54 protein-coding genes and 1 pseudogene (2 of these 55 only partly in view) are annotated in these 56,453 nt (G+C 69.6%); 27 read left to right on the top strand and 28 right to left on the bottom strand.

All coding sequences use genetic code 11. The features are described 5' to 3' along the window. Positions 1-204, bottom strand: partial view of a 2'-5' RNA ligase family protein gene (locus BLR91_RS01625; RefSeq protein WP_089877806.1) — the 5' portion only. Its footprint begins 270 nt before the window's first position; the window shows 204 of its 474 coding nt (coding positions 1-204); its start codon is at positions 202-204; its stop codon lies beyond the left edge, outside the window. Between the two features lie 98 nt (positions 205-302). On the opposite strand from BLR91_RS01625, the gene BLR91_RS01620 reads away from it, so the two are divergent. Together BLR91_RS01620 and BLR91_RS01615 are read left to right on the top strand one after the other, a co-directional pair. Beyond that, positions 303-584 (top strand): hypothetical protein, encoded by a 282-nt coding sequence (locus tag BLR91_RS01620; RefSeq protein ID WP_089877811.1) that lies wholly within the window; start codon positions 303-305, stop codon positions 582-584. Continuing rightward, positions 584-766, top strand: coding sequence for a hypothetical protein (locus tag BLR91_RS01615; RefSeq protein ID WP_018192220.1), 183 nt, complete (start codon positions 584-586; stop codon positions 764-766). Before BLR91_RS01620 ends, BLR91_RS01615 begins: the two co-directional genes overlap by 1 nt. 38 nt (positions 767-804) lie before the next feature. Here the strand turns inward: BLR91_RS01615 and BLR91_RS01610 are convergent, their stop codons facing one another. Next, positions 805-1,161, bottom strand: a complete 357-nt coding sequence (locus BLR91_RS01610) for a PASTA domain-containing protein (RefSeq protein WP_133638912.1) — start codon at positions 1,159-1,161, stop codon at positions 805-807. Positions 1,162-1,884: 723 nt separating this feature from the next. Between BLR91_RS01610 and BLR91_RS01605 the strand changes: the two genes are divergently transcribed. Further along, positions 1,885-2,253 (top strand): DUF2510 domain-containing protein, encoded by a 369-nt coding sequence (locus tag BLR91_RS01605; protein ID WP_089877814.1) that lies wholly within the window; start codon positions 1,885-1,887, stop codon positions 2,251-2,253. Between the two features lie 246 nt (positions 2,254-2,499). On the opposite strand, the gene BLR91_RS01600 is transcribed toward BLR91_RS01605, so the two are convergent. The 3 genes from BLR91_RS01600 to BLR91_RS20280 all read right to left on the bottom strand — a co-directional run bounded on the left by BLR91_RS01600 (position 2,500) and on the right by BLR91_RS20280 (position 5,389). Then, positions 2,500-2,901: a hypothetical protein gene (locus tag BLR91_RS01600; protein ID WP_231374481.1), complete on the bottom strand. Its 402-nt coding sequence runs from the start codon at positions 2,899-2,901 to the stop codon at positions 2,500-2,502. A 299-nt stretch (positions 2,902-3,200) separates the two neighbouring features. Beyond that, on the bottom strand, positions 3,201-4,478 hold the full coding sequence (locus BLR91_RS20285) for an RICIN domain-containing protein (protein WP_231919012.1): 1,278 nt from the start codon (positions 4,476-4,478) through the stop codon (positions 3,201-3,203). 20 nt (positions 4,479-4,498) lie between these two features. Continuing rightward, the gene (locus BLR91_RS20280) at positions 4,499-5,389 is read right to left on the bottom strand and encodes a M57 family metalloprotease (protein WP_231918788.1); all 891 of its coding nucleotides are present in this window, start codon (positions 5,387-5,389) and stop codon (positions 4,499-4,501) included. 617 nt (positions 5,390-6,006) lie between these two features. Here BLR91_RS20280 and BLR91_RS01590 point away from each other — a divergent pair. Beyond that, positions 6,007-6,579 carry a hypothetical protein gene (locus BLR91_RS01590; protein WP_089877819.1) on the top strand — a complete coding sequence of 191 codons (573 nt, stop codon included), beginning with the start codon at positions 6,007-6,009 and terminating at the stop codon, positions 6,577-6,579. A gap of 33 nt (positions 6,580-6,612) precedes the next feature. Here the strand turns inward: BLR91_RS01590 and BLR91_RS19910 are convergent, their stop codons facing one another. The 4 genes from BLR91_RS19910 to BLR91_RS01570 form a co-directional block, all read right to left on the bottom strand. After that, positions 6,613-7,035, bottom strand: coding sequence for a hypothetical protein (locus BLR91_RS19910; protein WP_157694691.1), 423 nt, complete (start codon positions 7,033-7,035; stop codon positions 6,613-6,615). Between the two features lie 120 nt (positions 7,036-7,155). After that, complete coding sequence (locus tag BLR91_RS01580) at positions 7,156-8,082, bottom strand: hypothetical protein (protein WP_157694692.1); 927 nt, start codon at positions 8,080-8,082, stop codon at positions 7,156-7,158. Then, complete coding sequence (locus BLR91_RS01575; protein ID WP_089877830.1) at positions 8,072-8,389, bottom strand: hypothetical protein; 318 nt, start codon at positions 8,387-8,389, stop codon at positions 8,072-8,074. The genes BLR91_RS01580 and BLR91_RS01575 overlap by 11 nt, the downstream gene beginning before the upstream one ends. 330 nt (positions 8,390-8,719) lie before the next feature. After that, positions 8,720-9,316 carry a TMEM175 family protein gene (locus BLR91_RS01570; protein WP_231371236.1) on the bottom strand — a complete coding sequence of 199 codons (597 nt, stop codon included), beginning with the start codon at positions 9,314-9,316 and terminating at the stop codon, positions 8,720-8,722. 158 nt (positions 9,317-9,474) lie between these two features. Between BLR91_RS01570 and BLR91_RS01565 the strand changes: the two genes are divergently transcribed. The 4 genes from BLR91_RS01565 to phoA all read left to right on the top strand — a co-directional run bounded on the left by BLR91_RS01565 (position 9,475) and on the right by phoA (position 16,070). Then, positions 9,475-12,111 (top strand): lamin tail domain-containing protein, encoded by a 2,637-nt coding sequence (locus BLR91_RS01565; protein ID WP_089877834.1) that lies wholly within the window; start codon positions 9,475-9,477, stop codon positions 12,109-12,111. 204 nt (positions 12,112-12,315) lie between these two features. Continuing rightward, entirely contained in the window at positions 12,316-13,434 is a 1,119-nt protein-coding gene (locus BLR91_RS01560) for a DUF1611 domain-containing protein (protein ID WP_089877837.1), read from the top strand. A gap of 44 nt (positions 13,435-13,478) precedes the next feature. Beyond that, the gene (locus BLR91_RS01555) at positions 13,479-14,048 is read left to right on the top strand and encodes a GNAT family N-acetyltransferase (RefSeq protein ID WP_018192228.1); all 570 of its coding nucleotides are present in this window, start codon (positions 13,479-13,481) and stop codon (positions 14,046-14,048) included. Positions 14,049-14,165: 117 nt separating this feature from the next. Continuing rightward, the gene (gene phoA / locus BLR91_RS01550) at positions 14,166-16,070 is read left to right on the top strand and encodes an alkaline phosphatase (RefSeq protein ID WP_089877840.1); all 1,905 of its coding nucleotides are present in this window, start codon (positions 14,166-14,168) and stop codon (positions 16,068-16,070) included. A gap of 735 nt (positions 16,071-16,805) precedes the next feature. On the opposite strand, the gene BLR91_RS01540 is transcribed toward phoA, so the two are convergent. Next, entirely contained in the window at positions 16,806-17,435 is a 630-nt protein-coding gene (locus BLR91_RS01540; protein ID WP_020076717.1) for a LysE family translocator, read from the bottom strand. A gap of 20 nt (positions 17,436-17,455) precedes the next feature. Continuing rightward, positions 17,456-18,190, bottom strand: coding sequence for a C40 family peptidase (locus BLR91_RS01535; protein WP_231918787.1), 735 nt, complete (start codon positions 18,188-18,190; stop codon positions 17,456-17,458). A 266-nt stretch (positions 18,191-18,456) separates the two neighbouring features. On the opposite strand from BLR91_RS01535, the gene BLR91_RS01530 reads away from it, so the two are divergent. The 5 genes from BLR91_RS01530 (at position 18,457) to BLR91_RS01510 (ending at position 22,580) form a co-directional block, all read left to right on the top strand. After that, entirely contained in the window at positions 18,457-19,272 is an 816-nt protein-coding gene (locus BLR91_RS01530) for a cytochrome c oxidase assembly protein (protein WP_231918786.1), read from the top strand. A gap of 66 nt (positions 19,273-19,338) precedes the next feature. Then, the gene (locus BLR91_RS01525; RefSeq protein ID WP_089877848.1) at positions 19,339-20,721 is read left to right on the top strand and encodes an LLM class flavin-dependent oxidoreductase; all 1,383 of its coding nucleotides are present in this window, start codon (positions 19,339-19,341) and stop codon (positions 20,719-20,721) included. 96 nt (positions 20,722-20,817) lie between these two features. Continuing rightward, complete coding sequence (locus tag BLR91_RS01520) at positions 20,818-21,336, top strand: hypothetical protein (RefSeq protein WP_089877851.1); 519 nt, start codon at positions 20,818-20,820, stop codon at positions 21,334-21,336. A 25-nt stretch (positions 21,337-21,361) separates the two neighbouring features. Then, a complete protein-coding gene (locus BLR91_RS01515; RefSeq protein WP_089877854.1) occupies positions 21,362-21,763 on the top strand; it encodes a VOC family protein in 402 nt (133 codons plus the stop codon). 70 nt (positions 21,764-21,833) lie between these two features. After that, positions 21,834-22,580 (top strand): alpha/beta hydrolase, encoded by a 747-nt coding sequence (locus BLR91_RS01510; protein WP_089877857.1) that lies wholly within the window; start codon positions 21,834-21,836, stop codon positions 22,578-22,580. A 22-nt stretch (positions 22,581-22,602) separates the two neighbouring features. Here BLR91_RS01510 and BLR91_RS01505 read toward each other — a convergent pair whose 3' ends face one another. The 3 genes from BLR91_RS01505 to BLR91_RS01500 all read right to left on the bottom strand — a co-directional run bounded on the left by BLR91_RS01505 (position 22,603) and on the right by BLR91_RS01500 (position 24,171). After that, complete coding sequence (locus tag BLR91_RS01505) at positions 22,603-23,235, bottom strand: MBL fold metallo-hydrolase (RefSeq protein WP_157694986.1); 633 nt, start codon at positions 23,233-23,235, stop codon at positions 22,603-22,605. Continuing rightward, entirely contained in the window at positions 23,181-23,426 is a 246-nt protein-coding gene (locus tag BLR91_RS19905; protein WP_157694694.1) for a hypothetical protein, read from the bottom strand. Before BLR91_RS19905 ends, BLR91_RS01505 begins: the two co-directional genes overlap by 55 nt. An 88-nt stretch (positions 23,427-23,514) precedes the next feature. Beyond that, positions 23,515-24,171, bottom strand: coding sequence for a fasciclin domain-containing protein (locus BLR91_RS01500; protein ID WP_018192240.1), 657 nt, complete (start codon positions 24,169-24,171; stop codon positions 23,515-23,517). A gap of 127 nt (positions 24,172-24,298) precedes the next feature. Between BLR91_RS01500 and BLR91_RS01495 the strand changes: the two genes are divergently transcribed. Continuing rightward, positions 24,299-25,846 carry a molybdopterin-dependent oxidoreductase gene (locus BLR91_RS01495; RefSeq protein WP_089877863.1) on the top strand — a complete coding sequence of 516 codons (1,548 nt, stop codon included), beginning with the start codon at positions 24,299-24,301 and terminating at the stop codon, positions 25,844-25,846. Between the two features lie 155 nt (positions 25,847-26,001). On the opposite strand, the gene BLR91_RS01490 is transcribed toward BLR91_RS01495, so the two are convergent. Continuing rightward, a complete protein-coding gene (locus tag BLR91_RS01490) occupies positions 26,002-30,411 on the bottom strand; it encodes a beta strand repeat-containing protein (protein ID WP_089877867.1) in 4,410 nt (1,469 codons plus the stop codon). A gap of 266 nt (positions 30,412-30,677) precedes the next feature. On the opposite strand from BLR91_RS01490, the gene BLR91_RS01485 reads away from it, so the two are divergent. Beyond that, positions 30,678-32,249, top strand: a complete 1,572-nt coding sequence (locus BLR91_RS01485; RefSeq protein ID WP_089877870.1) for a helix-turn-helix transcriptional regulator — start codon at positions 30,678-30,680, stop codon at positions 32,247-32,249. A 4-nt stretch (positions 32,250-32,253) separates the two neighbouring features. Here BLR91_RS01485 and BLR91_RS01480 read toward each other — a convergent pair. Then, a pseudogene (locus tag BLR91_RS01480) lies at positions 32,254-32,806 on the bottom strand (GNAT family N-acetyltransferase). 62 nt (positions 32,807-32,868) lie between these two features. On the opposite strand from BLR91_RS01480, the gene BLR91_RS01475 reads away from it, so the two are divergent. From BLR91_RS01475 to BLR91_RS01455, 5 genes are all read left to right on the top strand, one after another. Beyond that, complete coding sequence (locus BLR91_RS01475) at positions 32,869-33,249, top strand: ArsR/SmtB family transcription factor (protein WP_089877873.1); 381 nt, start codon at positions 32,869-32,871, stop codon at positions 33,247-33,249. Further along, the gene (locus BLR91_RS01470) at positions 33,246-34,343 is read left to right on the top strand and encodes a cation diffusion facilitator family transporter (RefSeq protein WP_089877877.1); all 1,098 of its coding nucleotides are present in this window, start codon (positions 33,246-33,248) and stop codon (positions 34,341-34,343) included. The genes BLR91_RS01475 and BLR91_RS01470 overlap by 4 nt, the downstream gene beginning before the upstream one ends. After that, the gene (locus BLR91_RS01465; RefSeq protein WP_089877881.1) at positions 34,340-34,936 is read left to right on the top strand and encodes a cation transporter; all 597 of its coding nucleotides are present in this window, start codon (positions 34,340-34,342) and stop codon (positions 34,934-34,936) included. The genes BLR91_RS01470 and BLR91_RS01465 overlap by 4 nt, the downstream gene beginning before the upstream one ends. A gap of 2 nt (positions 34,937-34,938) precedes the next feature. After that, on the top strand, positions 34,939-35,379 hold the full coding sequence (locus tag BLR91_RS01460) for a YkvA family protein (RefSeq protein ID WP_231918785.1): 441 nt from the start codon (positions 34,939-34,941) through the stop codon (positions 35,377-35,379). 69 nt (positions 35,380-35,448) lie between these two features. Next, positions 35,449-36,150: a DedA family protein gene (locus tag BLR91_RS01455; protein WP_089877887.1), complete on the top strand. Its 702-nt coding sequence runs from the start codon at positions 35,449-35,451 to the stop codon at positions 36,148-36,150. Positions 36,151-36,293: 143 nt separating this feature from the next. Here the strand turns inward: BLR91_RS01455 and BLR91_RS01450 are convergent, their stop codons facing one another. The 5 genes from BLR91_RS01450 to BLR91_RS01430 form a co-directional block, all read right to left on the bottom strand. Further along, positions 36,294-36,872 (bottom strand): TetR/AcrR family transcriptional regulator, encoded by a 579-nt coding sequence (locus BLR91_RS01450; protein WP_089877890.1) that lies wholly within the window; start codon positions 36,870-36,872, stop codon positions 36,294-36,296. Positions 36,873-36,997: 125 nt separating this feature from the next. Beyond that, a complete protein-coding gene (locus BLR91_RS01445) occupies positions 36,998-37,855 on the bottom strand; it encodes a transglutaminase family protein (protein ID WP_089877893.1) in 858 nt (285 codons plus the stop codon). Then, a complete protein-coding gene (locus tag BLR91_RS01440; protein ID WP_018192252.1) occupies positions 37,852-38,778 on the bottom strand; it encodes an alpha-E domain-containing protein in 927 nt (308 codons plus the stop codon). Before BLR91_RS01440 ends, BLR91_RS01445 begins: the two co-directional genes overlap by 4 nt. Then, positions 38,772-40,457, bottom strand: a complete 1,686-nt coding sequence (locus tag BLR91_RS01435; protein WP_089877897.1) for a circularly permuted type 2 ATP-grasp protein — start codon at positions 40,455-40,457, stop codon at positions 38,772-38,774. The genes BLR91_RS01440 and BLR91_RS01435 overlap by 7 nt, the downstream gene beginning before the upstream one ends. Positions 40,458-40,533: 76 nt before the next feature. After that, positions 40,534-40,905 carry a cupin domain-containing protein gene (locus tag BLR91_RS01430; RefSeq protein ID WP_089877901.1) on the bottom strand — a complete coding sequence of 124 codons (372 nt, stop codon included), beginning with the start codon at positions 40,903-40,905 and terminating at the stop codon, positions 40,534-40,536. A 60-nt stretch (positions 40,906-40,965) separates the two neighbouring features. On the opposite strand from BLR91_RS01430, the gene BLR91_RS01425 reads away from it, so the two are divergent. After that, complete coding sequence (locus tag BLR91_RS01425) at positions 40,966-42,558, top strand: ATP-dependent DNA ligase (RefSeq protein WP_089877904.1); 1,593 nt, start codon at positions 40,966-40,968, stop codon at positions 42,556-42,558. Positions 42,559-42,849: 291 nt separating this feature from the next. Here the strand turns inward: BLR91_RS01425 and BLR91_RS01420 are convergent, their stop codons facing one another. The 7 genes from BLR91_RS01420 to BLR91_RS01390 are packed head-to-tail and all read right to left on the bottom strand — an operon-like array spanning position 42,850 to position 50,742. Further along, positions 42,850-43,962 (bottom strand): Lrp/AsnC family transcriptional regulator, encoded by a 1,113-nt coding sequence (locus BLR91_RS01420; protein WP_231918784.1) that lies wholly within the window; start codon positions 43,960-43,962, stop codon positions 42,850-42,852. Continuing rightward, positions 43,893-44,801 carry an alpha/beta fold hydrolase gene (locus BLR91_RS01415; protein ID WP_089877912.1) on the bottom strand — a complete coding sequence of 303 codons (909 nt, stop codon included), beginning with the start codon at positions 44,799-44,801 and terminating at the stop codon, positions 43,893-43,895. Before BLR91_RS01415 ends, BLR91_RS01420 begins: the two co-directional genes overlap by 70 nt. A gap of 52 nt (positions 44,802-44,853) precedes the next feature. Beyond that, positions 44,854-46,026, bottom strand: a complete 1,173-nt coding sequence (locus BLR91_RS01410) for a M24 family metallopeptidase (RefSeq protein WP_089877916.1) — start codon at positions 46,024-46,026, stop codon at positions 44,854-44,856. A gap of 14 nt (positions 46,027-46,040) precedes the next feature. Next, positions 46,041-46,937: an ABC transporter permease gene (locus BLR91_RS01405; RefSeq protein ID WP_018192259.1), complete on the bottom strand. Its 897-nt coding sequence runs from the start codon at positions 46,935-46,937 to the stop codon at positions 46,041-46,043. Further along, complete coding sequence (locus BLR91_RS01400; protein ID WP_089877920.1) at positions 46,934-47,896, bottom strand: ABC transporter permease; 963 nt, start codon at positions 47,894-47,896, stop codon at positions 46,934-46,936. The genes BLR91_RS01405 and BLR91_RS01400 overlap by 4 nt, the downstream gene beginning before the upstream one ends. Positions 47,897-47,917: 21 nt before the next feature. Then, the gene (locus tag BLR91_RS01395) at positions 47,918-49,534 is read right to left on the bottom strand and encodes an ABC transporter substrate-binding protein (protein WP_089877923.1); all 1,617 of its coding nucleotides are present in this window, start codon (positions 49,532-49,534) and stop codon (positions 47,918-47,920) included. Next, entirely contained in the window at positions 49,534-50,742 is a 1,209-nt protein-coding gene (locus BLR91_RS01390) for a dipeptidase (RefSeq protein WP_089877926.1), read from the bottom strand. The genes BLR91_RS01395 and BLR91_RS01390 overlap by 1 nt, the downstream gene beginning before the upstream one ends. Positions 50,743-50,907: 165 nt before the next feature. Here BLR91_RS01390 and BLR91_RS01385 point away from each other — a divergent pair, with 165 nt between their 5' ends. The 6 genes from BLR91_RS01385 to BLR91_RS01360 all read left to right on the top strand — a co-directional run. Then, positions 50,908-51,915: an ABC transporter ATP-binding protein gene (locus BLR91_RS01385; RefSeq protein ID WP_089877930.1), complete on the top strand. Its 1,008-nt coding sequence runs from the start codon at positions 50,908-50,910 to the stop codon at positions 51,913-51,915. Beyond that, positions 51,899-52,966 (top strand): ABC transporter ATP-binding protein, encoded by a 1,068-nt coding sequence (locus tag BLR91_RS01380; protein ID WP_089877933.1) that lies wholly within the window; start codon positions 51,899-51,901, stop codon positions 52,964-52,966. The genes BLR91_RS01385 and BLR91_RS01380 overlap by 17 nt, the downstream gene beginning before the upstream one ends. A gap of 320 nt (positions 52,967-53,286) precedes the next feature. Beyond that, positions 53,287-54,267 (top strand): Gfo/Idh/MocA family protein, encoded by a 981-nt coding sequence (locus BLR91_RS01375; RefSeq protein WP_018192265.1) that lies wholly within the window; start codon positions 53,287-53,289, stop codon positions 54,265-54,267. 120 nt (positions 54,268-54,387) lie between these two features. Next, on the top strand, positions 54,388-55,146 hold the full coding sequence (locus BLR91_RS01370) for a 3-hydroxybutyrate dehydrogenase (protein ID WP_089877937.1): 759 nt from the start codon (positions 54,388-54,390) through the stop codon (positions 55,144-55,146). Beyond that, positions 55,143-56,033 (top strand): alpha/beta hydrolase, encoded by an 891-nt coding sequence (locus tag BLR91_RS01365; RefSeq protein ID WP_231918783.1) that lies wholly within the window; start codon positions 55,143-55,145, stop codon positions 56,031-56,033. The genes BLR91_RS01370 and BLR91_RS01365 overlap by 4 nt, the downstream gene beginning before the upstream one ends. Next, positions 56,030-56,453, top strand: the 5' portion of a protein-coding gene (locus tag BLR91_RS01360; RefSeq protein WP_089877943.1) for an alpha/beta hydrolase. Its footprint extends 629 nt past the window's final position; the window shows 424 of its 1,053 coding nt (coding positions 1-424); its start codon is at positions 56,030-56,032; the stop codon falls past the right edge of the window. The genes BLR91_RS01365 and BLR91_RS01360 overlap by 4 nt, the downstream gene beginning before the upstream one ends.

Genomic DNA, 56,453 nt, shown 5'->3' with positions numbered 1-56,453 from the left:
TCCGAACAGCGCCTCTTCACCGAAGCGAACGTTCAGCGGTTCAGCGGCTGGGGCGGCTTCGGTGACAACCTCGATGACCCGGTCAGGGGCCGCGGCAGCGGTGAAGTTCGAGGCGAGGGTGATGTGCGCTGGCCATGCTCGGCGACTGATGGTCGTGCCGATCTCGAGCGGATGGAACAGCGCGACAACGGCATAGCTCCTCATGAGCCGACCCTATGGCAAGCGAAGCGCCCGGATGTGGATCGTTTAGCGGGCGGTAGCGGACAGCGTCGTGGGGTAGGTCGGCTCGATAGTGTGAGCGCATGCTGCGACGAATCTGGGTGTGGGTGCTGCTGGGGGCAGCTGCCGTCTTGGTGCTGGTCGGAGGCGGGATGCTGCTCTTTGCGCCGGCGTCCTTCGGCTGGACTGCTTACGCGCCGCTGTCGGATGAGTCGTTCTCCTTTACGGGGATGTACCCCCTCACCACTGACCGGGCAGTCGGCGCTGGACTCGCAATCGTCGGGCTGCTGCTCCTGGTCGGCGTCCTCGGCTGGGTGTTCGGGCGCCGTTCAGCATTGCGCGACCAGATCGAGATGACTGACTGATGCTGCAGCAGCTGGTGTGGGCATCCTGCGCGACTGCGCCGCCCAGCGGTCAAGAGTGCAACGACACGGTGGCCCTCACCTCGCCGACCCCGCCGTGGTTGCCGCTGGCCATTCTCGGCGCGTTCATCGTGGTCGGCGTCGTTGTCACACTCGTGCGGACTCGATCTCGGCAACGCTCCTGATCAGCCAATGGTGTGCGCAGCTAACCCCGTGTTGACCGTCAGACGGCGGAGTCGTCCGGCTCAGTGAGGTCGATGAAGGTGTCACGCTCAGCAACGGCGTGAGCGACATTCGACGGTGGCGTTTCCGGTCGAACCACTGCCGCGTTGGAGTCCGCCTCGCCGTGCGCGACGATCTCCACCGTGACGGATCCCCAGCGAGACACCGCAGCACCCGCGGCGGGATTCTGTGAGGTGATGTAGAAGAGCCCAGGCCACGCCAGCGCGCCGATGGGCGGTCCGTCCGGGTCCGTGTTCGCGAGCGTCACGCCTGCAGCAGAAGCCACATCGCGACCGACGTGGAACGGCAGCCCAACGACATCCGGTACGGTCACCCGGTCAGCGAAAAGGTCGACCACGAGACAGAGAGTACGCCGACCGCAACACCGCCGATACGTGCGGAAGAGTATCCGTTACGGCGACACGAGGGCAGGCTCTCGTCGTCTGCGACCTTTACCTGGAGGGTCACTAGGCTGTGCGAGTGGCCCATCAGGTGACACGAGCCAGCGTGCCGGTCAGACCAACCGCCTGGTTCTGGTGGGTGCTCGCGCTCACATCAATTGTTGCAACCGTCGGTCTGGCAATGTTGGGTGCTCTGGTGTCCTTCGCAGGAGCGGATCTGAGCCCAACAAGTGGCGCCGGGTCGATCGCGTTCTGGCTTGTCCTCTTCGCCTCTATCGCCTCATTCTGCGTAAGTATTGTGCTCCTTCCGGCCACTAGGCGCCGAGAGGTGCGAGCCGGCTACACGACGGTGCCAACAATGGCACCCCAGGCCGAGTGGCGCGACCACGCGACTGGTCTTGTACTAAGGCAACCGGGTGAGCCAACTCCGACCGGATCGATAGGCGAACTGCGAAGGGCCGCGGAAGGACGCCGCGATGGTTTCGACTGAAGCGATTAGTTCGATTCGGGATCGGCTTACGGGCGTAATCCGAAACATGAGCGGTCTGCTTGGATGGTGCGATGACTGTGCGGTTTCCTCGTGCTGTCGCAGTGCGCTGTGCATCATGTCCCTCAAGTGAGATAGACGGCACCGAACCGGATTTCCTGGCGTCCCCGACACAGTCTCCTAGTATTCAGCTATGAGCGATAAGCCACCTTCGGCACCGCCGATCCCGTCCGGCTGGTATGCCGACGGCAGGGGTCGCGTTCGTTGGTGGGAGGGCACGTCATGGACGAATAAACGCGCGCCGTTGGCGCACACCATCCCGCAGGCACCGAGCAACAGCGTCGGTCTGACCGGGTTCGTCCTCGCGTGTGTTGCGTTTGCCGCAGCCCTTCTCCTCGGAGCGCTCGGCGTGCTCTTCGGCCTCGTCGGCGTGGTTGTCTCCCTCTTCGGAATCGCCGAACGGAATCGCGGAGCGCGGCGGTTCGCCGTCGCAGGCGCGATCATCTCCGCGGCGTCGGTCTGCGTCGGCATTTTCACGTTTTGGTTGGCCTGGACGTCTTGAACCGCAATATCGGATGTGAAGGCTTCGTGGCGTCCAAGCGGCCCGCGTGGTGTAGTGCACGAGCGCATCCTCGGCGCGGCGTCGGCTTAGGCGCTGAGGTCGGGAAGCGGCGTACCGAGTTCGTCCGGGACGCACGCGGTAGCGGCCGGCGGCGCGGTCTTGCAGAGCGGCGTGCGTAGCACGCGCAGTAGCCGATCCGCTGCGGGCCGTGGATCTCCGCAAGCTCCGTAGAGGTTTGCTGCGAGGCTAGCTCGGGGAAAGTCGGGTGCGCCTCGGCCGAATGCACATCAGCACAAAGGCCGCGATCAGGCCTGCTGCATAAATGTCTATCAGTGGCACAGTGTGGCCAGTCAGCGAAAACGCGGTCACCACAAGGGCTACCGCGAAGAGCGCGTAGCCGAGAACCACCCACCTCGGCCACACGTGTCCGGCAAGCGTCGGCACTCCGAAAGCAAGCGGGCCGAGGGCGAAGATAATTGTGAGCACTACGGCAACCACATCGGCGCCTATTTTCTGGTCTGAGGGAAGCACATCCGCGATGACGCTATTGATGAGATACGCGATCCCGGCGACGGCGAGACACGCAAGCGCGGCCCACACCGTCCAGGCGGCACCTCGCGGGCTACTGCGGTCGGTCTTCGAAGTCACGGTCCGGAGCATACGCACTGAGCTTCCAATCTCGACCTAACTTGCCCTGCCAAGTTTGACCACCATCAATATATCTTATTTCAGTTAGAGCTAGTCGAGGTCGGCTTCATCGGCGCTCAGCGGTGCTCTGACATCCTTCATAGCTCCGATGGCCGTTCTTCCGCGCAGCTTATGACGCTCACCGTCTCGCTTCTCCGAGAATCGACGAAGCTGAGTGCCCGGCGCTGGTCGTAGGCACGCCTCACACCATTCAGGGCGGCCACGGCTGCAAATTACTGCGTCCGCGGGCCCGATTCACTTTAGGGATGCGGGGTGATCGTGACCTCCGCGAGAGAGAGCGGGTACGACCAGTCGTTTGCGATTCTGACGTAGCGGTAGTTGCCGTTCAGCTGGACCGCGGTCACGGGTTCCCAGGGGCGGAAGATGTGCACGGTCTTGATGCTCCCCCCGCTGAGGCTTGAGGGGTTGCCGTCGGGGATCGGGTCGTTGGACGCTATCACCCAAAAGTCGGTCGATCTGAGCCAGTGCGAGCCGTCTGTCGGCAGGTGAACCGTCACGGTGTCGATCTGTGTGGTCTGCCCGAAATCGAGCTGCCACCACGGGTAGGCATCGTTGATGGTGCGGGCGACAGAGGTGTTCCCCATGTCGCCGTCGTTGGCCTTGTCGGCTGCCGAGTCGATCGCGTCACGAGTGGATGACTGGGTGGCGGCGCCGAAGACGGCGATGTTGGGGGGATCGGTCGTGTCGGTTCCGGCGGGCCAGACGGGGTTGTTCGGTACCGCCCTCCAGGTCTGGTTGGACGCGCCATTGCACGCGTAGGTTCCGATCGTGTTGTTCTCGGTGTCGGTCGCCCCGAACAGGTCCAGACATTCGCCGGTGTATTGGCTCTGCAGCTTCCAGACTCCCGCCCCCACCGTCGTCGGTCCCCACCGATATGACGAGTCGCTCCCGTCGCATGCGTGATCCAGGACGGCCTGCGCTCCGTTGCCCTTCCACCGCAGACAGGTGCCGGTGTCTGCGTTTCGGATGAGGCCTCCCCCGGTGTTTCCGACCTGCTCGTACTGGAATCGCGCGGTGTTCGATCCGGCATCCTTCTTCAGAACCGTCCGGATCCGCTGGTCGGCATCGCCGGTCGCGGCCGGCGTTGTCGAAAGCACGCCGCCGGCGGAGGACACCGGCGCCAGCGATACCGGCCCGCTGGTCAGCGACTCGGGAGAGCTCCAGACCATGTTGGACGCCGTCGAGCAGGGATACAGCATCAGCCGGGAGCCGTCACCGGTTGCTGCGCCTCGAACGTTCAGGCAGGTTCCCGAACCCTGATTGCGCAGCGTGCCGTCAGCGGCGACCGTCCAGATCATGGCCGACGTTCGCTCGCACGCGGCAGTGCCGACCGACTCCCCCGACCCGGACAGGCACATCGCCGGATCCTCCCCTTCGGGTTGCGCCTGCTCCTCGTCCTCGAAGTCGGCCGTCGTGTTGAAGGCGCTGATCCGATACCCGTTCTCCACAGGGTCGAACCGCCACTTCTGCGCGGCAGCACCGGCGCAGCTGGAGATCGTCACGTCCGTCCCGGGTATGTACGGACCGCCCTGAGCTGTCAGGCATCGACCCGAGCCTGCACCGATGACCGCGCGCCCGTGGTATCGGCATCCGGGAGTGACCGCTTTGTCCGTGGGGTCGTCATCTTCACGATCTGGAGATCGGATCGGTAGTCCGAACAGGGCATCGAATCGCCCCAGTTGCGACGGAACAGGTTCTGTCCCAGCATGATCCCCAGGCAGGTTCTCGTCCCCTTGCCGAGCAGCTTCATGCCGTTCGCACCCTGCCACACGGCCCAGCGGGCGCCGTCGCCGGAGCACCACCCCATGTGCGGCTGGTCGGCGCCCGCGTTCCTGGTGAGGCATAACCCCGACGCGGAGTTGACCAGCCAGCCCCACCCGTCGTTCGCATTGTCCTTCACGTAGGTCCAATCCCAGTAGCCGTCAGGCAACCCGGTGGTGAAGGTCACCCCGTTGGCCCATCCGGACCACCGGGCAGTGGACGACTCAAGATGCCAGCTGGGGTCCCTGTTGAAGGTGATCCGCGACCCGGCCGGAAAGCCGGGCGTCGCGTTGGGCCGCCACAGCGCCAGCACACCAGCCACGTCGTCTATGTAGGGCGCTTTGTTGTCTCCACAGATCGAGCCCTCACTGGACGTCGGCTCCATCACCGTTCCACACGCAAGCTGATCGGTGTTGTGGTTCAGGCCGAGGATGTGCCCGATCTCATGGGTGAAGATGTGCTGCCGCAGCGTCTCCGAATACGAACCCATGTAGTTCGTGGCGATGCTGATATTCCCACCAGCAGGCTGACCGGAGTGGAAGTCGCAGTACGTCGCTGCGACCGCTTGCGCCCGGGGTTGACCCGGAATGTTCGGCATCGAGGCCACACCGACCACCCGCGCTCCCGCCGGGGTGGGGTCCGCCAGATCGCCGAACGTGATGGTCACCCCCGTGACGTACCGCCAGGCGGACCACGCCTCTGCAGCCTTCCTCAGCGACGCCCGATAGGTAGCCGGCACCGTGGGCGGATACTTGATGTACAACGTCGCCGTCGTGGGATACGTGCGGCACGCATACCCGGAGCGAGCCCACGCCGCGGCCGGTTCCGCGCCTCCTCCGACAGGTACGAGCACTACCGCCGCTGCCACCGCCGCCGTCAACACGCCGATCAACCGGCGCCATTTCCACCCTCGCACCACAACCACGTCCCTCGTTCGCCCATGAACGCGTCAACCCGTCTCTCACCCGGCAGCACCGGAAGAGACCGTCGACGACCGCGACGAGCACATGCACTCGTCACTGACTACGACGTGAGCTCACGAGCAGAATGACGACGGAGTGCATATATGCGCCGAACCACGACGACTGAGGTCGGGGGTGGAGTTTGCGTGCCACGGCGATCGTGGGCAGCTTCGCGCTGCTGGTTCTCGATCGGTTACACATCCTGTGAAGGGTGGGTGGCCGGTCTCTTTGAGGCCGGCCACCGTGCAGCGTTCCGCCTCGCCGTACCGGTCACGACACCGGGACTCAGGGTCGATCCGCGTCCTCGTCATACCCTGTGCGGATGAATGCTCCTCTGCCGGACACCGCCAATCTGCCTCGGTTCCTCGACCATCTGCAGGCCAGAGACACGGATGCAGCGCTGCTCGCTCGCCAACTGCTGGACGCGGGCGCCGCGGTCATCGTGTTCTGGGGGCCCCAGCAGATGGACGTGTGGGAGCTCCGGGTGCAGGTGGGCGACACGATGGTCCGGTTCGGGGTGGAACGCGGGTACTCCGACGGGGTGCTGGTAGCGCCCGCGGGCTACTCTTCCGACTGGTCGCGGCTCGTGCCGCTGCGTCTCGCTGTGATCGCCTGGGCGCGCGCGAACAATGTCCCGCTCCCACTCGACGATCCCGACGAGTTCGATCCAGGGCTCACGGTGCATGGGCGGGCCGTACTGGATTGGGTTGACGGGGGTCACTTCCCGCAGGTAGAGCGCGTGCGCCTCGCCTGGGCGGAGTACCGTCGACAACTCAGAGAACTTCGAAGCGGGACCCTTGGGCGGCCCGATGAGTCCGAGCTGCGCGCGGTCAGGGCGGCCGGTGTAGCAGCTATCGAAGCCGCCGCCGCTCCGTTGGCAGGAACAGAACGCTGAGCTCAGCCCGGCGCTGATCCGCTGCTCTTGCGGCTACGCCAGCGGTCTGGGTCCAACGCACAGACGGACATTTGCTACTTCCAGCTCCAGTCCGAGGTCCGTGTTCAATACCGATGTGACCTTTCCGTTCCTCAGCGCGTCGAGCGAGGGTCCGAAGCGCTCGTCGCGGGCCGTGAGCACGTCCGTGGGCCTGACGATCGCCAGGGTGCAGACCAGGTCTAGGCAGATCTGCGATGCGTCGTTCATCAGCCTGAGCGTCAAGGTCCCGTGCTCGCATATCGCCCAGTCGATTACTCGGCTGCCACGGATGACGCGTGAGATCTCGTGACGTCCACCTCTCCCCTGAACCACGGCGGTCCTGTCACGGCGGCGCTGCCAGCTAAGCAGCGCCGCGCGACCCGTTACCGCGGCGGCCAGAGCGGTGAGGGCGAGTGCGAGCATCTGTTCAGCGTTCATGGTTCGCCTCCCGACCTGCACCCGTGCCCGTATTGCGCCCTACCGTAGACGGCGCGACCAGCTGCGAGACAGACAGATATCGTGCCGCATACTCGGAGGATTGTCTGTCGGCCGAGTGTGTCAGCGCGGTGGCGCTAGGAGGGCGACGAGTTCTTCGATGCTGCGCCCGACCGCAAGTCGGAAGTAGTCGACTGCGCGCTCTCCGGTGAGTTGGGCCACTTGCTCAGGTGTGGTTGTGGTCCAGCGCCGCGTACCGGGCGGGCTGCTCATCGGCTCCAGGTCGGGGGCGGGGTTCTGCGTGTATGCGGGCAGGTGCGGGAGCCCCCGTGTTGCGCGTGCCTCGCCGGCGACCGCGGCGACCAGCCAACGCTCGGCGAAAGCTGCTGGGCGTATTGCCGCGCCGAATCCCTCATCAGCGGGAGTGCGGATGATCGTCATCGAGTCGACCCGCTGGACGGTCCATCGTCGGTCATCGAGGTCGAATCGGAACAGGCCATCGTTGTGCAAGTCGATCTCGGCGCCGAGTTCAGCCAGGGCCCTCACGCATGGTTCAGAGAGCAGGCGCTCAGGAATTTCCTGTTCGCGGCGGCGCTGCTCGCGCTCGCACGCGGCTTCCGCCAACGGGCGATATTCCTCCTCGAGTCGGCGCCGGTGCGGCGGGGCGCCATCACGGAGACGTTGAAACAACCATTCCGGGTCGATTCCGCCGAAGTAGTGGAAGTACACCTGGTACGACCTCTGCCCCATTGGAGCGTCCCGGACCAGGAGGCACAAGCCGTGTTGCCGGGACCAGATCGCGGTGGTGCGGCCGTCGACGTCGACGACCCACGGAGCGCCTCCATGGATCCACGCGCACTGTTGAGCCTTCTCCAGCACGACGCTGAGCGGGACGCGCCGAGGGATGTCGAATACCCGCTGGTGGGATTCCATGTCGTCGCCCATGTTGAAGCTGTCCCGGTCGACGTGCACGGTCACCGCGTGTCCGAATCCAAACCAGAAACGCTTCCGGCGGTTCGCCCACACAGATCGGTCGTGTTCAGTCTTCATACGCGTCGCCAATGTCGTAGTGGTCGTAGGTGGCCTTGTCGACGGTGATGGTGTTCGCCTGCCGGCCGGAGAGGATGTCGAGCTGCCAGCTGGCCGGAACGGTCGAGCACTCGCTTCCCCGGCAGTCGGTCGACGCCGGCGTGTGGTGCTTGCCAGTGACCGTTGTGTTCGGGTAGCCGGAATCGTAGGCAAGCGAGAGCTGGAAGAACAGGATGCCGCCGATGATTGATGCCGCCACAAGGGCCGCGATTCGCCACCGGCGTCGACGCCCCAGAGCGCGCCCGAAGGCGGGCACGTCGTGGTTCATGCTGCCCCTCCCCTGGGTTGGTCGTCGAGCATCGTCCTCTTTTAGAGACGCTCTCACCGGGGCGAGCATGACGAACCTCCTGCGCCCCGGCGCGCGGTTCCACGTCGTTCTCCCCTGCACGGAGTGCGGGATCAGGCTGGTGACGTGGTCCGGGTTGATCCACCGCGAGGAGGGCAATGGCGTCCGCGCGGCCGCGGCGTGACGGGTCAGCGCGTCGTGGATCCGTGCAACCAGAGCCTTCACGGGCTTCCGGCGTCCGGGGACCAAGTCCTCCGCCAGCGCGTCGATACGCGCAATGTCCGCGTCACCCGAGCGAGAGCACGAGCGCCGTCACTCCTTCGCGCCCGTCTGGTTGAACAGGTAGTACACGCTCAACGCAGCGAACCCGACGAGCATGGCCGGCGCGTAGACGATGCCGATCACGGTCAGCAGCGGGTAGAACAGCGTCCCCGCGCCGAACCGGAGGAGTGCGCTCCGCCGCGTCCCCGCATCCATCGATCCGGTCCGGACGAGGACGAGCGTGATGCGCCCGTAGACGAGGGTGAAGGCGATCGCGAAGCCGGTCGCGACCCCGCCGTACAGCACGGCGGCGACCCGGGTGTCCGCGGCGCTGCCCTCGGCGATGGCGCCCGCGAGCGTCGCGGTGGTGAAGGGGACGGCCGACACGAACATCAGGAGGATGAGGTTCCAGAACAGCAGCACGCGGTCGACCGTGGTCGCGAGACGGAAGATCGAATGGTGGTTGACCCAGATCACGCCGATGACGAAGAAGCTCACGACGTAGGCGGCGAACGACGGCCCGGACGCGAGGACCTGATCCAGGAGACTCTCGCCGTTGCCCGGCTCGAGGTGAAGGTCCAGGACCAGGAGGGTGATGGCCACCGCGAGGACCCCGTCGGTGAACGCTTCCAGTCGCACCTTGGTCATCGCTGCCTCCTGGTCGTCGCCGTTCGAGGTGGGCATACCTTAGCCGGGCGGACACGGTCCGTTCAACGACGACGAGTCCTCCGTTCACCTCCCCGTTCCTCCGCATACCGCCGGCTTGGGTAGCTTCCGTCTCTGTGCGACTTCTCAGAACCCGAACCGTGGCGGTCCTCGCCGCCACCGCGACCGCCGGCACGCTGGCGCTCGCCCTTCCCACCGCGGCGCAGGCCGCGGCAACGCCCGACGTGCGGATCACCGAGTGCATGTACAGCCCCGGCACCACCGGCGGCGAGTTCATCGAGCTCACCAACCTCGGCACGACGCCGGTCAGCCTCGCCGGCTGGTCCTTCGACGACGACAGCGAGACGCCCGGCACGGTCCCGCTGGACGGGCTCGGGACGCTGGCGTCCGGCGAATCCGCCATCATCACCGAGTCGGCGGATGCCGCCTTCCGAACCGAATGGTCGCTCGGCGCCGACGTGAAGGTGCTCGCCGGCAACACGACCGGCCTCGGCCGCGCCGACGAGATCAACCTCTTCGACGGCCCGGATGCGGTCGCGAACCTCGTCGACCGGCTCACCTACAACGACCAGGGCACCGGCACGGTCAAGGGCCCGCGCACCCAGGGGAAGTCGGGCGTGCCCACCACGGCCACGGCGCTCGGGGCCAACGATGCCTCGCAGTGGCAGCTCTCCGCCGTCGGCGACGCGGAGGGCTCGTGGACGTCGGTCAGCGGTGACATCGGTTCGCCGGGCAAGAGCCGGTTCGCCCCGGCGCAGCCGGCGTGGAAGAGCATCCACATCAACGAGGTGTCGTCCGACAACACCGCCACCCCGGTCGGGGACGCGATCGAGCTCTTCAATAGCGGGTCGGTGGATGTGGACATCACCGGCTGGCTTCAGATCGACAGCGGGGCCGCGACGGCTGCAACGACCTTCTCGGCCAGCCTCGCCGACGGGACCCCGACGACGGTCGTGCCCGCCCACGGCTACGTGTACTTCTCCTCCACCAAGGGCCTGAGCAGCGGCGGGGACGGCGTCAAGCTCTACCTGCCGGACGGCACCGGAGGCACCGCCGGCACCCTGGTCGACTCCGTCGACTACACGGCAGGCGAAGCCGGCACCGACGAGGGCAACGAGTTCGGAGCGGGCGCCTACGCGCGCTGCCCCGACGGCACGGGATCCTTCGCCTCGGTGGCGACCAAGAGCTTCGGCGCTTCCAACGCCGGCGCGTGCCAGAACGTGCTCACCAACCCCGCCGACGGCGGCAACGGCGGCGGCAACACGCTGACCTGCCAGCCGGAGGCGCCGTCCGGCACGGGCACCCTCCCCGCCGGCGCGGGCACTCCCGTCGCCTGGCCGGGAAGCGCCACCGTCTCGGTCGCCGACTCGCTGTGCGCGTGGGAGACCACGACCGGTCCGGAGGGCCGCGACGTCAGCGGCCTGGTCTTCGACCCGACCAACGCGAACGTGCTGTACAGCGTCAAGAACAAGGGCTGGGTGTTCCGCATGGTGAAGGAGAACGGCCTCTGGGTGGCCGACACCGCCAACGGCTGGGCCGCGGGCAAGCAGATCTTCTTCCCGGGCAGCAGCGACACCGCGACGAACCAGCCGGACTCCGAGGGGGTCACGGTCGGACCGGACGGCGCGCTCTACGTCACGACCGAGCGCAACAACGCCGCCAACACCATCCCGCTCAACTCCATCCTCCGCATCGACCCGACCTCGTCGGCCACGTCACTGGTCGCCACCGACCAGTGGAACCTGACCGCGGAGTTCCCGGAGCTTCACGCCGGGAACAAGACGGAGGCGAACCTGGGCTTCGAGGGCGTGACCTTCGTGCCGGACAGCTACCTGACCGGCAACGGCTTCGTCGACCAGTCGACCGGCACGACGTACAAGCCCGCCGACTACCCGCAGCACGGCGCCGGCCTCTACTTCGCCGCGCTGGAGAACGACGGAAAGCTGTACGCCTACGCGCTCAACAGCGACCACACCTTCCACCGGGTCGCGGTCGTGGACACGAAGATGGGCCACGTGATGGACGTGCAGTTCGACGCCGCCACCCAGCGCATCTGGGCGCTCTGCGACAACACCTGCGGCGTCTCCTCCACCGTGCTGAAGATCGACGGGACGGGAACGATCGTCCCGCAGGTCGTCTACAGCCGCCCCGCCGGTCTGCCGAACGACAACCTGGAGGGCTTCGCTCTCGCCCCGGCGTCGACCTGCACCGGAGGGACTCGCGAGGCCCTGTGGTCGGACGACGGCGTGTACGGCACCGGCCCGGGCAGCCCGACGGAGGGCCACGCCCTCTACAGCGGACGCATCGCGTGCGACCTGCAGCTCGGCGGCCAGGGCGTCTCCGGCTCGGCGACGGACCCGGTGGCGGCGGTCAGCCTGTCCGCCGGTTCGGGCGCCGTCGGCGACCGCATCACGGTCACCGGCACGCACTTCGCGCCGGGCACGCAGGTCACGTTCGTGTTCAACTCCACACCGGTCACCCTCGGCACGGCGACCGCGGCATCCGACGGGACGCTGACCTTCGCCTTCTCGGTGCCGGCAGTCCCGGCGGGTGCGCACACCGTGACCGCGGCGATCGGCGGGACGGTCGTCGCGTCGGCAGCCTTCAGCGTGACGGCCGCCGGCGCAACGGTGTCGGGCGGCGATCCGGCCGCCCTCGCCTCGACGGGCTCCGACGTGAGTCCGGCGGCCGGGGTGATCGCCCTGGCGCTGCTGATCGGCGGCGGTCTGCTCATCCTGCTGCGCCGACGCGCTCGGACGCACACGAGCGGAGAGTGAGCGCAGAGTGATAGCCCCGGGGGCGGGCCGGCCCGGCCGCGCTCTCCCCCGGCGGCTGTCACGACGAGAACCGCGCCCAGGTTGCGCTGCTATGGTTCCCGAGCCGGCAGTGCGCCGGCTTCAGGGAAGACGCCTCGTTGACAGATGGATCCTCCGGATCCGGCCACGACTCGTCGCCTCCTCTGTGCAAACAAGAGGAGCGCCATGCCCGCGTCCGTGAAAGCCGTCGTCTACTGCGAAGGACTGTTCGGGAGGCTCGACGGCAAGACCGCCAACGGGCTCGTCCGCCACTCCGAGAAGTACGAAATCCTCAGCGTGATCGACAGCACCCGTGCGGGCGGCGACGCAGGCGAGGTGCTGGACGGCGCACCGAACGGGATCCCGGTGCTCGCGAGCCTGGACGCATCCCTCGAGCGCGCGGGTTTCATCCCCGACACCCTCATCTTCGGGATGGCGCCGACCGACGGCCTGCTGACCGCCGACCACCGCGCCGTGCTCCTCGACGGCATCGACCGCGGGATGAACCTGGTCAACGGACTGCACGAGTACCTCAACGACGACGCCGAGTTCGTCGCAGCAGCCCTCGTGGCCGGTGTGACGATCGAGGACGTCCGGCGGCCGAAGGAGATCGCTGAGCTGAAGCTGTTCAGCGGCCGGATCTTCGACGTCACGTGCCCGCGCATCGCGGTGCTCGGCACGGACGGATCGGTCGGCAAGCGCACGACGGCCACCCTTCTTACTCAGGCGCTGAACGCGCAGGGCATCCGGGCCGTGATGGTCGGGACCGGGCAGACGTCGCTGATCCAGGGAGCCCGGTACGCGGTGGCGCTCGACGCGACCATCCCCCAGTTCTGCTCCGGCGAGGTGGAGGCGCAGGTCGTCGCTGCGTTCGAGGAGGAGGACCCGGACGTCATCATCGTCGAAGGCCAGGGTGCGCTGAGCCACCCCGCCTACCTCAGCTCGGGCGCCATCCTGCGCGGCAGCCGACCGGAGGGCGTCATCCTCCAGCACGCCCCGGGGCGCATGATGCTGGGCGACTTCCCGATGATGCCGATGCCGACGGCCGCGAGCGAGATCGCCCTGATCCAGGCGTTCAGCGACACCAGCGTCATCGGCGTCACCATCAACCACGAGGGTCTGACGGCGGCCGGGATCGACGACACGATCGCCCAGCACGAAGCCGGGCTCGGCCTCCCCGTCACCGACCCGCTGACCCGTCCGCTGGAGGAGCTCGTCGACATGGTGCTGCTCGCCTTCCCCGAGCTGGGTCTCCGCGGCGAAGCGCTCGCCGGTGTCGCGAGCACGGAGTCCAGCCTGGCGTAGTCGGTGGCCCTGGCGTCGTCGGTGGCCCGGAATACACTTCCGGCATGGCCATCGACGTCCTCCCCGCCACGGGCCGCTTCGACGACTTCGCCACCTTCATGGTGCCCCGGAAGCCCGGCGCGGGCGGCTGCGTCTGCATGTCTTACCGGGATGCCCGGCTCAACACGGCGGGCCGGGTCGACCACATGCGCGCCGAGTGCTCCTCGGAACCCGGCCCCGGCGTTCTCGCGTACCTCGACGGCGAGGTGGCGGGCTGGTGCTCGGTCGCGCCGAAGTCGACGTACCGCCGCTTGATGAACTCCCGCACCATCCCCCACCTCGACGAGGAACGCGACCCCTGGTCGATCGTCTGCTTCGTCGTGCGTGGCGGATTCCGCAAGCGCGGCCTGATGCACGACCTGCTCGACGGCGCGGTCGAGCACGCCCGCGCCTCCGGTGCCGCGCTGGTCGAGGGCTACCCGGTCGACACCGGCGGCGAGCGCGTGGATGTGATCAGCGGCTACGTCGGAACGGTCGAGCTCTTCGAGAAGCACGGCTTCTCGCGCGTGCTGGCCACGGACGCCCACTCGGGCGGCCAGGTGCGGTGGCTGATGCGGCGCGAACTCGGCGCCTGACGGGCGGGCGCGCCCCGACCCCTGTGAGAGTTCACATGTACGCTCTCTCAGGTTAATCCGCGCGTCACCGCAACCCGCTCGGATGGTCCGGTCACTCGACCGAAAGGACCCGTCCGCATGTTCCGTTCCGCTTCGCGCTGGAAGGGCGGCGCCGTGCTCGTCGCCGCCTCCGGCGTGCTCGCCGCCGCGCTGCTCCCCGCGCCCGCGCTGGCCGCCACCTCCGACAACGGGGGCGCCGCCCGCAACCCCGACGACTCCACGACGGCGCTCCGCCAGTCGATCGTCAACGGTCCCGCCAAGAACGTCATCCTGCTCATCGGCGACGGGATGGGCGACAGCGAGATCACGGTCGCCCGCAACTACCAGTACGGCGCGGGCGGCATGCTTCCCGGCATCGACGCACTGCCGCTCACCGGCCAGTACACGACCTACTCCGTGTACAAGGACGGCGCGAACAAGGGCAAGCCGGACTACGTGCCGGACTCCGCCGCCACCGGCTCCGCGTGGGCGACAGGCACCAAGACCTACGACAACGCGATCTCCGTCGACATCGACGGCAAGCCGCAGGCGACCCTGCTGGAGCTGGCACGCGCCAACGGCCTCCGCACCGGCAATGTCAGCACCGCCGAGATCCAGGACGCGACCCCGGCCGTCGAGGTCGCGCACGTGGGCGCCCGCTCCTGCTACGGGCCGGACAGCGCATCGTGCGGTTCCGACGCCCTCGAGAACGGCGGACTCGGCTCCATCAGCGAGCAGCTGCTCGACGCCCGCGCCGACGTGACCCTGGGCGGAGGGTCGACCTCCTTCACGCAGACCGCGAAGGCCGGCCAGTGGAAGGACGAGACGCTGTTCGACCAGGCCGCCGAGCGCGGATATCAGGTCGTCGGCGACGCCGCGGGCCTCGCGGGCGTGGCGGAGGCGAACCAGCAGAAGCCGCTGCTCGGCCTGTTCACCCCCGGCAACTTCCCGACGCGCTACGCCTCGACGACGGCGACCGTCGGCGGCGCGGACCAGGCGCCGGTCACCTGCACGCCGAACCCGGCCCGGCTGGCGACCGACCTCTCCCTCTCGTCGCTGACCAACAAGGCGATCTCCCTCCTGGACAAGCCGGGCGGTGACGGCTTCTTCCTCCAGGTCGAGGGCGCCAGCATCGACAAGCGCGACCACTCGGCTGACGCGTGCGGCCAGATCGGCGAGACCGTCGACCTCGACGAGGCTGTGCAGGCAGCGCTCGCGTTCGCGAAGAAGGACGGCAACACCCTGGTCATCGTGACCGCCGACCACGCCCACACCAGCCAGATCGTCGACAGCACCCCGCCGGCGACCCTCTCGACCGCGCTGACAACCGCCGACGGCACCGTGATGAAGGTCGCCTACGGCACCGCGGCCGCCGGGGGCTCGCAGCAGCACACGGGCGCCCAGCTGCGCATCGCCGGCTACGGCCCCGGCGCGGCCGACGTCGTCGGCCTGACCGACCAGTCCGACACGTTCTTCACCATCGCCCGCGCTCTGGAGCTGAACCGCGACTACGCGGCCCTCAGCGCCGGCGCGTCAGTGACACTGAACGCCACGACGGTGAAGCCGGGCGACCCGATCACCGCGACGCTGGCGGGCTTCCGCGGCGACCGTCAGGTCACCGGGGTCATGCAGTCCGACCCGGTCGCGCTGCCGCGCACCGACGTGCTCGGCGGATCGGCGGCCATCACGGCGACCGCCCCGACCGACCTCGGCGCCCACACCATCACCGTCACAGGAGCGCAGAGCGGCAAGGCGGTGACGGTGAACTTCGAGGTCACCGCCGACGGCCAGCCCTCCGGCGCCCTGCCCGGCGGATCGGCCGGTGGATCGACCGGTGGCGGCAACGGCGCGGTGACCGCCGGATCCACCTCCGCGGGCTCGCTCGCATCGACCGGTTCGATCGTCGCGCCGCTCATCGTGGTGATCGCGCTGGCCCTGCTGATCGCGGGCTACCTGTTCGTCACCCGCGGCCGTCGCCGCCCGGGCGGTGCCCCGCAGGTCTGACCGGCAGCAAAGGAAGAGGGGGAGGAGTCCACCCGGACTCCTCCCCCTTCCACGTCTGCGCGATCCATCGGATCGCAATACGTCCGCAAAGACCGAGGTGTTCTGAAGGAAGGCGTCACGACCCTGTGGTTGCTGCGTCTGAGTAGGTAGAAGGGCGCTTTGCCCTTGCGAGTGGTGGACAAGGACCGTTCCGGCTTGCCGGGTGATGGGCGCGTGTCCACTTCGTTCCACGTGAGAACGAAAAGGAGACCTCAGTGAAGAAGTCTCGTGTACTGGTGTCAGCCGCGGCGGCGGGAATCGCCGGAAGTTGTAAAGGATTCTGATGGCAGCGCGGCCCCGACGCCTGGCGTACTTCGCCACCATGGCTCTCATCGTGGAAGCCGTATTGCTAGGTGCCTCGCTCCTCCCACAGCCGTGGGGCGGGATGGCGCTGACGGTGGGAGCGCTTCTGTGCGCGACCGTTGATCGAGTGTGGAGTCGCGTCAGGGGTCCCGTCTTCCCGCCACCCCTGACCGCCGCCGTTCGCGTATATCTTGCCGTCGTGGTGGTCGTCTTGCTCTCCACGCTGATTATGGTCGTGTTCGCGCCCGGGAGCGGTCTGCCGACGTGGGTGATGTCCGTAGTCACAATGCTGGCTCTCTTGGCCGGGAGCTGGGTCCCGGCAACAAACACCTGGTCGCCTACTCCTCACCCGAGGGGCGACGAGTAGATAAACCCACGGGGTGTGTCTCGGGCTTACGACTCCGCGCTGAGCGCGATCGTCCCGATCCCGAGCGCCGCCAGGATCCCGGCCGAGATGCGTTCGAGCCAGGTCGTGACAGCCGGACGCTTCAGCCAGGCGACCGCGCGGCCGGCCAGGAGCGCGACCACCACGAGGTAGAGCGAGCCGACCACGGCGACGATCGCGCCGAGCAGCAGCGTGCTGGCGATGGTCGAGCCGTCGTGGGGGACGAACTGCGGCGCGATGGCCAGGAAGAACAGGCCGACCTTCGGGTTCATCATCGTGGACAGCATCCCCGCGGTGAATCCCGACCGCAGCCCGGTGCGACGGGAGGTCGGCTCGACGCCGTGCGCCTTGCCCTTCCGGCTCGCGATGAACGCGGCCACGCCGAGGTAGATCAGGTACAGACCGCCGACGATCTTGAGGATGCGGAAGACCTCGGCCGACTGCTCCAGCACGGCGGCGAGCCCCAGGGCCACCGCCACCGCCCACACCAGCGACCCGAGCGCGGTGCCCGCGGCGGCCGCGATGCCCGCGCCCTGCCGCGCCAGGCTGAAGCGGAGGACGAGGAACGTGTCCGGCCCCGGCGTGAGGGCGAGCACGAGGCAGAGGCCGGCGAAGGCGAGCAGGCTGGCGACGGTCATGCGACCAGTATGCAGGCCGCTCAGGGCAGCAGGCGCGTGAAGTGGTGGGGAACGCCCTGCCAGACGGTGGTGATCTCGACCGGGCGGCCCTCCTCGGGTGCCTGGATGAGCATCCCGTCGCCCAGGTAGATCGCGATGTGCTCCTCGTCGTCGAACACCACCAGGTCGCCGGGCTGGGCGTCGCTCTCGCTGATCGGTCGCCCGGCGTCGTCCTGCAGGTGGACGAGGTGCCCGAGAGGGATGCCGACGGCCGCGTACGAGACCATGACGAGTCCCGAGCAGTCGATGCCCGAGTGATCCGAGCCGTCGAGCACGTACGGGTCGCCGAGGTAGCTGAGCGCGGTGGCGACGATCTGTTCGCGCGCGCCGCCGAGGGCGAGGGCGGAGACGATCGCCCCGGCGGCCCGCTCGCCCGAAGCGCCGCCCTGGCCGGCGATGATGCCGGCGACCGCGGAGGCGACGGGGTCGTCACGGTCGATACGGGCGGAGGCGACGATGGCCGAGACGGTCATGGCCTGGTGGCCCGCGTGCCCGCTCGCGGCGGCCGTCACGATGTCGATGGGCTCCGCGACGGCCGGCGGCGCCATGGCGATGCCGGCGAGGAGAGCGATGGTGGCGCCGGAGGCGCCCAGTGCGATCCCGCGGCGGGAGGCTCGGGGCGCGGACCCTCGGCGTGTGCCACGCCTCCGCGAGGTGCCGCCGCCGCGCTCAGCCCGTTCCTGCTCCAGAGCCCGCCGTCGTTCGCCGCCCGTCATCCAGACCTCGTCCGTCTCACGACCCGCACCCCATCGCCCGAAGTCCGCGCGACCGGGATCGAGCCTAAGGGGCCGCATCCCTGCCCCACCGGGAGTCCTCTGAGTCGGGCTGATGTTCCTCTCAGACGGAGGCCGCCGGCCGGATCACGCGCCCGGCCGGGGAAGACAATGGGGAGGCCCGCCACCGATCGGAGCCGCCCACGCCCCCCGTCGCCGTCTTCCTCACCACCTGGTCGTTCGACCCGGCCGCCGCCGCGCTGCTCGCCGTGGCAGCCGTTCTGTATGTGGGCGGCGTCCTCCGGCTCCGCCGCCGGGGCCGCCGCTGGCCGCTCCGGCTGACGGCCTCGTTCCTGATCCTCGGCCTCGGGTCGTACGCCGTCATCTCGTTCGGGTTCCTCGGCGCCGAGAGCACCGACCTCCGCTGGGCGTTCACGACCCGGATCGCGCTCCTGCTCTTCGTCGTCCCCGCGTTCCTCGCGCTCGGCCGGCCCGTCGCCCTCGCCCGCGTGGCCCTCGGCCCCGCCGGCCGCCGTCGCACGGACCGGGTGATGCGATCCCGGCCGGTGCGCGCGTTCGGCAACGCGATCGCCGCGCCCGCCTTCGCGTGCGCGGTGTTCCTCGTCTTCCTCACGCCGCTCGCCGCCGTGCTGCGCGACTCGGTGTGGTCCGAGTGGACCATCTCCGTCCTCACCCCGCTCGTCGGCCTCCTGCTGGTGCTGCCGATCGTCGCGCACTCGGTCGTCCGCACCGGGTTCTTCATCACGGTGGAGTTCCTGCTCGCGTTCGTCGAACTGGTGCTGGATGCGATCCCCGGCCTTCTGCTGCGCCTCAACGACGGCATCCTCGACCACGCCCCGGCGATCGTCGGGCGGATGCCGTTCTGGTTCCCCACTCCCCTCCACGACCAGCACCTCTCCGGCGACCTGTTGTGGTTCATCGCCGAGGTCGCCGACGTGCCCGTGCTCGTCCTGCTGTTCGTCCGATGGATGCGCCTGGAGCGCACCGAGGGCAAGCGTTACGACGACCTGAGCGACGAGGAGCTGGCCGAACTGACCCGGCAGCACCTCCGCCAGCGCAGCTGAGGTGCGCGCGTTACGCACCATGACGGTGCGCGTGCGGACTGGGCCGGGTTCGCTCATCCTGGACCCATGACCAGGCAGATCCGCTTCAACGCGTTCGACATGAACTGCGTCGCCCACCAGTCGTCCGGCATGTGGCGGCACCCCGAGGACCAGGCGTGGCGCTACAAGGACCTCACCTACTGGACCGAGCTGGCGAAGCTGCTGGAACGCGGGAACTTCGACGGCATCTTCATCGCCGACGTGCTCGGCACGTACGACGTGTACGGCGGCAGCAATGAGGCCGCCATCCGTCACGGCGCGCAGGTGCCGGTGAACGACCCCATCCTTCTCGTCTCGGCGATGGCGCTGGTGACCGAGAACCTGGGCTTCGGCATCACCGCGGGCACCGCCTACGAGCACCCGTACCCGTTCGCACGCCGCATGTCGACGCTCGACCACCTGACCAACGGCCGCGTCGGCTGGAACGTCGTCACCGGGTACCTGCCCTCCGCCGCCCGCAACATGGGCCACGACGACCAGCTGCAGCACGACGACCGCTACGACCACGCCGACGAGTACCTCGAGGTGCTCTACAAGCTGTGGGAGGGGTCGTGGGAGGACGACGCGGTCATCCGCGACCGCGAGTCCGGTGTCTTCACCGACCCGTCGAAGGTGCACGAGATCGGCCACCGCGGCAAGCACTTCACCGTGCCGGGCATCCACCTCTCCGAGCCGAGCCCGCAGCGCACGCCGGTCATCTACCAGGCCGGCGCATCCAAGCGCGGCATCGCGTTCGCGGCAGAGAACGCGGAGGCGATCTTCGTCGCCGCCTCCACCAAGGAGGGTCTGAAGGCCACCGTCGGCAAGCTCCGCGACGCCCTCGAGGCGGCGGGCCGCGACCGGTACTCGGCACGCATCTACACGCTGCTGACGATCATCACCGACGAGACCAGCGAGAAGGCGCAGGCGAAGTTCCAGGACTTCCTGCAGTACACCAGCGACGAGGGCGCGCTCGTCTTCATGTCGGGGTGGATGGGCGTGGATCTCTCGCAGTACGACCTGGACGAGCCGATCGGCAACGTCGACAGCAACGCCATCCAGTCGGCGGTTGCGAACTTCCAGCGGCCGAACGAGGACGGCGGCGAGTGGACAGTGCGCGACATCGGCCGCAACGGCGCCATCGGCGGGCTCGGGCCGTTCATCGTCGGCTCGGCCTCCGAGATCGCGGACCAGCTGCAGGAGTGGGTCGAGGAGACCGACGTCGATGGGTTCAACCTGGCCTACGCCATCACGCCCGGGACGTTCGAGGACATCGTCGAGTACGTCATCCCGGAGCTGCGCAAGCGCGGCGCCTATCCCGAGGAGTACGCGCCGGGGACCCTGCGGAACAAGTTGCACGGCGCGGGCGACCGGCTGCCGGAGACGCACCGCGGAGCCCGGTACAAGGTGGCGGCATCCCGGGCCGTCTGAGAATCCGCAGACCATCGCTCCTCTAGCCTGGCTAGCGATAGGCTGAGCGGGAGACGCGGCTCCCGCCGCGCCTCTGTGGCGACCGAAGGGCAGGCCATGACGGACACGGCGGCGATCCAGGACCAGCTGCGCGAGCTCCTCGACGGAGAGCGCGGGCTGAAGGAGCTGCTCGGCGCCAACCCGGAGTGGTACCCCGTGCTGATCCGCCAGCTGGAGCTCGCCGTCGGCGACGCCCGCATCATCTACCTGGGCGCCGCCATCGCCTCCGGGCTCTCCACCGTCACCCTGCGCATCGGCATCTTCACGGAGCACACGGTCGTCGCCGCCGAGGTCATCGACGACAGCACGCCGGGAGCACAGGTGGTGACGCGTGTGGAGAGCCGCGCGGGTCTGCTCCGCTTCGAGCTCTCCGGCGGCACGGAGAGCGACAACAGCAGCGAGTCGTCGTGGCAGGGCGGCTTCCGCGTGCGGGCGTTCTACCGCTCGGGCCTGGTCGTCACCGTGCCCGCCAACGTCGTCGACACCGAGGCCAAGCGCGTCTCGGTGCACGCCGTTCTCGACGGCATCCGCGCCGACCTGCAGGCACGACCGCCATCGTCCGTGCTGGACGACTGAGCACCCCGACGGGCCGGGAGGAACCATGATCTCGTCAGCGGTCACCCTCAGCTATCGCGACGCCCCGGCCGCGATCGCCTGGCTCGAAGCGCTCGGGTTCGACGTGCTCCAGCTGCAGTCCGGGCAGGACGGCTCGGTGCTGCACAGCGAACTGCGCTGGGCCGACACCGTCGTGATGCTGGCCTCGGACGACGCGGCCTACGACGTCCCGCCGCTGGTCGGCGCCTCCACCGGAGTCGGCCTGTACCTCGTGACCCAGGACGTCGACGGGATGTTCGCACGCGCGGTGGACGCCGGCGCGACGGTGGTCTTCCCGCCGGAGGAGACGGAGTGGGGCAGCCGCCGGGCACGTGTGCTCGACCCCGGCGGCCGGGAGTGGAGCTTCGGCTCCTATCGGCCCGGCGAGCAGTGGAGCGCCTCCGCCTGAGCGCGAGAACACCGAAACTCCCTTGCTAGGAGATTAGTCAGCAAGCTTATGGTCGGGCTACGCTGGATGCGTGACCCGGTCCAGCAGAACCCGTCGCCGCATCCTCATCGCGGGTGGCGCTGTCCTCGGCGTCCTCGTCCTGACCGTGGTCGGCTTCCTGGCCTGGGCGTCCACCCCGATGATGGGCGACCGGTCCGCAGCGCTCGAGGCTTGGCGCGACCCGGCCGTCCGGATCCACGACGCCGGCGACTCCGTCGTCATGGAGCCGACCGGAACGCCCTCCGGCGACGGCCTGGTGTTCGTTCCCGGCGCGCTTGTCGACCCGTACGCCTACCTGAACAAGCTCTCGGGCGCCGTCGCCGAGACGGGCCTCACCGTGGTGATCACGAAGCCGACGCTCAACCTGGCCTTCTTCGACCAGCGGCCGCTGTCCACGTTCACCGCCCACGCCTCGGAGGTGACGGACTGGTACGTCGGCGGCCACTCCCTCGGCGGCGTCCGCGCCTGCCAGCTGGCCGAGGATCCGAAGGTGACCGGACTCATCCTGTTCGGCTCGTACTGCGCAAACGACCTCAGCGGCGCCGATCTGCACGTGCTGTCGATCGGAGGCAGCCGCGACGGCCTGAGCACGCCCGCCAAGCTCGCGGCGAACCGGCACCTGCTGCCGGAGGACGCGCGGATGGTGGAGATCGACGGCATGGACCACGCGCAGTTCGGCGACTACGGCGCCCAGCCGGGCGACCGACCGGCCACCATCGACGACGAGGCGGCTCGCGACGAGTTGACCCAGGCGCTCAGCGGCTTCCTTTCCGAGTGATGCACGACGGATCAGATGTCGGCTACCCGCCGACGGGCGACCACTCCCCGCTCACGACCCGTCCGTTCCGCAACTCGGGGAAGTGCGCGCCGACACCGGTCGCACCCGGCGCAGAGAGGAGCGCCCACAGCTCCTGACGCGACTGCTCGGCGCGGGCCGCATCCACGTCGCCCAGGGAGTGCCAGCCCCCTTCGGCCATCTGCTGCGGGATCGTGATCGCGTCGCCCAGCAGGATGAGCCGCTCACCGCGCGACTCGACCACCACGGCCAGGTGTCCTGGCGTGTGTCCGGGTGCGGGCACGGCCCGGACTCCGGGCGCGACGTAAACCCCCGTGTCGACGGGCCGCAGCGTCGGCGTCCCGGCGCGGGCTCGGAGGCCGGCCCGAATGTGCGGCGCCATCTGGCCCGGGCCCTCGACGAAGTGCGCCCACTCGCCCGCTCCGAACCAGAGGCGGGCGTTCGGGAAGGTGGGCTGTTCATCCGTGCCGAACAGCCAGCCGACGTGGTCCATATGGAAGTGGGTGATCACGATGTCGGTGACCTCGGCCGGGTGGATGCCCGCCCCGCGCAGTCCGGTCGGCAGTTGCCCGCCGACCAGCATCATCCCGTCGGGCATCGGGTCGAGGGCCGGGCCGAGTCCGGCATCCACCAGCACGACGGGAGCCGAGGCCCCGGGTCGGCCCGCTCCTGCCGGATGAGGAAGCAGCCGATCGGCAGCCATGCCGCCCCGTCGCGGTCGAAGACGTCCGGCCGGGCCGTCGCGGGCACCCGGTCGCCGAAGTAGCTCGGACGCGCGACGAACGCGCCGTCGGAGATCGCATCCACCCGGAGTCCGCCCACGCGCATGGAGGCAGCTTACGGCCCGTACACAGACGGCGCGGCCGTGCAGCGGGGAGGCTGCACGGCCGCGCCGGGGGCGGGCTGATGCCGGGAGTTACTTGGCCGGGGGCATCAGGACCGAGTCGATCAGGTACACGGTCGCGTTGGCTGTCTTGACGCCGCCGCAGATGACGTTGGCGTCGTTGACCTTCATGGAGTCGCCGGAGCCGGTGACGGTGACGTCGCCGCCCTCGACGGTCTTGTGGGTGCCGTCGATGTCAGACGGCGCAAGCTGTCCGGGCACCACGTGGTAGGTGAGGATCGAGGTCAGCGTGGCCGTGCCCGCCTCGGTCTTCAGCGACTCGATGGTCGCCGGGTCGATCTTCTTGAAGGCGTCGTCGACCGGGGCGAAGACGGTGAAGTCGCCGCCGTTCAGGGTGTCGACCAGGTTCACCTGCGGGTTCAGCTTGCCCGAGACGGCCGCGACGAGCGTCGTCAGCAGCGGGTTGTTGCTGGCCGCGGTGGCCACCGGGTCCTCGGCCATGCCGGAGACGGAGCCCGCACCCGACGGGACCTGCTTGGCGTATGCCGCGCAGCCGGGACCGACGAGGTCGGCGGCCGGGTCCATCTTCGAGGCGGACGGGGTGGACTTGCTCATCGAGGAGCCGGAGTCGCTGGAGGTGGCGCTGCCCGCACCGGACGAACAGGCGGTGAGGGTGAGGGCGGCTGCGGCCAGGATGGCTGCCGCTGCGAGACGAGCTGTGGATCGCATGGTTCTTCTCCTTCGAGGGATGGTGACGATCGTTACGGCCGCTGCGGGGCGGTCATCAGGGGTTCGGCCCCGGCGGCGAATCGGATTGGAACCAATCCGCGGGGCCTCTCCGCCACGAACTCCAGGCATGTCAGCGAAGAAGAGAATCGGCACCATCGCCCTGGCCGCACTCGCCGGGGCGGTGAGCGGTGGCGTGTTCCTCGGAGCGGCCGAACTGGTGGCCCTGCTGACCGTGCGCGACGCGAGCCCGATCATCGCGGTCGGCTCGTTCGTGATCGACATCGTCCCCCGCTGGGCGAAGGAACTGGCGATCGACCTGTTCGGGTCGAACGACAAGCTGTTCCTCCTGGCGAGCCTGGGCCTCGCGGTCTTCGTCGCCGCCGCCGTCGCGGGGGTGGTGGAGTGGTGGCGTCGGTGGGTCGGCGTCGCGCTGTTCGTTCTCGCGGGTGTCGCGGCCGTGGTGGCGACGCTGACCCGCACGGGGGCCAGCCCGTTCGGCTTCCTTCCGGCCGCGGTCGGAGCCCTGCTCGGCGCGGTGGTGCTGCGACTGCTGATCGGGCGGCTTCACGCCTGGCGCGACGGGACCGCGGGAGCGGAAAGGGTCGGCGTCGACCGCCGCCGGTTCCTGGTGCTCACGTCGGTCGCAGCGGCGGGAGCCCTAGTCGCCGGGGTCGGGTCGCGCCTGGGGTCCGCTGCCACGTCATCCATCGCCGCGGTCCGCTCGGCGCTCACGCTCCCGACGCCGGCCTCCCGCCTGAAAGTGCCTGCCGGCGCCGAACTCGACGCTCCCGGCATCAGCCCTCTCTTCACGCCGAACACGGACTTCTACCGGGTGGACACGGCCCTCACCGTGCCGTCTGTCGACCCGGCGAATTGGCGCCTCACCATCGACGGGTTGGTCGAGAAGCGCGTCGAGCTCAGCTTCCAGGACCTCGTCGACATGCGCCCAGCCGAGTACGGCGTCACCCTGACGTGCGTGTCGAACGAGGTCGGCGGCAACCTGGTCGGGAACGCGCGGTGGCTCGGCGTGCCGGTCCGCGACATCCTCGCCCTCGCCCGTCCGCGCCGGGGCGCCGATATGGTGCTGTCGCGCAGCGTCGACGGCTTCACCGCCAGCACCCCGCTGGATGCGCTCACCGACGACGGCCGCGACGCCATCCTCGCGATCGGGATGAACGGCGAACCGCTCCCCCTCGAGCACGGTTTCCCGGTGCGGATGGTGGTGCCGGGCCTGTACGGCTACGTGTCGGCGACGAAATGGCTGACCGAGCTGAAGGTGACGACCTTCGCCGCCGATCAGGCGTACTGGACTCCCCGCGGCTACAGTGCGAAAGCCCCGATCAAGCTCTCCAGCCGCATCGACACCCCGCGCGTGGACAAGCCGCTCTCCGCCGGCCCGACGAAGATCGCCGGTGTCGCGTGGGCGCAGACGGTCGGCATCCGCACCGTCGAGGTGCGGATCGACGGTGGCCAGTGGCAGCAGGCGACGCTCTCCACTCCGATCAACGCCGACACCTGGGTGCAGTGGTCGCTCGACTGGGACGCCACAGCGGGCAGCCACACCCTCGCGGTGCGCGCCACCGATCGCGCGGGCCGCGTGCAGGAGCAGAAGCGCACGCCGATCGCGCCGAACGGATCGACAGGATGGCAGCAGACGCTGGTGCGGGTGGGCTGAGGGCGTCGAGGTCGTCGGATGGGCACTCCGTGACCCGAGGTGCCGGCGCCCGAGCCGGCACCTCGGTGGGCTGACGCTCCCCCCGGACACGTCAGCTGGAACCCGCAACAGTGGGCCGGCACCTTGGGGAAATGCCGGCCCACTGTCACGGGGTCTTACTCGGTCGCGCGGCGTCGGCGGATCAGCACGAAGGCTGCTCCGGCGCCCAGCAGCAGCAGGGCGATGATCCCGGGTGCGACCAGATCGCTACCGGTGAACGCCAGGCCGGGGCCCGGGTCGATCGGCGTGCGGGTGTCGCAGGCGCCCGACGGGTCGCACGATCCGCCGTCCACGACAGGGTCGACGGTGTTGACCAGGCGGTGGTTGCCCGCCGCCGGGTTGTTGACCGTCACCGAGTACGTGACGTCGATCGTCTCGCCGACTGCCAGCGGGCCGGCCCAGGAGAGCACGGTGCCACTGAGGGTCGCTCCGTGCGTCGCGTCGCCGTTGTAGTGGGCGTCGTCGAGCACGTCGCTCATGTTGTCGGTGAACTTCGCGGGAGTGCTCGCGGTGTAGGCGAACTCACCCGTGTTCGTGACGGTGACCGTGTAGCTGACCACGGCTCCCGGCTTCACGGTGCTGGTCGTGGAGACCGTCTTGTGCACCGTGTACGAGGCGACCGGGGTGTTGGTCAGGCAGCTGCCCGCCGGGTCGCACGACCCGCCCGGCCCGGTGGGCATGACCGCGTTGACCAGGTGGTGGTTGCCCGCATCCGGGCTGTTCACCGTCACCGAGTACGTGACCTTCACCGTCTGGCCGACCGCGAGCGGACCGGCCCAGCTGAGCGTGTTTCCGGCCACGGTCGCACCGTTGCTGGCGTCACCGTTGTAGGCGGCGTCGTCGAGGACGTTGGTCAGGTCGTCGCTGAACGACGCCGGCTCGGCCGCGGTGTAGTCCGCCTTGCCGGTGTTGACCACCGTCACCGTGTAGGTGATGGTGCCGCCGGGAGTGACGGTCTGCGAGGACGCGGCCTTGGCCACCGTGAACGACCCCGACGGGATCTGAACGGTGCACGCGGCGTTGTCGGTGCCGGCCGGGCAGTCACCACCGGGCGGGGTGACGACCGTGTTGGTGATCATCTTGTCGCCCGTGTCCGGATCGTTGACGGTCACCGAGTACGTCACCGTCACCGTGTCCCCGACGGCGACGGCACCCGACCACGACAGCGTCGGTGCCGCGTAGGTTGCTCCCGCGGTGGCGTCGTTGTTGTAGGAGGCGTCATCCAGCACGGCCGACAGGTCGTCGGTGAAGGAGGCCGGGTCGGTAGCGGTGTAGTCGACCTGTCCGGTGTTCTTCACCGTGACGGTGAACGTCACGATGTCGCCGGGGACCACGTCGGCCTTGTCGGCCGTCTTGGTCACGGTGAACGCCTGCAGCAGGTTCGTCGTGGTGCAGTCGCCCGGGGTCGCGCAGCCACCACCGTCGCCCGGAGACGCCGTGACCGTGTTGGTCAGCGTGCCGTCACCCGTACCGGCCGGGCCCGCGAGCACCTGGTAGGTGATCGTCTGGACCGCGCCGACAGCGAGCGGGCCCGACCAGGTCAGCGTTGTGCCGTTGACGATCGCGCCGTTGGTGGCCGAACCGGCCACATAGGTGGCGTCGTCCAGCACCTGCGAGAGGTCGTCGGTCACCGACGCCGGAGCGGTGGCGGTGTAGTCGGCCTGACCGGTGTTGGTCACGGTGACCGTGTACGTCACCGTGTCACCCGGGTGCACCGGGCCGGCCGCCGACGAGGCCTTGGCGACCGTGTACGACTGCACCGGGGTGGTGGTCGCGCAGTCGCCTGCCGTGAGGCAGCTGCCGCCGTCGCCCGGGACCACCGCGTTGGTCAGCGTGTGGTCGCCGGTGTCGGGGGTGTTGACCGTCGCCGTGTAGGTGATCACGATCGTGGCGCCGGCCGCGAGGGCGCCGGACCAGGACAGCGTGCTCCCGGTGATGGTCGCTCCGTTGTCCGGACCACCGGTGATGGTGGCGTCATCCAGCACTGCCGACAGGTCGTCGGTGAAGCCGGCGGGGTTGGCCGCGGTGAAGTCGGCGGTGCCCGTGTTGGTGACGGTGACCGTGTACGTGACCGTCTCGCCCGGGTTCACCGCACCGGCCGGCGACGCCGACTTCGCGGTGGTGAAGGAGCGCACGTTCGTGGTGGTCGTGCACTCCCCGGCCGGGTCGCACGAGCCGCCAGGGCCGGTCGGGCTGACCGTGTTCCGCAGTTCCTTGTCGCCGGTGTCCGGGTTGTTCACCGTCACGGTGTACGTGATCACGACTGTCGCACCGGCCGCGAGCGGACCCGACCACGACAGGGCGTTCCCGTTGATGGTCGCTCCGTTGTCCGGACCGGCGGTAACGGTTGCGTCATCCAGAACACGGGACAGGTCGTCCGTGAAGCTGGCCGGAAGGGCGGCGGTGTAGTCGCGGGCGCCGGTGTTGGTCACCGTCACCGTGTACGTGACCGTGCTGCCCGCGGTGACCTCCGTCGTGGACGCCGTCTTCGCGACCGTGAAGGAGCCCGACGGGATCAGCACGATGCAGTCCGGATTGGTCGACCCGGCCGGGCAGTCGCCGCCCACCCCGGGCGGGGTGACCACGGCGTTGTCCACGTGCGAGTCTCCGGTGATCGGGTCGTTCACCGTCACGGAGTAGGTGATCGTGACGGTGTCGCCGACAGCGAGGGCGCCGGACCACGAGAGGGTCGGTGCCGCGTAAGTGGCACCGCTCGTCGCGTCATTGTTGTACGTGGCGTCGTCGAGGACGGCCGACAGATCGTCGGTGAACGACGCCGGCGCAGCGGCCGTGTAGTCGACCACACCGGTGTTCTTCACCGTGATCGTGTAGTTGATCGTCTGGCCGGGCACGACATCGGTCTTGTCGGCCTTCTTGGTCACGCTGAATGCCTGCACCGGGGTGGTCGTCGTGCAGGAGCCGGCCGGGTCGCAGGTTCCGCCGTTGCCCGGGACGACGGCGTTCGTCAGCACCCCGTCGCCCGTGCCGGCCGCTCCGACCGTCACGGTGTAAGTGATCGTCTGCGTCGCGCCCACAGCGAGAGGGCCCGACCAGGTGAGGGTGGTTCCGTTCACGGTTGCCCCGTTGGTGGGTCCGGAGCTGATCGTGGCGTCATCGAGCACCTTCGACAGGTCGTCGGTGAACGAGGCCGGGTTCGCGGCCGTGTACGGCCACGCGCCCGTGTTCTTCACCGACACCGTGTAGGTGACGGTACCGCCCGGGTTTGCGACCGCGGTCGAGGCGGTCTTCGTCACGGTGTAGGACGGGTCGGAGAAGGTGACGGTGCTGGTGCCGGGCTCGTTCAGGCCGACCGTGGTGACGTTGCCCGGGCCGTTGGTGAAGCTGCCCGCGACCGGGGAGGTGACCTGCACCGTGATGGTGCACGAGGCCTGGCCGGCGGCGAGGGTGCCGTTGGTCACGGCGACGGTCGTGCCGCCCGCGACAGCCGTGGTCGTCGCGTTACAGGTGCCGCCCACAGTGCCGTTCGCCAGTGTCAGACCGGCCGGGAGGGTGTCGGTGAAGCCCCAGCCCGCCTTCGAGGCTAGCTCGCTGGTGTTCGTGACGGTGAAGGTGAGGGTCGAGGTTCCACCGGTCTGAACTGCTGTGGGAGTAAAAGCCTTATCGAGCTGCGGGGTCACATCCAGGATGCGGATGTTGTCGAAGGCGGCGTCGTTACCGGTCCCGGATCCGTTCGCATTCTGCATGCGAATGCCCAGAGTGGATCCGTTGAGGAGGACCGAACCGTTCGACGTGTAGGTGCCGACGTTGATCGCACGAGCGGGCAGGGTGCCATTGGCGGGGACATTGACGGTCTGCGTCGAGGTGCAGGCGTTGAGCTGCCCACCGACGTTCGTGGCGGTTCCCGCCTGATCGAGGAATGCGAACTGGTACAGGGGCGCTGACACCTGGCAGTTGACCGCGGCGGTGTCGACGCTGAACGTCAAGAACCGCCCGGACGACGAGGCCAGCGGAACGTTGGTCGCCGTCCGGAACTCGGTGGCGTTGGCGCCGGGGTTGCCCTCGGTGTAGGCCGTCACGGCATGGTTCGACGCGGGCGTCTGCGCTCCACTGTGGGCACCGAGCGCATAGGCCAGCTGGTTGAGGTTCGCCGTCTCCGTGTCGTTGATGCAGTTGCCGAGAGTGGAGGCCGGTGTGTTGAAGTTGCGGATCTGCCCGTTGCACCCGGTGAGCCACGCCGGGTCGGCCGTGTACTTCTGACCGGTAACGCCGGTGTACGCCGTCAGAGCGACGGGCGTGTTGCCGACCCCGTTCTCGAAGTTCTCCTGGAACGCCACGGTCGGCGCCGACGGGGTGCCCGGGTTGCCGGGAGCAGCCGCGGCCGGAGCAGCCGACGTGCCCAGCAGCGCCCACGTGCTCAGCCCGCTCGCGAGCAGTCCGACGCTGAGAACGGCTGCCGCGAATCTGCTGCGGCGGTTGCTCAGCGAGAAGACCAGCCGTCTTCCCGACGACGAGTCCGTTGAGTGCTGAGCGTTGCGCCGTCTCCGGTGCCGAGCTGCCAGGTGCATTGGTGTCCTCCCCCGTCCGCCGGTCAGTGAGACAGACGGCTGACGATCCTGTGAATCAGGCTCAGTCTTCTGAGGGGGCGTGAAGGATTTCCACACGACGAACAGAAATTCACCCCGGATTTAACCCTGACGAATACCGAATGTCCCCCAGGTGAAGGACCACAATCGGCTCCGGGGACGTGTTCAATCGAATCGAGGTGATCGTCCCCGCCGACGCGCCTCGGCATCCGCTCCGCCCCTCCCCCGACCCTGTAGGAACTCCGTCCGTGCCCTCCCCGTCAGACTCGCTCCCCGCCGATGGCGACCACCGTGGGACCGAGGAGGGCGTACCCGCAGACAGCCTTGCCGCGGTCGTCGCCGAGACGGCGTGCCGGGCCGGTTCGGCCGCCGCGGCCGCGGTGATCGCGGAACACTGGGACCGGTACGCGCACACCGACCCCGCAGCCCTGCTCGCCGCCCTCCGGGCGCTCCCCGGAGAAGCATTCGTCGACAATGTCGCCCTGGTGTCCGCAGCGAACTACCTCAAGCACGTCGTCTCGGGAGGCGGTCCCGACCGCTTCGAGCAGCATCCCGCTGCGACGACCGTCCCCGGTCGACGCTCAGGCGATCTCGTGGAGTACCTGATCGGGCTCACCGGCACATCGGCCACGGCACGCACCAAGGGACAGCACGCGGCGGCGGTCGAGGCCGCGACCGAGGCACGCCGGGCGCTGACGGCAGCGGAGCCGGGCGAGGTCGGGCACCGTCTCGCCAACCTCCCGCATCTGTTCGTGCAGTGGGGCCGGGCGCTCGAGCTCTCCGGGGACCACACCCTCCCCGTCGCCTACGAGTACGAAGAAGCGCACCGCGTCGCCGTGATGACCGAGCAGCCCCAGGTCGCCCGCCGCGCCGCCGGCCACCTCGCCTGGCATCTCGCCGCTCGAGGCCGGCTGAGCGCGGCACTCGACTGGGCGCACCGCGCCAGGAACACCGGCGAATCGAACCCGCGCTACGACGCCGCCCACCATCTCGCCGCCGCCCTCGTCCACGCCGACCGCGTGCAGGAGGATGCATCCGCGCACGAACTCGCGCTCGTCGCGGCCCACCCGGTCGGCGAGTACTGGGCGGCCGCCAGCTGGGTGCGGTCCTTCCTCGCTCACACGAAGGCCGAGCAGGTGCTCCTCGAAGAGGAGCTCGCCCGCGAGCTCGGGAGGCACCCGCCGGCGGTCTCCAATCGCGGGATGAACGGGCAGTACGTGCGCGCCACGTGGATGCGGCTGGGCCGATCCGTGGCCGGACACCGTCCGGTGACCCCCGACGACCACCTGCTCCGGGCCATCGGCGAGTACCGGCGCGGCCGCTTCATCGAGGCGATCGACGACGCCGCGCAGGCCGCCGAACCCCTCAGCCCGCCCCGCGTGCGCGCCGGCGCCTTCCTCATCACGGCCGCATCGTCCCTCGCGCTGCAACGCTCCCGCTCCGCCGCCCACAATTTCCGGCTCGCACACTCCATCATCGAGCAGGAGGACATGCGCGCCAGCTACCACCTCATCAGTGACGCGCACCTGCAGACCCTGGCTCCCGGTGCCCACAGCCTCCTCGCGCCGCGACGAAGAGAGTCGGCAACGGAGGTCGGGTCGCTGACCAAGCGGGAACGCGACGTGCTGCAGCAGCTCACGACCACCCGTTCCATGAGCGAGATCGCGACGGAGCTCTTCATCAGTCCGAACACGCTCAAGGCCACCGCCTCCCGGCTCTACCGCAAGCTCGGCGTCAACTCGCGGGCCGCCGCGGCCGACATCGCACAGAGGGCCGGGATCTCGGTCCAGCCCCCGTCCGGGCGGGGAGATTCGGCCTGACGCCCTACCGAGGACGCGGTTCGTCCTCCCAGGGCACGGGCGTCGTCGTGCCGTCTCTCCAGTCGCGCCGGAGTATCGCATACGCGACGGACGCGACGGGTTCCCGCCCCGGCACGGGCCAGGCCTCGCGGTAATGGGCCTCCTTGACCCATCCGCAGCGCGAACACCCGCCGCATCGCGGTGTTGTCCTCGCGCGTCTGCCCCTCGAAGCGGTTGACGGCGGCCATGCTGTCGAACACGAAATCCGTCGTCGCGCGCAGGGCCTTCGTGCCCAGCCCGCGACCACGCATGCCACCGTCGAGCCTCAGGTCGACCAACGGCGTGGGGTCGCCCAGATCGTCCAACCGAACCGTGCCGATCCGCTCTCCGCTCGGCACCTGAAGCCAGAACGCAGCGTGGTCGTCATCGCCATACGCACCCGCGTCGATCGCGGCGAGTGCTGCAGCGCGGTCAAGCCTCGGCGCGACATGGAACGGGAACTCGTTGCCCGTCAGGAAGTCGATGAGGGCGTCCCGATCCGCCCCATACGGATCGAGCGGATGGAGAGAGACGGCCATTCACGCACCCTATCGGCCGCCCCCGGGTTGCTCGATCGGAGGTGACGCGCTTTAATCTGCGTATGCATGCAGATAAGCCGATATGCGGGCGTCTCCCCGACAGCCAGTACGTGGAACTCGCCGTCGAGGTCTTCGCGATGCTGGCGGATGCCACCCGCGTGCGCATCGTCCTGGCGCTCCGGGATGCGGGCGAGCTGTCGGTGAACCATCTCGCGGACATCCTCGACAAACAGCCCGCAGCGGTGTCGCAGCACCTGGCGAAACTCCGGCTGGCACGGATCGTCGCCACCCGGCAGGACGGCCAGCGGGTGTTCTACCGGCTGGAGAACGAGCACGCGAGCCGCCTCGTGAGCGACGCGATCTTCCAGGCCGAGCACTCGCTCGGCGGCACGCCGCGCCACCACCACCAGGCGCCGACGGCAGAGGACGAGGCGACCGCGTGACCTACGAGACGCACACGCACGACCACGGGGACACGCACGACCACGGGCACCCGCACGACCACGAGCACCCGCACGACCACGACCACGACCACGACCACGACCATCACCACCCGACCGGGTTCCGCGGCTTCCTGTACGGGATGTTCGTCCCGCACTCGCACGACGCGGCCGACTCGATCGACGACGCGATGGAGGCGAGCACCGAGGGCGTCCGCGCTCTGAAGATCAGTCTGTTCGTCCTGCTCGCGACCACACTGCTGCAGGCGGTGATCGTCGCGTTCAGCGGCTCCGTCGCCCTGCTGGCGGACACGGTCCACAACTTCTCGGACGCCCTCACGGCCGTCCCCCTCTGGGTCGCCTTCGTACTCGGACGCCGGGTCGCCACCCGCCGCTACACCTACGGGTACGGGCGCGCCGAGGATCTGGCCGGCTTGTTCATCATCGCCGTCGTCGCGCTGTCGGCGATCGTGGCGGCCTGGCAGTCGATCGACCGGCTGTTCCACCCGCACCCGCTGGAGAACCTGGGCTGGGTGATCGTGGCCGGCCTGATCGGGTTCGCCGGCAACGAGGCGGTCGCGATCTACCGCATCCGGGTGGGCCGGCGCATCGGCTCGGCCGCGCTGGTCGCCGACGGCGTCCACGCCCGCATCGACGGCTTCACCTCCCTCGCGGTCGTCCTCGGCGCCCTGGGCGTGATGCTGGGGTTCCCTCTCGCCGATCCCATCGTGGGTGTGCTCATCTCGGCCGCGATCGTCGTGCTGCTCTGGGGCACCGTCCGGAGCATCGGCCGGCGGCTGCTCGACGGCATCGAGCCGGATCTGGTGGAGCTGCTCGAGCACGCCCTCATCGAGACGCCCGGAGTCGTCTCGGTACCGCGCGTGCAACTGCGCTGGGTGGGCCACCGGCTGCACGGGAGCGCCGAGCTCGCCGTCGACGCGGTCGGCCTCGGCGACGCCCACCGGATCGCGGCGGCCGCCCGCGCGCACGCGCGGGAGCACCTGCGGACGCTCGACGAACTGCATCTCGAAGTGACTCCGCCGGATACGGTCAGCGTGCCCGGCCATCATGAAGCGGCGAATCCGCCGAGCCGATGAGCACATCCGCGGAGGTCGCACGCCGGAAGAGGCTCGTCCGGGCCGGCATCGGCCTGGAAGCGACCACCCTCGGCTGGAACGTCGTCGGCGTCGTCGTCCTCGCGATCGCGGTCTCCTCCAGCGCCTCGGTCGCCCTGCTCGGATTCGGACTCGACAGCCTTATCGAGATCGGCGCCAGCACGGTGGTGATCTGGGAACTCACCGGATCGGACGAGAGGCGGCAGCGACTCGCCCTCCGGTTGATCGGCATCGCCTTCGTCCTCCTCGGCGCCTACCTGCTCGTCCAAGCGGCCGTCACGCTGGCGACGGGCCACCGCGCAGCTCCGAGCCCGTTGGGAGCGGGATGGACGGCCGCGACCGCCGCCGTCATGTTCCTGCTGGCCTTCGGGAAGGCACGCGTCGGCCGCCTCCTCGCCAACCCGGTGCTGGCCGCCGAAGGGCGCGTCACCCTGGTGGACGGCATCCTCGCCACGAGCGTCCTGCTCGGGATCGGCCTCGACGGGCTCCTCGGCTGGTGGTGGGCGGACCCGGTGGCCGCCCTCGTCATCGTCGCCTACGCCGCGCGCGAGGCCGTCCACCTCTTCCGGGAGTGAGGATGCCCGGGTGGATCTGGACCGTCGTCGGTGTGCTCGTCGCCCTGGTCGTGATGTGGATCACCCTCGTCGTGGTCCTGGTCGTGCAGCAGCGCCGGGCCGGACGCGATGTGGACTGGCGGGCGATCCTGCGCCTGGTGCCCGACGTCGTCCGCCTGATCCGTCGGCTCGCCACCGATCCGGCCGTACCGCGCGCCACCCGCTGGTGGCTCTACGGACTGCTCGTGTACCTGATCCTCCCGATCGACCTCATCCCCGACTTCCTTCCCGGTATCGGCTACGCCGACGATGCGATCCTCACGATCGTCGCGGTGCGCTTCGCCGTGAAGCACGCGGGCTACGACGCGCTCGAACGCAACTGGCCGGGGACGGCGGACGGCCTCGACAGCCTTCTGGCGCTCGCGCGCGTGGACCGGCCGCCGGGCCGGCGACCAGGGATGTAACGCTTCGGGTGCTGGGAGGCCCCCGCACATCCACGCGTTTCCCATCGAGTCGCGGGTATCGTCGTCGCCATGACAGGACAGCTTCTCGCCCTGCCCCTGGCCGCGTCCCCGCTGCGGACGCAGACCGACCCGTCCGAGCTCGGCGGCATCGCCGGTCTCGCCGCCCGCGTCATGACCGCCCTCGGCGAGATCGGGGTGGGACTGTGCTCGTTGGCGGAGGTGGTGTTCCCGCCGATCCCGAGCGAGGTGATCCTGCCGTTCGCCGGATTCCTCGCGTACCAGGGGTCGCTGAACGTGGTGCTCGTACTGCTTGCGGCGACGCTCGGCAGCTTCGCCGGGGCGGCCATCCTGTACGTCCTCGGCCGAACGCTGGGTGAGGAGCGCGCCGTTCGGCTGCTGTCACGGCTGCCCCTGGTCGAGGAGGACGACTTCACCAAGGCCGCCGACTGGCTGAAGCGCCACGGACGCGGTGCCGTGTTCTTCGGCAGGCTCGTGCCCCTGGTGCGGAGCCTGATCTCGCTCCCCGCGGGCGCGACACGGATGCCGTTCGGCCGGTTCGCGGCGTTCACCCTGGCCGGGACGCTGCTCTGGAACGCGATCCTCGTGGGTGCCGGGTTCGCCCTCGGCACGCAGTACCACCTCGTCGAGCGGTACACGGAGTACATCGACATCGTCGTCTACGTAGCCGTCGGTCTCGTGCTCGGATGGCTGGTGCTCCGCCGCATCCTGCGTCATCGCGCAACGCGACGGGATGCGGACCCGTCGTCCTGACGGCGGCTCGCGGGTGCGCTCGGGGCGGGGGTACGCCCCGACTCGCAAAGAGACGGGGCGTACTCCCCCGGTGACGACGCCGAGTGTCGTCGGTGTCCCCGCGCCAAAACATACGGACTCACCGGTTTGAGTGCAAATCGGGTTCAGCGGCCGAAGGACACGGCGAGGACGTCCCAGATCCTCTCGATGTCCGACGCGAGCGCGTCGAGCGCCCCGCGCTCGTCCGCGATCAGGTACGCCCCGAAGATGCCGTGCACCGCGACCGTCGCGACGGCTCGCGCATCCACCTCCGGCCCGTCGCGGTCCTCGGTCTCCTGCTCCAGGAACCGCGAGAGGACGGCGACCCAGCGCGCGTAGGGGTTCTCGTCGGCGGACGGCGGCAGCACGGTCTGCGACAGCTTCATGGCGGCACGGACGCGCACGTCCGAGGCCAGCAGCGCACCGACGCGGCGCGTCAACTCCCGCGCGGCGGGGAGCCCCCGCAACCCGGACTCCTCGACCTCGCCGATGATGACCGGCCAGTTCGCGTACTTCTCGGCGACCAGGGCCCGGGCGATATCGAGCTTCGAACGGAAGTGGAAGTACACCGCGCCCTTCGTCGCGCCCGTCCGCTCGACGATCCGCTCCAGGCGAGCGCCCTCGTACCCGTGCTCGTCGAACTCCGCGGCGGCGGCGTCGAGGATGGCGAGGCGCGTTCTCTCCGCGCGCTCCTGTCTCGGCATGCGAAGGCCCGTCTCCCGAAGTGGCGTGTGAGACGACGATATCGTGGGCGCCCCTCCACCAGAGGAAAAGCGGTCACGGGAGGGTGGGGAAACGAACACGACGCGAAGGGATCCTCAGCGCCGACTCATGCCTCCCGGGTGATGGAGACGGAGACGAACAATTCTGACCCGCTGCCGCCCGCGTAGACACCTCGGAGGGGTGTGACGTCGGTGTAGTCCCGGCCGTGGCCGACGCGCACGTGACGATCGCCGATGGGGATGCTGTTCGTCGGATCGTAACCGTGCCACCCGCCGCAGAACCACTCCACCCACGCGTGCGACTCCCCCACGACGGTCTCCCCGACGGCGGCGTCGGCCTGAGGATGCAGATAGCCGGAGACGTAGCGCGCGGGAATCCCCACCGAGCGGAGCGCCCCGACCGCGACGTGGGCGATGTCCTGGCAGACACCGCTCCGCGCATCCCACGCCTCGGCGGCAGCGGTTCGAACGCCGGTCACTCCGCTCACGTACTCCATCTCGGACGACACGGCGGCGACGATCGCCTGGGCGGCGGCGCAGGGTCCGTCGACCTCGGGTCCCAGGCCTGCCACGACGGATGCGGCGAGCTCGGCCAGCGAGGGCGGCGGCGCGGTGAGCGCCGTCTGACGGAGCTGCTCGACGCACGCGGCGGACCTCGGGACGACGGCGGCGAGGTCCTCCCAGCCGACAGTCGAGGTGGGGTGCTCCGCCTCGAGCACCTCGACGAGACTGCTCGCCGTGATCGTCAGTTCGCTGTGCGGGGCCAGCACGTCGAACGCCAGGACCCTGGTGCCCCAGTAGTCCGTGTACTGGTGGTGGGAGGAGACCGGCTGCACGTCGAGGGACGAGTGGAGCACGAGCTGCCGGGAGCCGGAGACGGGAAGCATGCGCGCCTCGTTGTATGAGGCGGTCACGTCGCCGTCGTAGCGGTAGCCCGTCGAATGCACGATCCTGAGCCGTTTCACGCCCGGTCCCCCGTCCAGCTCGGCGCAACGCTCTCGGGGAAGTACCGCATGGCGACCGCCGTCGTCGCCGCGCTCGTCGCGTCCTGGATGGCGGACATGAAGGCCGGGAGGTCGTCGAGCACGTCGGCCACCGGCCGGAACTCGAGTTCGCTGCGCACCTGCCCGAGCATCCGTGCCGCCTGATCGGAGACCCCGACCCGCTCGAGTCTCGGCTCGATCTCGCGCAGACTGTCCACCGCGCGCGCCACCGAGTAGAGGATCGATCGCGGGAAGAGCCGGTCGTGCAGGAGGAACTCCGCAGCGTTCCTCGCGGACGGCACTCCGCGGTACGTCCGCAGGTACGCCTCGTAGGCGCCGCAGGAGCGCAGGAGGGTCGTCCAGCTCGGCCCGCTCGCCTCGGTCAGCGACCGTGTCGCGAGCAGGCGTGCCGTCATGTCGGCCCGCTCCAGGCTGCGACCGAGGGTGAAGAAGTGCCAGGCCTCGTCGCGGCTCGCCCCGGACTCCATCAGCCCGACGGCGAGAGCCGCCCGCTCGCGCACCCAGCTGAAGAACTCGTGCACCTTGTCGCTGGTCACCCGACGCGGCATCCGCGCGGTCGTGGTGTTGAGGCACTCCCAGAGTTCGGTCGAGATGATCTCGCGGGCGCGCCGGGCGTTCTCACGCGCAGACGCGAGCGAATAGACGATGGATGCGGGCGCCGCGCGGTCGACCGCCAGGATGCGGAGCACGTCCTCCCGAACGATCGCGGACTCCGGCGCCGGGCTGCCCATCACGCTGAGGAGCGATCGGCACGCGGTGTCCTCGTCGATCCACGGGTCTTCGAGGAGGAGTTGCAGGTGAACGTCGAGGATGCGGGCCGTGCCGTCGCTCCGCTCGATGTAGCGGCCGATCCAGAAGAGCGAGGAGGCGATGCGACTCAGCATGAGGTGACCTCCCCGGGGACGCCCTGCTGCTGTTGCTGTTGCTGTTGATCGGAGCGCGGCGCGTCCTCCGCAGAGTGATCGGGCACGTGCTGGGCGGAGACACGCGGCCCCGCCGCCTGCTCGGCGACGATTCCCGCCACCCGGGAGGCCCCCTCCGCTGCATCGCCGGGGCGCCGCTGACCCGAACGGTCGGCCGGCACGTCGGTCGCCGCGGCGCCGACCACCCAGGTGTCCTTCGATCCGCCGCCCTGGCTGCTGTTGACCACCAGCTGGCCCTCGGCGAGGGCGACCCGGGTGAGGCCTCCCGGGAGGACCCAGATGTCTCGGCCGTCGTTGACGGCGAACGGGCGGAGGTCGACGTGTCGCGGGCGCATCCCGTCGTCGACCAGTGTGGGGATGGTCGACAACTGCACGACCGGCTGAGCGATCCACCCGCGCGGGTCGGCGGCGAGACGTGCGCGAAGGTCGGCGAGCTCTGCGCGGGAGGCGTCCGGCCCGATCACGAGGCCCTTGCCGCCGGAGCCGTCGACCGGCTTGACGACGAGCTCGTCGAGCCGGTCGAGCACCTCGGCGAGCGACTCCGGTTCCTCCAAGCGCCAGGTGTCGACGTTGGGCAGCACCGGCTCCTCGGCCAGGTAATAGCGGATGAGGTCGGGCAGGTACGTGTAGACGAGCTTGTCGTCGGCGACGCCGTTGCCGACGGCGTTGGCGATCGTCACATTCCCGAGGCGCGCGGCCAGCATCAGGCCCGGCGTGCCGAGGACGGAGTCGACGCGGAACTGAAGCGGATCGATGAAGTCGTCGTCGATCCTCCGGTAGATCACGTCGACCTTCTGGGGTCCCGACGTGGTGCGCATCCACACGTGACCCCCCGAGCAGAACAGGTCGCGCCCCTCGACCAGCTCGACCCCCATCAGCCGGGCGAGGAGGGTGTGCTCGAAGTAGGCGGAGTTGTAGACGCCGGGGGTCAGCACGACGACGTTCGGGTTCTCCATGCCGTCCGGGGCGCTCGCCCGGAGCGCCTGGAGCAGGCGATACGGATAGTCGCCGACCGGGCGCACCCGCATCGACGTGAACAGCTCGGGGAGCGTCTGGGCCATCACGCGCCGGTTCGAGATGACGTAGCTGACACCGCTCGGGATGCGGACGTTGTCCTCGAGAACGCGCCACGCTCCGACCTCGTCACGGATCAGGTCGATGCCCGACACCTGGATCCGCACGCCGTTGGCCGTCGTGATCCCGGCCGCCGCCCGGTGGAAATGCGCCGACGAGGTGATCAGCCCCGCCGGGATGACACCGTCGCGGACAGCGTTCTGGTCGCCGTACACGTCGCTGAGGAACGCTTCGAGCGCCCGGACGCGTTGCCTGACCCCCGCCTCGACGTGGGCCCACTCGTCCTGCTCGATCACCCGCGGGACGGCATCCAGCGGGAACGGGCGCTCCTCGCCGGCGAAGTCGAAGGTCACGCCCTGCGCGAGGTACGACCTGGCCAGCGCCTCCGTCCGCCCCCGCAGCTCCTCCTGGGTGAGCGAGGCGAGGGCCGCGAACAGCTCGCGATAGGCAGGGCGGATGCCGCCCTCCGCTGCTGTCGCGTCCGCGAACATCTCATCGAAGGGGGTGCTGCCGCCCTGACGCCTGCCGGACGCCGCGGTCGCGTATCCACCGAACAGCTCGCCCATGGCCAGACGCTATCGGCGACGCGTTTCGCCCGCGTTTCGGTGGTGTTGCGAGTGTTTCGACTCCGTCCGCGGCCGGTCAGACCTCGTCGGCGAGTTCGCGCAGCTCGGCGGTTCGCTCGCCCGGACGGTCGCCGGTGTTGACGGTCCCCTTCGGCTCCACCATCACGACGAGCGCGTCCTCGTCGGCCTTCGGGCAGTGCTCGACGCCGCGCGGGACGACGAACACGTCGTGCGGACCGAGCTCCACATCCCCGTCGCGCAGCTGGATGGTGAGCCGCCCCTCGATGACGAGGAAGAGCTCGTCGGTCTCGGGATGCGCGTGCCAGACGAACTCGCCGCGCAGGCGCGCCACCTTCACGTCGTAGTCGTTGACGCTCGCCAGGCGGTGCGGCTGCCAGGGCTCCGGGATGAGGGCGAAGGCGGCGTCGAGGTTGTGGACCGTGTTCATGGGCTCAGCCTAGAACCGGCCCGGCCGTGCGACGTCGGAGGCCGGTGGTTGTATGGGTACGTGCTCCTCGACACGCTCGTGACGACGGCCGAGACCGTCGCATCCACTCGCTCCCGGCTGGCGAAGGTGGATGCGCTCGCGGCGCTCCTCGCCGACCTCGACCCGGAGGAGATCGCACCGGCCGTCGGCTTCCTCGTCGGCAAAGCGCGGCAGGGTCGGGTCGGCGTCGGCTGGCGCGGGCTTAAGGGCGCGATGGGCGAACCCGCGTCGGAGGCCTCTCTGACCGTCGACGATCTGGACGCGCTGCTCGACCGCCTCGCGGCGGTGTCGGGATCCGGCTCGGCCGGCGAGCGCAACCGCGCCCTCCGCGACTTCACGGCGCAGGCCACCGCACGCGAGCAGGACTTCATCGCGCGCGTGCTCCTCGGCGAGATGCGCACCGGGGCACTCGAGGGTGTGCTGATGGATGCGATCGCCCGGGCCGCGGACCGCCCCGGCGACAGCGTGCGCCGCGCGGCGATGCTGTCCGGAAACCTCGGCGAGACCGCCCGCCTCGCGCTGACCGGCACCGCGGAGGAGCTCGACGCGGTCGGCCTGGTCGTCGGCCGACCGGTCCTCCCGATGCTGGCGGCGTCCGCCCCGAGCGCGGCGGAGGCCCTCGCGACGACCGGCGAGGCGTCGGTCGAGTACAAGCTCGACGGCGCGCGCATCCAGGTGCATCGCCACGGCGACGAGGTGCGCGTCTTCACCCGCAACCTCGCGGACATCACCCACCGCGTGCCAGAGGTGGTCGAGGTGGCGCGGCGACTGCCGGTGCGCGACGTGATCCTCGACGGAGAGACCCTGTCGCTGGATGAGGACGGCGCTCCCCGGCCCTTCCAGGAGACCATGTCGAGGTTTGCGCGGTGGAGCTCAGGGGCGGCGCGAAGCGACGCCGCGACCCCAGCGCCGAAGGAGCCTGCGACTGAGGGTCCAGATGCCGTGCGCGAGACGGTGTTGCATCCCTGGTTCTTCGACATCCTGCACGTCGACGGCCGCGATCTGCTCGACGAGCCGCTGTCCACCCGGCTGGCGGAGTTGGAGCGTGTGGCCGGCGATCACCGCATCCCCGGGGAGGTCACGGCCGACCCGGAGGTTGCCGAGCGCGTCTCGCGCGACGCTCTCACCGCCGGGCAGGAGGGCGTGGTCGTCAAGGCGATCGACTCGCCCTACGCTGCGGGTCGCCGGGGCTCCAGCTGGGTGAAGGTGAAGCCGGTGCACACCTACGACCTGGTCGTCCTCGCCGTGGAGTGGGGGTCGGGGCGGCGGCAGGGGCTGCTGTCGAACATCCACCTCGGGGCCCGCGATCCGGAGGGCGCGTTCGGCGAGCCGGGCGGCTTCGTGATGGTCGGCAAGACCTTCAAGGGCCTCACCGACAAGCTCCTCGCCTGGCAGACGGAGCACTTCCAGGAGATCGAGGTGCGGCGAACCGCCGGGACGGTCTGGGTCGCGCCGACGACCGTCGTGGAGATCGCGATCGACGGCGTGCAGCGCTCCACCCGTTACCCCGGCGGCATCGCCCTGCGCTTCGCCCGCGTCAAGCGCTACCGCGACGACAAGGACGCAGGCGAGGCCGACACGATCGAAACGCTGCGCGGCCTCCTCCGGGAGTGACCGCCCCGCACCCGCCTCTCCCTCGCACCGAAACGGAGGATTTCCCGGACGCCCGGCTCCCCGCATCCTCCGTTCCCCGCATTCCGCCGGAGTGTCGGACGGAAACTCCTCCGTTTCCCGCCACCTCGCGGACGCGGGAAAGGTGCCCCGGCGGCCGTGGAAAGGGAGGATTTCCCACGGCGACGCGCGGCGTTTCGCCACGAACGGAGGATGCGCGGAGCCGGACGCGCGGGATGTCCTCCGTTTCAGCAGCACCGACGGAGCCGACCGCGCTGGACGCGGACGCGAGCGTCACGCCCGCAGGCGCGCCGCCTCCCGCCGCTCCGCCTCGTCGGCGTAGCCGACCTGTGCCCGCCACCACGGCGTCTCGATGAAGCCGCGCTTGAGGTAGAGCAGTTCCATCGCGCCGGTCCAGCCCTCGACGCCGTCGAGCACCGAGAGGGTGTGCGAGATGAACTGGTTCAGTTCCCCCACGGACGGCGTGATCAGCTCGCAGAACAGGGAGTTGTCATCCAGCAGCGAGGCGAGGTAGCGCACAGCCGGATACCCGGAGAGCTCCTGCGCGACCGCCTCCAGCCGCGACGGCGCGACCTTGACCAGCAGCAGCGTCTCCGCACCCATCCCGAGCGCCGCCGCGGGGACGAGCGTGAGGATGTCGAGGCAGTGGTTCGCGCGCATCCGGTCGAAGCGGCGCCGCACGCTGGACTCGTTCATGCCCGTCCGGTCGCCGATGGCCTGGAAGGTGACGCGGCCGTCGTCGCGGAGGGCGGCGAGGATGCGGCGGTCGGCCTCGTCGAGGTGGTCCGGTTCGCACATCTCGGCGTCGACCAGCGACGCCTTCTCGTCCTCCTGCGGGAGATTCATCGTCTCGGCGAACAGCTGCCGGCTCCAGTCGTGCCGCACCTTGTGCACGTGCATGATGAGGTCGCTGCGCCAGCGCTTGATGCCGGCGATGGACTGCAGCTGCTGGATGAGTTGCGGGTAGTGCGCCGCCCCTCCCGTCACCACGACCTCGGCCATGATGTCGTACTGCCCGGTCACCAGCGTGAGGAAGCGGACGTCGGCGTGCTCCACGAGCGCTGCCGCGACCTCGAGCTGCGTGCCCGGACGGCAGTTCAGCCGCACCAGGAAGGTGTCGACCTGCCCGGAGCTGCCGAGCGCCGGCACGACGGCGATCCGCACGACGCCGTCCTGCACGAGCTGCTGGCCGCGGCGGGCGACGGTGGCGGAGGAGCTGCCGACCATGTCCGCGATCGCGGTCCAGCTCGCTCGTCCGTCGTGCTGGAGCGCGACGATGATGCGGCGGTCGAGGTCGTCGAGGGTGTCGAGCGCCTTCACTCGGACGCCGCGCTCCGCACCGGCGGCACCACTTCGTGCAGGAATCCCCGCACCGTGTCCGTCCATGCCTCCGCCTCCTCGATCTGGGGGGAGTGACCCGATTTCTCGAAGATCGCCAGCCGCGCATCCGGGATGAGCGACACGATCGTCTCCGAGCACGAGACCGGCGTGATCCAGTCGGTCCGCCCGACGGTCACCAGCGTGGGTGCGGTGATCCCCGGGAGCGCCCCCTTCAGATCATAGGTCGGAAGGTTCTTCGAGAAGGCGTAGTTGTGCGCTTCGTAGCGGTACGGGGTGGCCTCGACCTTCCGTTCGACCGCCTCCGGGTCGTAGACGTAGTCGTACAGCGGGAGGATCTCGCGCCAGCAGTCGCGGAGGTCGTCGTTGTCGCGCACGCGGCCCTCGTCGATGCGGTCGAACTTGTCCATGTCGACGGTCACCCTGTCGGAGGCGAGCGCGTTCTTGCGGGACAGCTCCGAGTGGGAGTTGTCGGCGGCCGTGTCGCGCAGCACCAGGGCGAGCACCCGGTCCGGGTACCGCGTCGCGTACTCCAGCGACATGAAGCCGCCGTACGAGCCGCCGGCCATGACGATCCGGTCGGCGCCGATCCACTCGCGCAGCGCGTCGATGTCTGCCGCCCACTGCTCGTGGCTGAACTCGCCGTTGCCCTCGCTCTCGCCCGAGCCGCGCGCATCGAACACGACGACGCGGTACTCGTCCGCCAGGCGCCCGAAGCTGGCGCGCGGCTCGGCGCGCGAACCGAGACCGGGCGCGCCGTGGTGGGTGATGATCACCGGCGCCCCCTCGGGTCCGAGCACCTCGACGGCGAGGCGATTGCCGTTGATCTCGACGAACTGCGCGGTGGTGGTCGCGGCGGCGAACTCGGGGGAGACGTCTGTGGTCACGGTGTTCCTTTCGATGGCGGTGCTGTGGTGCGGTGGTTCATAGATCAGTGGTTCAGAGGTCGATGGTGCAGTGGTCCAGGTCGCGGGGGAACGCGGTCAGCGGTCTCGCGCCGTCCTCCGTGACCAGCATGGAGTCGGAGATGCGGTAACCGGCGTGCCCGGGAATGTAGACGCCCGGCTCGTTGGAGACGATCATCCCGGCTTCGAGCAGCGTCGGGTCGCCGTCCTCCAGCCACGGCGGCTCGTGCATCCCGAGCCCGATGCCGTGCCCCTGCCGATGGCGGAGGTACTCGCCGAGGCCCGCCTCCCGGATGACGTCGAGGCAGTCGGCGTTCGCCTGGCGGCACTCGCGGCCGGGCCGGATGGCGGAGGCGCCGGTGGCCTGCGCGAGCCGGACGGCGTCGTGGTAGCGCCGCTGGTCGGCGGTCGGCGTGCCCAGCACGAAGGTGCGCTCCCCCTCGACGAAGCGGCCGCCGACGGCGCAGCCGAGCGAGAGCATGAAGGTGTCGCCGGGCCGCAGCCGGTACCCGGACGGCAGCCCGTGCGGGTAGGCGGAGTTCGCGCCCGCGTAGACGAGGCCGCCCGCGAGCGGCGACACGACGACGACATCGTCGTGCTCTGCGTACATCGTCGAGACGCCGACGCCGCCGACATGCGAGGCCAATTCCGCCTCGCTCGGCAGCTCGCCGCCGGCCGAGACGCGCTCGCGGATCAGGGCGACGCCGGATTCGAGCATCAGGTCGGTGATGCGCGCCGCCTCGGCGTGCAGGGCGACCTCCTCGGGCAACTTCACGTAGCGCGCCACGGTGACCAGCGGCGTCGCAACGGCCTCGCCCGCGTCGAGCTCCGCGAACGCGGCCGCCTGCCGCTCCCACGTCATCCCGGTCGAGAACCCCACGCGGCCGGCCCGCCCCACACGGTCTGCGAGCGCGCGGAACGGCGGGAGGACACCGGGGAACTCGGGATAGGACACCACGTCGGCTCGGGCGGACTGGCGTTCCGCGTTCTCCCGCTCGAGCTCGGGGACGAGCAGGACCGTTCGACCCTCCGCATCCATCCACACCGCCACCGGCCGTTCACTCGGATGATGGAAGAAGCCGGTCAGGTAGGCGACGTCCTCCGGCGAGTCGGTCAGCAGGGCGTCGAGCCCCTCGGCGGCAAGCCGGGAGCGGACGCGGTCCTGGATGCGGTCGAGCGCGTCGGCGGACAGCCGGGTGCGGAACACGGGTCTCCTTCGGATCAGCGGCGACGCGACTTGGGGTTGCGCGCGTCGTTGTAGGCGATGGACAGCAGCGTCGCCGAGAGCACGAGCAGCAGGATCGCGATGGACGGGAACAGTGTCAGCCACCAGGCGCTCGACATCGCGCCCGACTGCTGCGCCTCGTAGAGGATGCGCCCCCACGACCAGACATTCGGATCGCCCAGCCCGAGGAAGGCGAGGCCCGCGGCGGAGAGCACGGCGCGCGAGGCGGTGACGACGACGGAGACGACGATGACAGGAGTGACCGCCGGGACCACGTGCCGCACGATGATCCACAGCGGGGAGGAGGTCATCAGCCGGGCGGCGTCGACGTACGGGAGGCGCACGACGGTCAGCGCCTGCGACCGCACCAGCCGCGTGACCTCCGGCCAGGAGAAGGCGGCGACGACGAGGATGATCGTGGTGGTGCTCGGTCCGACCAGCGCGGCGATGAGGATCATCAGCGGCAGCACCGGGAGCGACAGGGTCAGGTCGACGACGACGCTGATGAAGCCGTCGAGCCGGCGGAAGTACGCGCCGGCGACGGCGACGATGGTCCCGACGACGATGGCGATGGCGGAGGCCGCCACCGCGACCAGGATGCTCTGCTGAGACCCCCAGACCACCTCGCCGAACACATCCCGGCCGAGGCTGTCGGTGCCGAACCAGTGGGCGCCGCTCGGCGGCGCGAGGACGGGGTCGCCGTAGCTCGGCGGATAGGGCGCGATCAGCGGGGCCGCGATCGCGACGATGGTGAGCAGGATGAGGACGGCGAGCGCCAGCATCCCGAGCGGCTCCCGGCGGAACGCCCGCCAGGTCTGCGCGGCCGCGCGGCCGTTCTCCAGGGCGACCGGCTCGATGCCGACCGCGGCCTCGGTGACTGCTGCCTGGGTCATGCCTTCTTCACTCTCGGGTCGAGGAATCCGTAGACGGTGTCGGTGATCATGTTCGCCACCACGACCGTGATGGCGAGCATCAGGAACGCGCCCTGCAGCACCGGGAAGTCGAGCTGCGTGACCGCCTCGTAGATCCCGCGGCCGATGCCCGGGTAGGCGAACACGGTCTCGGTGAGGACGGCGCCGCCGACGAGGAAGCCCAGCTGGAGCCCGATCAGCGTCGTGGTCGGGAGCAGCGCGTTCCGCAGGGCGTGCTTCCACAGCACCCGGCGGTACGGGAGGCCGTTGGCCCGGGCCAGGGTCGTGTAGTCCTCCCCCAGCGCGTCGATCAACGTCGAGCGCATGGTGAGCACGTACGAGCCGAGCTGCACCAGCATGAGCGACACCGCCGGCAGGATGAGATGGCTGGCCACCGAGCCGTACCAGGCCAACCCGTAGGCGTCCTGGTCGTACGCTCCGCCGATCGGCAGCCAGTGCAGCATCAGCCCGAACACGAACAGCAGCAGCACGCCGATGCTCGGGACGAAGATGGACTGGCCGGTGACGCCGACGATCTGCACGACCTTGTCGAGGAAGCGGCCGCGGTGGGAGGCCGCCAGCACCCCGAGCGGGATGCCGACGGCCACCGTGAGCACCAGAGCGGTGCCGGTGAGCAGCAGCGTCCACGGGAGTCGCTGCATCAGCACGTCGAGCACAGGAATCGACTGCGTGAACGAGACCCCCAGGTTTCCCTGGACGAGCTGCCACAGATAGATGCCGTACTGCACGATCAGCGGCTGATCGAGCCCGTACTGCTGGAGCAGGGCCGCCCGCGTGTCCTCGGTCATGTTCGGGCTGGCGACCGCCAGCGCCGGGTCTCCGGGCAGCAGGCGCAGCAGGAGGAACGTCACGGTCACGGCGAACCAGATCGTGAGCACACCCCTCCCGAGCCTCGGGAGCAGGAACAGGAACCGGGACACGCGGGTCGGCCTCGCTTTCGGTTACTTGCCGGTCGGGTGCGCGCTGGCGACCGAGATCGGGTTGACGATGGACAGCAGCTCGCTGGGCTTCGAGACGAACCCGGTCCACTTCGAGCTGGACGCGAAGTACAGGTTCTGCGTGTACATGATGTTGTCGTACACGTTGTCCCGCACGATCTTCGCGGCCTCCCGCATCAGCTTCACCTTCTCCTTCTTGTCGGTGGTCGCGGCGCCCTGGGCGATCAGGTCGTTGAGCTTCGCGTCGTCGACGTAGCTGTAGTTGATGGCGCCTCCGGGGAGGTAGGCGAGCGTCATGTTCGTCACCGGGTCGTCCATGATGGCGAAGTTGCCGGCGTAGATGTCGAAGTCGCCCTTGTTGGTCATCGCGAGGTAGGTGTTCCGCTCGGTGCCCTGGAGCTCGATCGGGATGCCCGCCTTCGCCGCGCTGTCCTTGACGAGGGTCGCCCACTGAGAGGTGACGCTGTCCTGGAGCGAGTAGATCAGCCGGAACTTGACCGGGAACATCCCGTCGGAGCCGGCCGTGTATCCTGCCTTCTCCATCAGCGACCTCGCCTCGTCCGTGTCGAACGAGTACTCCTTGATGGACTTGTCGTAGTAGTCCTTCAGCACCGGCATCAGCGGGCTCGACCCGGTCGACACGGCCTGACCCTGCAGCACGACCTTGCGGATCGCGTCGTAGTCGACCGCGTGGGCGAGCGCCTGACGCACCTCGAGCTTCGCGAGCACCGGGTTCTTCATGTTGTAGGTCATGTGGGCGTAGCCCAGCCCGACCGCCTCGGTGACCGTGATGCCGCTCGTCGACTTCAGCTTCGCGACCTGCGCCGGTGGCAGCGCGTTGGCGATCGCATCCACTTCACCGCTCTGCAGCGCGAGGATCTCCGTGTTGACGTCCGGGAAGACCCGGTACACGACCTTGGCGGAGAGCGGCGTGCCTCCCTCGACCAGCGGGTAGTCGTCGACGCGGTCGAGCGTGTAGCTCTGCCCCACCTGCACCGCCGACAGCTTGTACGGTCCGGCGCTGACCCAGCCGCCGTCCTTGCCGTCGTTCGGGAACGTGGCGACGGAGTCGGCCTTCTCGAACACGTGCTTCGGGACGATGTTGCCCCAGAAGCCGATCTCGTCGACGATCGACGAATCCGGCTTGGTCAGGGTGAACTCGACCCGCGTCTTCGACACCGCCTTCGCCGTGTCGAGGTTGGCGAGCTGGCCGTAGAAGGTGCCGGAGGGCTTGTCCTTCTTCACCGCGTTCATCGTCCACGCGACGTCCTCCGCGGTGAGCGGCTGGCCGTCGCTCCACTTCATGTCGTCGCGGATCTCGTAGTACCCGGTGGTGTCGTTCACGTAACCCCACTTGGTGGCGAGCTGCGGCTTCTTCGAACCGTCGTTCGCGATCTCCAGCAGGTGCGGATACATCAGGTTGGTGATCCAGTAGTCGCTGCGGCTGTTGCCGACGAGCGGGTTGTAGTTGACGACATCGGTCGTCGTGGCGATCGTGAGCGTCGCCGAGCCGGCCGTGGCGGAGCTCGCCGCGGGCGGTGCGCTCGGCGCACACGCGCTGAGCGCCAGGGCCGCGACGGCGAGAGTGGCCGCCGCGACCGCGATCTTCCGTGGGCGCATCAGACCCACACCTCCTTCAGGACCCGAAGAGTGTTTCCACCCACGACGGCGCGGATCTCGTCGTCGGAGTAGTCGTGCTTCACCAGCCAGCCGATGATGTTGTAGAACTCCTCGGCCGGGTTCTCGAGGCCGTCGACGTACTCGACCTTCTCGTAGTCGACCTTCCCGTGCGCCTGTCCGAGGGACAGGTTGGATGAGAACGCGTCGTGCAGTCCGACGTGGTCGCCGAACAGGGTGTCCGGTCCGAAGCTGACGTGCTCCAGGCCGACCAGGTCGACGCAGTACTGGAAGTGGTCCATGACCGATTCCAGCGAGTGACGCGGGTGCTGGGGCGACAGCGTCGTGTGCGGTGCGGCCTCGATGCCGATGACACCGCCGCGCTTGGCGCACTCGATGATCGTCTCGTCCGTCTTCATGCGGTTCGTCGGCCACAGGCCGCGGGCTCCCGCGTGGGTGATGAAGACCGGCTTGGTGGAGGCCTTGATCGCATCCACCGCCGTCCGGTCGCCCGAGTGCGAGACGTCGATCGCGATGCCCAGCTTGTTCATCCGCTCGACGGCGCGTTCGCCGAAGTACGTCAGCCCGCCGTCGCCGCGCTCCTTCAGCCCGGAGCCCAGGTAGTTCGCCTCCGAGTACGCGATGCCCATCTGGCGCACGCCGAAGCCGTACAGCACGTCGAGCCGGTCGACCTCGTTCTCGATCGGGGTCGCCGCCTCGAGGGCGAAGATGTGGGCGATGCGCCCGGTCTCGGCGGCGTACTCGATGTCCTTGATCGTCTCGCCCTTGATGACGAAGTCCTGGTGGGCCAGGTCGGCCATGCGGACGCCGAGGTCGAAGAGCACGTCCTGGTACTTCCAGCCGGCGTCGCTCGAGATGCAGCAGGTGCCGTCCATCCCGTTGTCGAAGACCGCTGTGATCCCGGAACGCGAGAGGCCCTGGTAGCCGGTTGGTTCGCGGCCCTGGCGGATGTGGTCGCGGAGCTGGGTCATGTCTTCGGGGAAGACCTGCACGTGGTCGTGCAGGGAGATGACCGTCGACTCGGAGAGGAGGCGCGTCGTGCGCTCCGCCTGGTCGTCGCTGAGGTCGAGGCCGGCGTACTCGGGCACCCGGTTGATCTGCTTGGCGTAGCGGAACTCGCGGTAGTCCTTGCCGGCCTCCAGGTAGTCGTATGCGGTGTAGCCCGTGTAGCGCGGGGCGGGGTCGAGCACGCTGTCTCCTTCGTCCTGGTGAGGTTGAGGCCGCTGCGCAATCAGGCGCAACAGCAGCCAATCTCGCGGATATCCGGCGGCTGTGTCAACATTGATTTGAAAATTCGGCACGGATGTTTCCTGATTGAAACATTCCGGAAACGACTCACATGCGAGGATGTCGACGTGGACACATCGAACGCGCACAGCACCGACGTGCTGCAGGTACGCAATCTCTCCGTGGCCTTCACCGGCGGCGGCCCGGACATCCCCGCGGTTCGCGAGGTCGACCTCCGCGTCGGCCGGGGCGAGTTCGTGGCGCTCCTGGGCGAGTCCGGCTCGGGCAAGTCGGTCACCGCGCGGGCCATCATGGGCCTCGGCGAGGAGGACACCCGGGTCACGGCCGACGTGCTGCGCCTGGGCGACGTCGACCTGCTGTCCGTGAGCGAGGAGGCGCGCAGGCGGCTCCGCGGCGAGCGCATCTCGCTCGTCCTGCAGGACGCCCTCTCGGCACTCAACCCGGTGATGACGATCGGCGACCAGATCGGCGAGCTCTTCCGCGTGCACCGCGGCGCCGGCCGGAAGGAGGCGCGCGCCCGCGCGGCCGAACTCCTCGCGCTCGTCGGCATCCCCGCCCCGGAGCGCCGGGTCGACGACTACCCGCACCAGTTCTCCGGTGGCATGCGCCAGCGCATCCTGATCGCCATGGCCATCGCCCTGGAGCCGGAACTCCTCATCGCGGACGAGCCGACGACCGCGCTCGACGTCACCGTGCAGGCGCAGATCCTCGACCTGCTGGGCTCGCTGCGCGACCGGCTCGGGATGGGCGTGCTCCTGATCACACACGACCTGGGCGTCGTCATGGAGGTCGCCGACCGGGTGGCCGTCATGTACGCCGGCCGGATCGTGGAGTCCGGCGACGCCGACACGGTGTTCGCCCGCCCGGCCCACCCGTACACGGAGGCCCTCCTGCGGTCGGTTCCGCAGGCGGCGCAGCGCGGGTCGGATCTGCTCACCATCCCCGGGTCGCCGCCGAGTCCGGCGCGCGTCCCGTCCGGCTGCTCGTTCCATCCCCGCTGCCACCTGGCCGTCGAGGCCTGCCGCAGCATCCGTCCCCCGCTCGAAGAGGTCGCCCCCGGTCGGCGGGCGGCCTGCATCCGATCCGAGGAGCTCATCGGTGAACTCGTCCCCTGATACCCGCACCGTCATCGACTCCCGCACCGGCGACCCGACCGCCCCGGAAGCCGAGGTCGTCCTCAGCGCGCACGGCCTCGTCCGCCGTTTCGCGACCGGCTCCGCGTTGCGGCCGGCGACCGTCTCGGCGGTCGACGGCATCTCGCTCGACCTGCACGCCGGCGAGATCCTCGGCATCGTCGGGGAGTCGGGATGCGGCAAGTCGACTCTCGCGCGCATGCTCGTCGGCCTCGAACGTCCCGATGAGGGCACGCTCGCGTACCGCGGCACCGACGTGGGACGCGGCCGCCGGCGCGACCGCAAGCACCTCCGCGAGGGGGTGCAGATGATCTTCCAGGACCCGTACGCCTCTCTCGACCCGCGCATGACGGTGCTCGACATCGTCACCGAGCCGATCGCCGCGGCCCACGCGATGAACCGCTCCGCTCGGCGCGCACGGGCCGTCGAGCTGCTGGAGCTGGTCGGACTCGGCGAGGACATGCTCACGCGCTTCCCGCACCAGTTCTCCGGCGGGCAGCGACAGCGAATCGGCATCGCCCGCGCTCTGGCGCTCGACCCGGACGTCCTGGTCTGCGACGAACCGGTCTCCGCACTCGACGTGTCGGTGCAGGCGCAGGTGATCAACCTCCTGGGCGACATCCGCCGCCGCCTCGGGGTGTCGATCGTGTTCATCGCTCACGATCTCTCGGTGGTCCGGCACATCGCCGACCGCGTGGCCGTCATGTACCTGGGCCGGATCGCGGAGCTCGGCGACACCGACGTGCTCTACGAGAGCCCGTCGCATCCTTACACCCAGGCGCTGCTGTCGGCGACGCCGACCGCAACCCGGGAGGGCCGTGGCCGCCTGGCGCAGCGGCGCATCCTCGCCGGGGAGCCGCCGTCGCCGGTGGACCCGCCGTCGGGCTGCCGCTTCAACCCGCGCTGCTGGATGGCGACCGACGAGTGCCGCACGGTGGTCCCGCCGCTCCGCCCGCTCGACGGTCCCGGCATCCCGCTGCGCGAGGTGGCCTGCCACCACGCCGAGGAGGCGGTCGGCCTCCCGGTCGCCTGACGGCGGTCGCGGGCGCACCGCCTCCGTCCCCGCCTCCCGCGTCCGTCCCGCGCCCCTCACCAACCAGCGCGAAACGGAGGATCCCACGCCCGCCGCGGCCAGAATCTCCTCCGATTCCGGCCTCGCGGCGGCGAGTCGCGCTGTTTCTCCTCCCTTCCTGCCAACCCCGTCGGCAGGCCGGAATCGGAGGAGAATCCCTCCGCCGCGCCGATGAATCACCGGAAACGGAGGATGTTGCGGGCGCCGGCGGCCCGATCCACCTCCGTTCCGGACGACCGACCGCCGAACGTCCACCCGCCCGCCGTCGGTACGATGACCGCATGACGACCTCCTCCCCCGCGTGGGGCATCCTCGGAACGGGCGGCATCGCGGCCGCCATGACCCGCGACCTGCAGCTCGACGGCCACACCGTCGCCGCGGTCGGCTCCCGCACCCCGGAGGCGGCCGCGCAGTTCGCCGCCGCGCACGCCGTGCCCCGGTCGCACGGCAGCTATGAGGAGCTCGTCGCCGATCCGGATGTCGACATCGTCTACGTCGCGACGCCGCATCCGCAGCACGCTCCCAACGCCCTGCTCGCGCTCGCGGCCGGGAAACACGTCCTCGTCGAGAAGCCGTTCACGATGAACGAGGCCGAAGCGCAGCAGATCGCCGACGCCGCCCGCGCGGGCGGACTGGTCGCGCTCGAGGCGATGTGGACGCGGTGGCTGCCCCACATGGAGCGCCTGCAGGAGATCATCAGCGACGGCACCCTCGGCGAGCTGCGCTCGGTCGTCGCCCACCACGTCCAGCTCACGAACCCCGACCCGGCCGCCCGGATGCTGAACCCGGCGCTCGGCGGCGGCGCGCTGCTCGACCTCGGCATCTACCCGGTGTCGTTCGCCTGGGATGTGCTGGGCGCACCGAACCAGGTGCTCGCCCTGTCGACACCGACCGCGACCGGCGTCGACCGCCAGACGTCCATCCTGCTCGGCTACGAGAGCGGCGCTCAGGCGGCGCTCACCACCGAGCTGGACGCCGCGGGCGACAACAGCGCCACCGTCATCGGGACGGACGCGCGGGTCGAACTCGCCGCGACCTTCTACGCGCCCACCTCCTTCCGGGTCGTCGACCCGAAGGGCCACGTCATCGAGACGTACGAGTCGCGCATCGACGGGCGCGGGATGCAGTACCAGGCACGCGCCATCGAACGGCTGATCGCGGCAGGCGGCGGAGAGGATGTCCGCCTGCCGCTCTCGCAGTCGGTCGCCATCATGGGCACGCTCGACACCATCCGGGAGCGCATCGGCCTCGTCTACGGCTGAGGCGCGACCCGGCCGCCCACCGCTCTTCCCCGTTCCCGTCGCCCGGCGTTAGAGTGCGCGTGGAGCGCACGGCGATCCGCGGCCCACGGGCCGCTGGCCCGGCGGGAAGGAGCGTCATCGATGACCGATCTCACGGGGAGGCGCGCGCTGGTCACCGGCGGCGCCAGCGGCATCGGGCTCGCCTGCGCCGAGGCGTTCGCGGCCGCGGGCGCACGGGTGACGGTCGCCGACCTGAACGGCGACGCGGCGCGCGAGGTCGCGGCGCGGCTCGGCGGCGACGCCTGGGAGGTGGACCTGTCGAAGACCGGCGAGCTGGCCGTCGCGGCTGCCGACGCGTCGGTGGATGTCGACATCCTCGTGAACAACGCCGGCATCCAGCACGTCCGTCCGATCCCCGAGTTCGAGCCGGAGACGTTCGCCCTGATGCTGCGGATCATGGTGGAGGCGCCGTTCCTCCTCATCCGCGCGGCGCTGCCCGGGATGTACGAGCGGGGATTCGGCCGGATCGTCAACATCTCCAGCGTCCACGGCCTGCGGGCGTCCGAATTCAAGTCGGCGTACGTCACCGCCAAGCACGCCCTGGAGGGGCTCTCGAAGACCACCGCGCTCGAGGGTGGAGCGCACGGCGTCACCTCCAACTGCATCAATCCCGGCTACGTCCGCACCCCGCTCGTCGAGAAGCAGATCGCCGACCAGGCGCGGCTGCACGGCATCCCGGAGGACGAGGTGGTCGAGAAGGTGATGCTGACCGAGGCGTCGATCAAGCGCCTGGTGGAGCCGACCGAGGTGGCGAGTCTGGCGCTCTGGCTCGCCGGTGACGACGCGGGCATGGTCACCGGTGCGAGCTACACGATGGACGGCGGGTGGAGCGCCCGGTGACGACCGCGACGGAATACACGCCGTTCGCGGTCCCGGTCGACGGCGGCGACCTCGCCGGCGGTGTGTGGCATCCGGAGGCCGAGGGGATGCCGATCCTCGCCATCCACGGCATCACGGCCAGTCACCGTGCCTGGCTCCTCGCCGCCGACGCGCTGCCGCACCACCGGTTGATCGCGCCGGACCTGCGCGGGCGCGGCCGCAGCTCCGGGCTCCCGGGCCCGTTCGGGCTCACGCAGCACGCCGACGATCTGGCCAGGGCGCTGGATGCGCTCGCTGTGGACAGGGTCGTCGCCGCCGGTCACTCCATGGGCGGCTTCGTCGCGGTCCGCTTCGCCGAACGCCACCCGGACCGGGTCGAGCGGTTGGTGCTGATCGACGGCGGGTTGCCCGTCCCCGCACCCGAGGGCGTTCCACCCGAAGACCTCCCGGCCGTGATCCTCGGCCCGGCGCTCGAGCGTCTGCGGATGCGGTTCGCGTCGCCGGAGGAGTACGAGGCGTTCTGGCGGCGGCATCCCGCAATCGGTCCGTGGTGGAACGCCGCCATCGCCGACTACGTCGCGTATGACCTCGTCAGCGACGCGCCGGAGCTGCGGTCGAGCGCCGACCCCGACGCCGTGTCCGTGAACGCGCTCGAGCTCGACGGGTCTGCCGGCTACGCCGAGGCGCTGGCCGCCCTCCGCCTCCCGATCGACTTCGTGCGCGCACCGCGCGGCCTCCTCGACGGACCGCCGCTCTACGACCCCACCGTCGTCGACGAGTGGCGGGAGCGCCTGCCCGGGATGCGCATCCACGAGGCTGACGACGTGAACCACTACACGATCCTCATGACCGATGCCGGCCTGCGGCAGGTCCTCCCCGTCCTCGACCCGAAGGAGACACCCCGATGAGTGGAACGCTGCTGCCCGGCATCGACGCCCGCGCCGTCCGCACCTCCCGTTACACCGCCAACGTGCTGGAGCGCCCAGCCGCGGGCGACCCGCTCCGTACCGTGCTGTTCGTGCACGGAAACGTCTCGTCGTCGCTGTTCTGGCAGCCGCTCATGCTGTCGCTGCCGGAGGGCGTGCGCGCGCTCGCGGTCGACCTCCGCGGGTTCGGCGACAGCGAGACCCTCCCGGTGGATGCGACCCGCGGTGTCCGCGACTTCTCCGACGACGTCGCGGCGGTGGCGGACGAGCTCGGTCTCGGCACGGTGCACGTGGTCGGCTGGAGCCTCGGCGGCGGGGTGGTCATGCAGCTGCTGCTCGACCGACCGGACCTCGTCGCGAGCCTGACCCTGGTCTCCCCCGTCTCCCCCTACGGCTTCGGCG

This window comes from Leifsonia sp. 466MF, assembly GCF_900100265.1.
In the GTDB taxonomy this organism is placed as follows: Bacteria; Actinomycetota; Actinomycetes; order Actinomycetales; family Microbacteriaceae; genus Leifsonia.
This window is presented reverse-complemented; position numbering and strand designations above follow the sequence as displayed.

Bases quoted from the DNA above. Each gene is read 5' to 3' on its own strand.
- BLR91_RS01620 (WP_089877811.1), top strand. From the start codon at position 303: ATGCTGCGACGAATCTGGGTGTGGGTGCTGCTGGGGGCAGCTGCCGTC.
- BLR91_RS01615 (WP_018192220.1), top strand. From the start codon at position 584: ATGCTGCAGCAGCTGGTGTGGGCATCCTGCGCGACTGCGCCGCCCAGC.
- BLR91_RS01605 (WP_089877814.1), top strand. From the start codon at position 1,885: ATGAGCGATAAGCCACCTTCGGCACCGCCGATCCCGTCCGGCTGGTAT.
- BLR91_RS01590 (WP_089877819.1), top strand. From the start codon at position 6,007: ATGAATGCTCCTCTGCCGGACACCGCCAATCTGCCTCGGTTCCTCGAC.
- BLR91_RS19910 (WP_157694691.1), bottom strand. From the start codon at position 7,035: ATGAACGCTGAACAGATGCTCGCACTCGCCCTCACCGCTCTGGCCGCC.
- BLR91_RS01580 (WP_157694692.1), bottom strand. From the start codon at position 8,082: ATGAAGACTGAACACGACCGATCTGTGTGGGCGAACCGCCGGAAGCGT.
- BLR91_RS01575 (WP_089877830.1), bottom strand. From the start codon at position 8,389: ATGAACCACGACGTGCCCGCCTTCGGGCGCGCTCTGGGGCGTCGACGC.
- BLR91_RS01570 (WP_231371236.1), bottom strand. From the start codon at position 9,316: ATGACCAAGGTGCGACTGGAAGCGTTCACCGACGGGGTCCTCGCGGTG.
- BLR91_RS01560 (WP_089877837.1), top strand. From the start codon at position 12,316: ATGCCCGCGTCCGTGAAAGCCGTCGTCTACTGCGAAGGACTGTTCGGG.
- BLR91_RS01555 (WP_018192228.1), top strand. From the start codon at position 13,479: ATGGCCATCGACGTCCTCCCCGCCACGGGCCGCTTCGACGACTTCGCC.
- phoA (WP_089877840.1), top strand. From the start codon at position 14,166: ATGTTCCGTTCCGCTTCGCGCTGGAAGGGCGGCGCCGTGCTCGTCGCC.
- BLR91_RS01540 (WP_020076717.1), bottom strand. From the start codon at position 17,435: ATGACCGTCGCCAGCCTGCTCGCCTTCGCCGGCCTCTGCCTCGTGCTC.
- BLR91_RS01535 (WP_231918787.1), bottom strand. From the start codon at position 18,190: ATGACGGGCGGCGAACGACGGCGGGCTCTGGAGCAGGAACGGGCTGAG.
- BLR91_RS01525 (WP_089877848.1), top strand. From the start codon at position 19,339: ATGACCAGGCAGATCCGCTTCAACGCGTTCGACATGAACTGCGTCGCC.
- BLR91_RS01520 (WP_089877851.1), top strand. From the start codon at position 20,818: ATGACGGACACGGCGGCGATCCAGGACCAGCTGCGCGAGCTCCTCGAC.
- BLR91_RS01515 (WP_089877854.1), top strand. From the start codon at position 21,362: ATGATCTCGTCAGCGGTCACCCTCAGCTATCGCGACGCCCCGGCCGCG.
- BLR91_RS19905 (WP_157694694.1), bottom strand. From the start codon at position 23,426: ATGCGCGTGGGCGGACTCCGGGTGGATGCGATCTCCGACGGCGCGTTC.
- BLR91_RS01500 (WP_018192240.1), bottom strand. From the start codon at position 24,171: ATGCGATCCACAGCTCGTCTCGCAGCGGCAGCCATCCTGGCCGCAGCC.
- BLR91_RS01495 (WP_089877863.1), top strand. From the start codon at position 24,299: ATGTCAGCGAAGAAGAGAATCGGCACCATCGCCCTGGCCGCACTCGCC.
- BLR91_RS01490 (WP_089877867.1), bottom strand. From the start codon at position 30,411: ATGCACCTGGCAGCTCGGCACCGGAGACGGCGCAACGCTCAGCACTCA.
- BLR91_RS01475 (WP_089877873.1), top strand. From the start codon at position 32,869: ATGCATGCAGATAAGCCGATATGCGGGCGTCTCCCCGACAGCCAGTAC.
- BLR91_RS01465 (WP_089877881.1), top strand. From the start codon at position 34,340: ATGAGCACATCCGCGGAGGTCGCACGCCGGAAGAGGCTCGTCCGGGCC.
- BLR91_RS01460 (WP_231918785.1), top strand. From the start codon at position 34,939: ATGCCCGGGTGGATCTGGACCGTCGTCGGTGTGCTCGTCGCCCTGGTC.
- BLR91_RS01455 (WP_089877887.1), top strand. From the start codon at position 35,449: ATGACAGGACAGCTTCTCGCCCTGCCCCTGGCCGCGTCCCCGCTGCGG.
- BLR91_RS01450 (WP_089877890.1), bottom strand. From the start codon at position 36,872: ATGCCGAGACAGGAGCGCGCGGAGAGAACGCGCCTCGCCATCCTCGAC.
- BLR91_RS01440 (WP_018192252.1), bottom strand. From the start codon at position 38,778: ATGCTGAGTCGCATCGCCTCCTCGCTCTTCTGGATCGGCCGCTACATC.
- BLR91_RS01435 (WP_089877897.1), bottom strand. From the start codon at position 40,457: ATGGGCGAGCTGTTCGGTGGATACGCGACCGCGGCGTCCGGCAGGCGT.
- BLR91_RS01430 (WP_089877901.1), bottom strand. From the start codon at position 40,905: ATGAACACGGTCCACAACCTCGACGCCGCCTTCGCCCTCATCCCGGAG.
- BLR91_RS01420 (WP_231918784.1), bottom strand. From the start codon at position 43,962: ATGGACGGACACGGTGCGGGGATTCCTGCACGAAGTGGTGCCGCCGGT.
- BLR91_RS01405 (WP_018192259.1), bottom strand. From the start codon at position 46,937: ATGACCCAGGCAGCAGTCACCGAGGCCGCGGTCGGCATCGAGCCGGTC.
- BLR91_RS01395 (WP_089877923.1), bottom strand. From the start codon at position 49,534: ATGCGCCCACGGAAGATCGCGGTCGCGGCGGCCACTCTCGCCGTCGCG.
- BLR91_RS01375 (WP_018192265.1), top strand. From the start codon at position 53,287: ATGACGACCTCCTCCCCCGCGTGGGGCATCCTCGGAACGGGCGGCATC.
- BLR91_RS01370 (WP_089877937.1), top strand. From the start codon at position 54,388: ATGACCGATCTCACGGGGAGGCGCGCGCTGGTCACCGGCGGCGCCAGC.